This is a genomic window from Pseudomonas sp. GM80, from assembly GCF_000282515.1.
In the GTDB taxonomy this organism is placed as follows: Bacteria; Pseudomonadota; Gammaproteobacteria; order Pseudomonadales; family Pseudomonadaceae; genus Aquipseudomonas.
The window spans coordinates 1-56,053 of sequence record NZ_AKJD01000251.1 but is presented as its reverse complement, the minus strand read 5'-3'; the positions used below and the strand labels follow the sequence as shown (position 1 = coordinate 56,053).

The window sequence follows — 56,053 nt, the reverse complement described above, 5'->3', positions numbered from 1 at the left end:
TTGAGCATTTATGGCTTGGGTTTGTGGTTGCCGACGCTGATCAAACAGTTCGGTGGCAGCGATCTGGTCACCGGTTTCGTCTCATCGGTGCCGTACATCTTCGGGATCATCGGTCTGCTGATCGTGCCGCGCAGTTCTGACCGTTTGAATGATCGTTACGGGCACCTCGCCGTGCTTTATGTGCTGGGCGCGATTGGTCTGTTCATGAGCGCTTGGCTGTCGTTGCCGGTGGCGCAACTGGCGGCATTATGTCTGGTGGCGTTTGCGCTGTTTTCCTGCACGGCGGTGTTCTGGACCTTGCCGGGGCGGTTCTTTGCCGGTGCGAGTGCGGCGGCGGGGATTGCCTTGATCAATTCGGTGGGCAATCTCGGCGGGTACATCGGGCCGTTCGTGATTGGTGCGTTGAAGGAATACACCGGCAATCTGGCGTCAGGGCTGTACTTCCTCTCGGGGGTGATGGTGTTCGGCTTGATCCTGACCGGCATCGTCTACCGTGTGCTGGAACGCAAACACGTGCTGCCGGTTGACCAATTCGCCGCCAGCGCCCGCGGTGCAACCCGTACCTGAAACCCAACCACCAATCACCACTAAACCTGTGGGAGCTGGCTTGCCAGCGATGACGGCGGCACATCCAACATCAATGTGTCAGACAGATTGCCATCGCTGGCAAGCCAGCTCCCACAGGGTTTTGCAGTGTTTCGAAGTTTTGTAGAAAGGAGAGGACATATGCATCTGGTTCAATTCGAATTAAGCAACCGCGAACGCCGCGTCGGCGTGGTCGACAACGGTCTGGTGCGCGAAGTGCAGGACGCCCGCACAGTGCGCGATCTGGCCCTGGCCGCGATCGAGGCCGGCAACACCCTTGAGCAGCAAGTGCAAACCTTGGGCCTCGGCATCAGCCACGACTACGCCGAACTGCTGTCACAACTGCGCATCCTGCCGCCACTCGACCACCCGGACCCGGCGCACATGCTGATCAGCGGCACCGGCCTGACCCATCTGGGCAGCGCTTCGGCGCGCGACAAGATGCACCAGCAAGCCGGCGACGAAGCGACGATGACTGACACCATGCGTATCTTCAAATGGGGCGTGGAGGGCGGTAAACCGGCGGCGGGGCAGGCCGGTGTGCAACCGGAATGGTTCTATAAAGGCGATGGCAGCATCGTCGTCCGCCCCGGCCAGCCGTTCCCGGTACCGCCGTTTGCCGAAGACGCCGGCGAGGAGCCAGAAATGGCCGGCCTCTACCTCATCGGCAACGACGGCAAGCCTTATCGACTGGGCTTTGCGGTCGGCAACGAGTTCTCCGACCACGTCATGGAGCGCAAGAATTACCTGTACCTCGCGCACTCGAAATTGCGCAGCTGCAGTTATGGTCCGGAACTTCGCACCGGTCAATTGCCTCAACACCTTGCCGGCAGCAGTCGCATCCTGCGTGACGGCGAAGTGCTCTGGCAGAACGAGTTTCTCAGCGGCGAGGCGAACATGTGCCACAGTCTCGCCAACCTCGAATACCACCACTTCAAGTACAGCCAGTTCCTGCGTCCCGGCGACGTGCACATCCATTTCTTCGGCACCGCGACCCTGTCGTTTGCCGATGGCATCCGCACCCAGCCGGGCGACGTCTTCGAAATCAGCCAGGCCGAATTCGGCGCACCGCTGGTCAACGGCATCGTCCCGGTACCAGCGGCGTTTGAACCGGACAGCATCGGCACCCTTTAAGGAGATCCCATGACTCAGATTCTCGGTCACAACTACATCGGCGGTCAGCGCAGTGCCGCTGGCAATGTAAAACTGCAATCGGTCGACGCCACCACGGGCGAACAACTGCCCCACGATTTCATTCAGGCCACGGTTGAAGAAGTCGACGCCGCCGCCAAAGCCGCCGCTGCCGCGTACCCGGCCTATCGCAGCCTCAGCGCCGAACGCCGCGCGCAGTTTCTCGACGCGATTGCCGATGAGCTGGACGCGCTGGGTGATGACTTCGTTGCCGTGGTCTGCCGCGAAACCGCGTTGCCGGCCGGTCGTATTCAGGGGGAGCGCGGGCGTACCAGCGGGCAAATGCGCTTGTTTGCCAAAGTGCTGCGTCGCGGCGATTTTTACGGTGCACGAATTGATTTGCCGTTGCCGGATCGTCAGCCGTTGCCACGTCCGGATCTGCGTCAATACCGCATCGGCCTCGGCCCTGTAGCGGTGTTCGGCGCGAGCAACTTTCCATTGGCCTTTTCCACCGCTGGCGGCGACACCGCGTCGGCATTGGCCGCCGGTTGCCCAGTAGTGTTCAAGGCCCACAGCGGTCACATGGCGACAGCAGAACTGGTCGCCGATGCACTGATCCGCGCAGCGGAAAAAACCGCGATGCCGGCGGGCGTGTTCAATATGATCTACGGCGGTGGCGTCGGTGAATGGCTGGTCAAGCACCCGGCGATTCAGGCGGTCGGTTTCACCGGTTCGCTCAAGGGGGGTCGTGCGCTGTGCGACATGGCTGCCGCGCGCCCCCAGCCGATCCCGGTGTTCGCCGAGATGTCGAGCATCAACCCGGTGATCGTTTTGCCGCAGGCACTGGCCGAGCGATCCGAAACCATCGCCCGCGATTTGACCGCCTCGGTGGTGCAGGGCTGCGGTCAGTTCTGTACCAATCCGGGTCTGGTCATCGGGATTCGCTCGCCAGAGTTCAGCGCGTTCGTGCAGCAGGTCGCTGGTTTGATCGGTGATCAACCGGCGCAAACCATGCTCAACGCTGGCACCCTCGGCAGCTACGGCAAAGGCTTGCAGAAACTGATGGCGCATCCTGGCATCGAGCATCTGGCCGGCAATCCACAGCAAGGCAATCAGGCGCAGCCGCAGTTGTTCAAGGCGGATGCCAGCCTGTTGATCGATGGCGATGAAGTGCTCCAGGAAGAAGTGTTCGGCCCGACCACGGTGATTGTTGAAGTGGCCGACAAAGCCCAACTCAGCGCCGCGCTGCACGGCCTGCATGGGCAACTGACGGCGACGATTATCGGTGAGCTGGCGGACTTCGAGCGCTTCGCCGAACTGACGCCGCTGCTGGAACAGAAGGTCGGGCGCATTCTGCTCAACGGCTATCCGACCGGTGTCGAAGTGTGCGATTCGATGGTCCACGGCGGGCCATACCCGGCAACGTCCGATGCGCGCGGCACCTCCGTCGGCACGCTGGCCATCGACCGTTTCCTGCGCCCGGTGTGCTTCCAGAACTACCCGGACAGCTTGTTGCCCGAGCCGCTGAAAAACGCCAACCCATTGCGCATCCAGCGCCTGGTCGACGGCAAACCTAGCCGCGAAGCCCTCTGAAAAACACCCCTGTAGGAGCTGCTGAAGGCTGCGATCTTTTGATCTTGATCTTAAAAACAAAATCAAAAGATCGCAGCCTTCGGCAGCTCCTACAGGGGGAGTGGGGCGCCATGAGCTATCATTGGCCCTTTCCCCCCTAGAAAGACTGTTTGCCATGACTGCCCAAACCCTTCTCAACGCCCTCGAACACTGCGGTATGGTCGAAATCGACGGCCTGCATGCCTTCGAATTTGCCCTCGACGAAGACGACAACCTGCACATCGAATGCATCGACGGCCGCGCGGCCAAGCATTGGGAATTCACCCCGGCCCAGGTGGCAGCGGCGACGTTTGATGACTCGCTGCAGAGCTGGTTGATCGTCGGCTATTTCAATGAAACCAAAGCGATCGGCGAACACCGCCTGGTTTGCCATGGCGATGTCGTCAGCAGCAGCGACGACGAGGATGACACTGATGAAAATGCGTAAATTCTGGCCGCTGCTGATGGCCGGCAGCGTCGGCGCCATGGGCCTGTCCACGGCGTCCGCCGAGAACTTCCAGTTGCTGGTCGGCTCCTACACCGCCGGCACCAGCCAGGGCATCTATCGCATGAACTTCGACAGCGCCACTGGCCAGATCGAGGCCAAGCCGCTGCAAGTGGTCAAGAGCGAAAACCCGTCGTGGCTGACCCTGTCCAAAGACCAGCATCGCCTGTTCGTGGTCAATGAAAACGGCCCGGGCCAGAAAGACCCGGTCGGCCGCGTCAGCAGCTATTCGATCGATCCGAAAACCCACGCCCTGACCCTGATCAATCAAGTGCAGAGCCTAGGCAACGAGCCGACCCATTCGAGCCTCAGCGCTGACGCCAGCCATTTGTTCGTGAGTAACTATTCGGTGATGGAAGATCCGGGTGGAACGCTGGCGGTGTTGCCGGTCGGTGCCGACGGCAAACTCAAACCCGTCGTGCAAATGAGCGCGCACCCGGCGAGTCGGGTCAATCCTGAGCGCCAGGCCTCGAACCACGTGCACTCGACAGTTTCCTCGCCGGACGGTCGCTACGTGTTCTCCAATGACCTGGGCGCGGACAAGGTCTTCATTTACCAATTCGATCCGAAAGCCAACCCGGACTTGCCGCTGACCCCGGCGAAAACCGCCTCGGTTGCCTTGCCGGCCGGCAGCGGCCCGCGTCATCTGCTGTTCAGTGCTGACGGTAAACACGCCTGGCTGAGCATGGAAATGAGCGCGCAGGTTGCGGTGTTCGATTACAACGACGGCGTGCTGACCCAGACGCAACTGGTTGACCTGGCTGCCGGCCAGCCGACCTCGGACAAGGCCGGCGCTGCGCTGCACACCTCGGCGGATGGCAAGTTCCTCTACGTCAGCAACCGTGGCACTGCCAATCAACTGGTGGTGTTCAGCATCGATCCGGCGACCGCCCAGCTCAAAGAGCTGCAAAAGCGTTCGGTGGAAGGTGATCACCCGCGCGAATTCAGCCTCGATCCGAGCGGCAAGTTCTTGCTGATTGCCAACCAGAAGAGCAACCAGATTGTCGTCGTTGAACGCGACAGCAAGACCGGTCTGCTCGGCAAAACCGTGCAGAAACTGCCAATGGACGCCCCGAGCGATCTGAAGTTTCTAGTGCGACAATAAGCCACAGGCCCCGTTTTACGGGGCCTGTCTCTTTGTATTAATCGCGCTGATATCCGGTAATGCTACAAAGCATTTCAAGCGATCAACCCTCGAGCGTTAAGTTTGCTTCACAGCCCAACCGGGCAAGCAAGCCAACCGAACACGAGGGTTACCGCCATGAACTTCAATCTCTTCTCCGTTATCGCCGCTTCCGCCATCTCCGCCACCGTGGTGCTGCCAGCCGGTGCCAACGTTGAAATCGCCAGCAAAAAATCCCACACCCAGAGCTACACCCAAAAATACCTGCAACAGAGCGCCAACTTCTACGCTGCTCTGGATCACAAAACCCAACACTGAACGCCTGCACACAACTCCCCTGTAGGAGCTGCCGAAGGCTGCGATCTTTTGATCTTAAACGTCAAAAGATCGCAGCCTTCGGCAGCTCCTACATGTTTGTGCGCGTGTTGATCGTCGCCCTCGTGTGCGTTTCGTAGCGTCATAGGTTTTCTCAACGGCGCAAATAGACCGGCTAAATAATCAACGAAGCTGATGTTCACTATGGCAAACCCTGAGTGGTTACCCCGGCTTTTTTGATCGATTCTGTGGCCATCGAAACATGCCCACGGAGAACACCATGGCCAGCGCAATCCTTCATTCAGCCAAACGCGGCGCCTACCTGACCATCGGTCTTTACCTGGCCGTGGTGTTGGTCGTCAGCATCGCCTCGCAGATGGAACACACCTTCGACGCGCCGATCGACGTCGCCCACCCCGGCATCCAGTTTGAAGTCCGCTCGCAAAGCGTGATGGTCGACCGGGCGGAACTCGCGGGAGTTGGCGGCGCATGAAAGGCTACAGACTTTGGGTCATCGCCAGTCTGGCGGTCATGACCAACGGCGCCTCGTTATTGGGCGTCGGCCAAGGCTCGGTGGGCGGCCTGGCGCGGGCCATAGAGGCCAATCACAGCATTGCGCACAATATCGAACGGGCGAATACGTTGGGACTGATGGCGGGGAATCCTCCGGTGAAGGCCGCCGCCAATTTCCTCGGCCCCTTCGAAGTGGATTGCATGGCGCTCGGGATGTGCAATGCGCTTGCCTAGACACCGCAATTCATTGTGGTGATGGAATTTATTGTGGCGAGGGGATTTATCCCCGTTGGGCTGCGAAAGCAGCCCCAAATCCTGCAACTCAAATTTGCCTGACACACCGCATAGAATGGTTTCACGACTGCTTCGCAGCCGAACGGGGATAAATCCCCTCGCCACAATAAATCCCCTCACCACAGGGTTGATCGTTCCCACGCTCTGCGTGGGAATGCAGCCCCGGACGCTCTGCGTCCAATTGGAACGCGGAGCGTCCCTCGAGGCATTCCCACGCGGAGCGTGGGAACGATCAATCAGGCAGGAAGGAAGGAGAGGGTTATTTCTTCATGATCGAGGTGAATAGGTCGGACTCGAGGAAATTGTGCAACCAAGCCTGCAGACGCGGATAAGGCGTCTGCGCAAACCACTCACGATCGACATGCGCAAACTGCCGAACAAACGGCAGCAGGGCGTTATCCGCCAGGCTCGGATGATCAGCCAGCAAATAATCGCGATCCTGCAGCAACCCCTCCAACCGCTGCAAATACACCGCACCCTCAGCCCGATAAACCTCCATCGGTTGCTCCGGATAACGCTCGGCATACTTGTAGCGATTCAACTGCACCTTGAACCCTTGATCATTCGCCTCGATCAACTCCGCAATCCGCGCATCGCCACCCAGCAACCAACCCTGCGGATCATGCTGCGCCAACGCCCAGCGCATGATCTCCAGGCTCTCATCAATCACCCGACCATCCGCATCCAGCACCGGCACCGTGCCCTTGGGCGAGATCGCCAGCATCTCGGCCGGTTTGGCCTTGAGGCTGACTTCAACGATGTCCACCGGCACGCCCGAATAACGTAACGCCATCCGCGCCCGCATCGCATACGGGCAGCGGCGGAACGAGTACAGCGTGTTCATTTCACCTCCAGTGTGCTCAAACCGTTGCCCTGACGCTGCACCTGAATCTGCACGGGAATCCGTTCGTGCATTTCCTGCACGTGGGAAATCACCGCGACCTTGCGCCCCTGCGCCTGCAAGCCGTCCAGCGCATCCATCGCCAGTTGCAGCGACTCCGGATCGAGGCTGCCAAAACCCTCGTCGATAAACAGCGATTCGATTTTCAGCGTGCTCGACGCCATCGACGCCAGGCCCAATGCCAGCGCCAGCGACACGAGGAACGTCTCGCCGCCAGACAACGAATGCACCGAGCGCAGTTCGTCACCCATTTCGGTGTCCATCACCAGCAAACCGAGCATGCTGCCGCCGCGTTTCAGGCGGTAGCGTTTGACCAGTTGGCGCAATTGCACGTTGGCGTGATGCACCAGCAGGTCGAGGTTGTAGGCCTGGGCGATCTTGCGGAAGGTGTCGCCGGTCGCGGAGCCGATCAGCGCACTGAGCCGCGCCCAACGCTGATACTCGGCATAGGCATCAGCGATCTGCTGGGCCAGCGCCTGATTGGCGTTCTGTCGGCGCTGGTCTTCGACCTGTTCGGCACGCAGTTCGGCGCATTGCTGTTCGCTGACGGTGAACTGGTTCTGCAGATCCGTCAGGGCCGTGGCGAGTTGCTCGGCGTCGAGATTGCCGTTGCTTTGGGCTTGATGGTCGACCAGTAACCGCTCACGTTCCTGCAACAAGACCGTGGCTTGCTCGATGGCTTTTTCGTTCAGTTGCAAGCGCTGGCGCAGCTCGGTGAACTGCGCGTCGTCGACTCGCAGCAAGTCTTCGAGACCGCCATCATCCAGCTCGGGATGGCGCGCGCGCCAGTCGGCTATCTTGCCGGCCAGATCCTGGTCCTCGCTTTCCAGTGCCTGCAAACGCTGTTGCTGCGCCTTGAGCTCAGCGGCGATCTGCACCAACTGCGTGCGCACGCTTTGCAGTTCCTGCGCCGTGGCGGTTTCGGCGTTGCGCGCCTGTTCCACGGCGTGTTCCAGCTGCTGCTGCCAGTGCTCGGCGCAGTTGTGCTCGCCAAGCAATTGCGCGAGTTTCTGCTGGCAGACTTGCTGCTGTTCGGCCAGCGCGTTGAATTGCTGCTCGGCCGCTTGCGCTTGCTGCACGCGGGTCAGCTGTCGGTCCTGTTCTTTCTCCAGCGTCTGCTGGCGTTGCTGCTGCTCGCTCAATTCTTCCTTTTGCTGCTCGACCTGTGCCAGGCGCTCGGCGATCTGCCGGTCGAGTTGCATGAACGTCGCCGCCGGTTCCTGGCGCAGGGCTTCAAGGGTGTCGGCCGGTAGCAGCGTGCCAAACGCCGTCAGTTCCTCGTCGAGGCGTTGACGGTCGCTGCTCAGCTCGCGCTGCTGATTGCTCAAGTGCTGCGCGGCTTGTTGATGTGCGGTTTCCGCCTGACGCAACTGTTGAGTCAGGCGCGCGGCATCCTGTTGCAGGGTGAGCAGGTCGTTCTGGCGCTGTTCGTCCTGCGTGATGCTCTGGTTCAACTGCTGGTTCTGGCGGAGGAGCCAGGCGTCGCGCTTGTCGGCGTCCTGGTTCAGCAACTGCGCGGACAACGGATGGGCTTCGAGGCTCGGCGCAAGCGCCTGTTGCTGGCTCGCCAGTTGTTCTTGCTGTTGCAGCAGTTCTTTCTGCTGCGCGATGACGCCACCGACTTCAGCGCGCAGTTCGATGAGCTTTTCCTTGAGCTGATCGACCACTTGCTGGGCGTTGGCCTGCTCACTTTCATCGTGACGGCCGAGGCTTTGCAGCAGTGCTTCGGGCTGGTGATACGGATGCTCATTGCTGCCACACACCGGGCACGGTTGATCGTCCTGCAACTGCGCACGCAACTCTTCGACACTGGCACTGCGCGCCAGGCGCTGGCGCTCAAGCAGTTCGCGGGTGACGTTGAGGGTTTGCTCGGCGACGGTCAGTTCGGCTTTGCTTTTCACCCCCTCCTGCGTCAGGCGCTCGCGTTCCTGTTGAGCGCTGAGCTGGCGTTGTTGCAGTTCGGCCCCGCGCTTGTCCAGGTCCTGCTGGCTGGCCCACAGGCGCGACAGGTCTTCGAAGGCGCGCAGTTGTTTGCGGTTGTCCTGCAACAGCGTGCCGAGGATGCCGATCTGTTCGGCGACGGCATCCGGCTCGGCGCCGGCCTCTTTGAACAGCACTTCAAGTTGCTGCTTCTGCGTGGTCAACGCTTCGGCGCTGCGCGTGGCGTTTTCTTCGAGGCTCGCCAGTTCGGCCTGGCCCTTGTTCAGGCGATTGCCGATCAGCATCAGCTGCTGCAGACGATCGCGATAGGCATTCCACGCATCGCTCAACGGCGCCAGATGCGCGCTTTGCGCAAGCTCGGCAGCGATGCGCTGCAAGCGTTCGGCGACCTCGCTCTGTTTTTCCTGCAAGGCTTGAATGGCGCCCTGGCCGTCGCTGCACTGCTGTTGCGCGTTGGTTTTGGCGTCAGCGCAAGCGGCGACATCTTTGGCCAGGCGGGCGAGGGTGCTTTGCTCTTCGAAAGCCTGACGCAACAATGGCGCATTTTCCGACTGACGCTGCTGCGCTTCGCTCAGGGCCACTTTTGCCGCACTGAGATCTTGCTCAAGTTGCGTCTGGCGTTCAGTCAGTTCGGCGTGCTGCCGGGTGTGCTCGGCAATCTGTGCCGCCAACGGTGTCAGCAGCGCATCGAGCTCGGTTTTGCGCGCAAACTGGTGACGTTGCGGGCCGAGCTGCTCCAGGCGGTTGAGCTTCACGCGTTCGCCGGCCAGACCTTCCCATTGCTGCCGGGCGCTGTGCAATTGTTCGGTGGCAGCTTGCTGTGCATCCTGCAACAGCCGCAAATCCTTGAGCCAGCTGTGCTGTTGCTCAAGCTGTTTGAGTTGCGCCTGCTGCAACTTCAGGTGCTGTTGCGCGGCGTTGAAACGCTCATCCAGTTCCGCCCGCGCTTCGGGGGCGAGCGGAGTGACGCCGGTGGCCTGATCCTGCAATAGCTTGTGCGCTTCGCGGGCCTCTTTGGTCTTGTCGAAGGCGCGGCGGCCGAGACGGGTGTACAGCGCGGTGTCGGTGAGCTTTTCCAGCAGTTCGCTACGGTCGTTATCGTCCGCTTTGAGGAAGGCGCTGAACTCGCTCTGCGCCAGCAGCACGGCGCGGGTGAACTGTTCGAAGTTCAGGCCCAGTGCCGCTTCCAGTTGGGTTTTGTACTCGCCTTTCTGGCTGGCGAGCAGTTGATCCTGATCGATGTCGCGCAGGCTCTGACGGCTGGCCTGCAACTTGCCGCCGGCCTTCTCGCGGGCACGGTTGGCTTCCCAGCGCGCGCGATAGCGACGGCCATCGACACCGACAAAATCCACTTCGGCATAGCCTTCACCGGTGCCGCGACGCAACAGGGTGCGCGGGTCGCCAGTGGCGATTTCGCCGTCGGCATCGGGGACTTTGGCGTCACGGCCGGTGTTGTTCAAGCGCGGTACGGCGCCGAACAGTGCCAGGCACAACGCATCGAGCAGGGTGCTTTTACCGGCGCCGGTCGGGCCAGTGATCGCGAACAACCCGGCGCTGGCCAGCGGTTCAGCGGTGAAATCGATCTCGAATGGCCCGGCCAATGAGGCGAGGTTCTTCAAGCGAATGGCGAGAATCTTCATGGCTGCTCGCCCTCCAGTTGCACGTCTTGCAGCAGTTCGGCGAAGTCCTTCAGCGTTTGCTCATCGACTTCGTTGCCGTAGTTGTCGAGCCAGGCGCGGCTGAACAACTCCTGCGGGGTCAGTTGGTCGAGTTCGATCAGCGTAGTGCCGTCCGCCTCGCCGTCAGCGCCCCGGTTGCCGGCGTATTCAGCGGCGATACGCACCAGGCGCACGGCTTTGCCTTGCAGGGCGTTTTCCACTTGGTGGCGCAGATCCGGTTGCGGCTCGTCGAGGGTTACGCGCACTTCGAGCCACGGCTGGCGTTGGGTTTCGGCGAGCAGGTCGATGTTCGGCAGGTCTGCCAGTTGCAGCAGGATCTCGGCCAGCGGTGCCGGGCCTATGCGTTGTAGCTGGACCGATCTCGGAATGTGTTTCGACTCGACGCTGATCAGGGTTTCACCCTCAAGCAGGACGTCGAGAATCTGATGTTCATATTTGATCTCGGAGAACGACAACGGAATCGGCGAACCGCTGTAGCGAATGCGCTCCTCACCGTTGACCTTCTGCGGCTTGTGCAAATGGCCGAGGGCGACGTAACTGATGCTCGGCCCGAACAGACTGGCCGGCAGCGCTTCAGCATTGCCGATGATCAGGCTACGCTCGGAATCTTCCGACACCGAGCCACCGGCCATGTGCGCATGGCTGATGGCAATCAGCGCCTGACCGGGTTGGCGCTTGGCGTTGGCCGCTTCGATCAGCCATTCATGCACCTGACCGATGCCGCGCAAATAGTTGTCGCCCAGATGCGCGCCCGTCACTTCCGCCGGGCGCAGGAACGGCAGCGCCAGGCACCACGCGGCGATCTCGCCTTGGGCATTGGGCAACGGCAGCAACAGACGCTCGGCATCGAGCTGGCCGTCATCCAGCCACAACACCCGACCCAGCGCGTGCGTACGCAAACGGCGCATCAACGGCGCCGGCAGTTCAATCCGCGAGCCGGAGTCGTGGTTGCCGGCGATCATCACGATGGTCAGCAGCGGTTGCTGCTCGTGGGCGCTGACGATGAAGTCGTAGAGACGTTCCTGGGCTTTGACCGGCGGGTTGACCGTGTCGAAGATGTCACCGGCAATCAGCAGCACATCCGGCTGCGCCAGTTTCAGTTGATCCAGCAGCCATTCGAGAAAACAGGCGTGCTCGAAATCGCGCTCCTGGCCGTGCAGGTTTTGCCCAAGGTGCCAGTCGGAGGTGTGAAACAGACGCAAGGCGGACTCCGCAACAATTAAAGAGGTGATGGCCGCGGGGAAATGATGGGCGGCGAAAGAGGGGAGAGTTTACAGATTATTGCGCGGGTGGGGCTTGTCCGGGAGCAGGACGCGCGCGATCACGTCGATTTCTAAAATTGACGCCCTGACGTCCGCTGCCTACCATCGCGCCACTCTATTGATATCTTTTTCGCTGCTTGCGAATTACCGCTGGTTGACCCGGAGTAGCAGGGAAATGCGCGTTGAAAGCTTGTTCAATCAGGCCAGAGGAATGGTTAAAGGGCTTTATTTTCACGCGATGGATGAGCTCGGATTTCGTCCGGAGCAAGCGTTTGCCTATGCTCAGGACGAACTGGAGCGCCTGATGCGCAAAGACGCACATGGCCCGAATGCAATCCTGCAGACTGCGATTTATATGGAAGGCCACCGACGAGGCCTGAAGTTATCGAAAGACAGTCCCTACGCGGTTGATATGTTGGCTATTTTGATCGATACGTACGGGCAGTTCAGCGTTGAGAGTCTGGTTGAAGCCGGGGCCGATGACGAAGAACTGAAAGCCATTCAGTCGGACATGGACACCGTGCGCAATGTGTTTCTTTCTTAAGAACTACGGTGAGTCAAAGACAGCGCTTGAACAGAAAAGGAAGCTTCAGTAGCCATGCCAAAGTTTGCTTGTGTATGCGGTCACGTCATTAACCTGTCGCGAGGGACGTCCGAGTTTGAAATGTCTCTGGTGGCTGAACAGAAGATAGATGAAATTGGCTGTGCGCTAGCAAATCGCTGGCTGTCTGAAGAAGAATTCTACGAAACGATAGACCAAGGGGCTGTTACGGTTTATCGATGCCAGCCGTGCGGACGGATACATGTGGATCAAGGGGGTGGAAGCTTTACTTCTTATATAAAGGAAGTAAATGAGTCACCTGAGGCTGGATAGAATTCATGGAATTGAAGTTTTTTCATCACTTTGCTGGAAACCATCCTGTCGTGGGCGAGGTGTTTTATGAGATGGCGCAAGTCAGTCCTGGGCAGGCAGGAGGGGCACGTTATGAACTTTATGTCTGCAGCGTACTGATTGCAATTGCACAATACCCGGCTGCCTGTGACCGGTTGCTTGGGTATTTGACTTCGGTAATGAACGGCACAGAGCAATCAATTTGTGCAGGTGGAAACGACGTTGTTCTGAATATCGATACAACGGGCGTGCAAGTCGATATATCGATCAACGATGACTGGATTGGCCAGCCAGACAGCAAGTTCACCTTGCAGGAATGGCAAAAAGTTCTTGAAAACTGGAAGTACTTGCTGGAACTGCCACAGGGTTCTGATGAGATCGTGCTGGTCAAGTTGTCATAGAAACACTCGACCTAAAGCAAATCAAAAGATCGCAGCCTTCGGCAGCTCCTACACGGGAATACACTCCCCTGTAGGAGCTGCCGAAGGCTGCGATCTTTTGATCTTTTACTTCGGATAAAGCGGTGGCAGGCCACTGTCGCCCACTGGGTCGTGTACGCGCTCAGCGGTCGGAATCGTACGGATCGCTCGCCACAAATCTTCACCCTGCCAATGCTGGCCGGTTTCGCTGTACAGCGCACCGTTGAGCCCGTCGAGGGCATCCGACAAGGGCACAAACCGCGCCGCCATGTCCGCCAGGGTTTCCGGCTGTTGACGTGCCCACGCATCCAGCGCCTGTCGTGTCGCTTGCGGGTCGTTGGCCTGGCTTGCGCGTTTGATGTCGTCCATCAAGGTGCGCGGGCTTGGGCCGGTTTGGGCGGCGCGATGCACCGCCGGTTGCCAGCGCGCGCGCCACCACAGGCCGAAGCCGAGCAGGGTGGTGCAGGCGAGAATCAGCGTGCTCAGCTTCCACCACCACAACATATCGTTATCGACGACACTCGGTTGCAGGTTACCGGCCGGGGTGTCGACCTGCAGGCTCGGGTTGTTCGCCACTTGCAGCGTGCGCGCCGGCAGGCTGCTGTGTTCCAGGTGATCTTCGAAGGTGTTCCACCACACCACGTCCACCGTCGGCAGGTCGATTGCACCGCTGCGGCTGGGCACCAGCGCTTCGCGTTCTTCGCGGCTACCGACCAGCCCGCGGTCGGTGCTTTGATTGCTCAGCACCGGTTGATCGGGGTAGCGGCGTAAACCGTTGACGTCGGTGGCGGGCAGCGCCGGCAGTTGTGAACTGGCCAGGCCTTCGACTTTCAGGGTCAGGCTGCGGGTCAGCGAGTCGCCGATCTGCGTGTGCTCCGGTTCAGGGTTCCAGCTCTCGCTCAAACTCAGGCTGCGTGCCGGCAGCCAAGGGGCATCGACCGGATAAGTGAGCGGCTTGGGTTTGACCGTCAACGGGATCGCCGAGGAACTGACGCGCATCAGTTTGCCCGGCTTCGGCCCCTGCGCATTGTTGTCTTGTGCGGGCTGCGTATCGACCAGCGTGGCGCTGAACGTTTGCGGGGTAATCGTCAGCAAACCACTGTGCTGCGGATAGATCGCATAGCGCATTTCGATCACGCCATGGCGCACGCCGTTGAGGTCTTTTTCGTAGGTGCGCGTATCGCCCAACTGCTCAATGCGCGCATCGGCGATCTGCAACGGGGTCAGGCTGCTGTCGTCGTACAGCGACACCGAATGGTAGATGCGCAACGTCAGGATCGCCTGGGCCTGCACATAGACGCTGGACTGGTCGAGGCTGGCTTCGATGAATACCGGATCGAGGCTGTTCTTGTCTTCGCGGGTATCGCTTTCAACCACTTGCACGGTGATCGGCTGGCTCTGCACGTCGCCCATCTGCAACGGCGGAATGACCACGCTGCCGTTCTCTTTCGGCAACAGCGTGATGATCCAGCGCGTGGTCGCGCGGTTGTCGCCATTGAGGGTGTTGAGCTGGTTGACCTGGCGCGTGCCACGCACTTCGAACAGCGGCTCCAGCGGTGTCAGGTCGGGTTTGCCAAACTGGGTGACGTCGCTGGTTTCGAGGGTGAGCTCAACCGTCTCGCCGGAGTTCAGGCGACTGCGATCCACACTGGCGGTCAGCTCGGCGCCATCAGCGATGGCCGAGCAAATCAGCAGGGGCAGCAAGAGAGCGGTGAAGCGGGTCATCGAGTGTTTTCCTGATCCTGATGTTGTTGCTGTTCGTACCAGAATTTGCGTCGCAGCAATTCGCCCGGATCGTCCGGGATCTTGCCCAGCCATTGTTCCAGAGCCTGACGCTGCTCGCCGTCGAGGTTGTTCTCGCTTGGGCGCAGGGTCGGCACGGTGTCCGTCTGTTCCTCCTCGTCGCTGCCCGGTATTTCATTGGGGCCGGGCTGCGGCGGTGTGGTCGGTGGCGGTTCGCTGGCAGGCTCGGCCGGTTGCGCTTCGCTCGGGTTTTCGCTTTTCACGGCCGGCGGCGCGGCGGTCGCGGGCGGCGGCTCGTCGCCGGGCAGGTTCTGCTCGGTCGGTTTGCGTTCCGGTTCGGCGGGCGGCGGCGTGCGTTTCTGCTTCAGCAGGTTCTCTACCAGCGCCTTGTTGGTCTGCGCCGGGCGCAAGTCCGGTTGCAGCTCCAGGGCCTGTTCATAGGCATCGATCGCCGCTTCCAGCTCACCACTTTTTGCCAGCGCGTTGCCACGATTGTAGTGGGCGCGGGCATCGCTGCCTTCGGCGAAGCGCTGAGCGGCGCCACTGTAGTCGCCGGCCTCGTACAACGCCACCCCTTGCCACTGGTGATCAGCAAAATGTTGCGCCGCTTCGGCGGGGCGTTTCTGCTTCAGCAAGTGCAGGCCCTGTTGATCCGGGCGCAGCCACAAATCTTCGAAGTCGAAAGCGTAGCTCGGCTGCGGCAGGCAGAACAGCAGCGGCAGGCAGAACAACCAGCCACGCCGCCCGGCGCATGCAGCGAGCAACAACAGCGGCAACAGCAGCCAGTAACCCTGATCGGCCCAGGTATCCAGGCGCACGGTCTGGCCATCGTCGCGCAGACTGCGCGGGCCGTTGAGCAGGCCGAGCGCGCCAAGATCCGCCTCGTCGAGGCGGGCAGGGTGGTATTCACCGCCGACGCTGTTGAGGAATGCGCTCAGGCCCGGGCTGTCGAGTTGCGGCACACGAATCGCGCCTTGTTCATCCTTGAGGAAGCTGCCGTCCTCCTGGGCAATCGGCGCACCTTCAGCGGTGCCGACACCGAGCATCAGCAGTTGCGCCGATTCACCGCTGAGCGCACGACGAATGCCTTGGCGTTCCTCTTCGTTCAAGGAAGAGCCGATCAGCAGAATCCGTCCCTGACCGAGCGCGCCCTGTTTCAACAATGCCAGCGCTTTGCTCACCGCCAGATCGGCGCGATGACCGCTTTCCGGCATCAGCGACGGTTTCAGCGCATCGAGCAGATTGCGACTGGTGGCCAGGTCATCCGACAGTGGCACCAACGTGTGTGCGCTGCCGGCGTAAACGACAATCGCGGTCTGCGCATCGCTGCGTGCTTGTAACAGGTCGAACAGCTTGCGCCGTGCCTGTTCCAGCCGCGTTGGCGGCGAGTCGGTGGCGAGCATTTCCGGGGTCAGCTCCAGCACCACCACCAACGGGTCGGCGGGTTTCTGGCTGGTCTGTTCGACGCGCTCCCAACTCGGCCCGAGCAGCGCCAGAATCGTCAGCAGCCACGCCACGCCAAGGGCGATCCACGGCAGTTTGCTGTCGCGCCCGCTGCCACCGCTGAGCAGGGTGGCGTGGAACGCTGGCGGCAGGATCATCTGCCAGCGCCCGGCACGTTTCTGCCGGTGCCAGAGCTGCCAGATCAGCCAGCCGAGCAGCGGCAATAACAGCAACCACCAAGGGCGGAACCAGTGCGGCCAGAGCGCGATCATCGGCGCCTCCGCAGACGCAGGCGCTTGAGGCGCTCGCGCCAGTCAGGCAGCGGACTTTGCAGATACAGCTCCTTGGTGAACAGGCGTTGCAGCGGGTTATCCGGCCACAATTCGCGGGCGACCAGCAACAGGCTCAACCACAACGCGAGCGCCAGCGGCCAGTGATACAAGGCTTGCGCCGGGCGCGCCTGGGTCGGTTGTTGGGTCACCGGTTCGAGCTGGTCGAGGGTGTCCTTGATCGCTTGCAGTTCTTTGCCGTCGTGCGCACGGAAGTATTGCCCGCCGGTGACTTCGGCGATGGCCTTGAGCGCCGGTTCGTCGAGGTCCAGGCTCGGATTGACGCCGAGCAGGCCGGTCGAACCGCTGTCCTCGGGATTGGCGCCGATGCCGATCGGATAGATTTTCACGCCTTCGCTGGCGGCTAATCTGGCTGCGGTCAATGGATCGATTTCACCGCCATTGTTGGCGCCGTCAGTCACCAGAATCAGCACGCGGCTTTGCGCCGGGCGCATCCGCAGGCGTTTCAGCGCCAGACCGATGGCGTCGCCGATGGCGGTGTTCTTGCCGGCGATGCCGATCCGCGCCTCGTCGAGCCAGACGCGCACGGTGTGGCGATCAAACGTCAGCGGCGCTTGCAGGTACGCCTGACTGCCGAAGAGGATCAAGCCAACGCGGTCGCCGTCGCGGCTTTCCAGGAAGTCACCAAGCAAATGCTGAACCAGTGAAAGACGGCTGACGTCTTCGTCCTGCCACTGCATGTCGGGGAAATCCATCGAGCCGGACACGTCCACCGCCACCAGCAGATCACGGCCGCTGGCGGCAATCGGCAACGGTTCGCCGAGCCACTGTGGGCGGGCGGCGGCGGTCAACAGCAACAACCACAGGAGCATGAACGGCGCCTGTTGGCGCCACGCCGGCAGGTTGGCGCGGGCACGACGGCGGGCGAGGCCTTCGAGGTCGGACAGAAAGCTGACTTTCAGCGCCGGTTCGCCGCTGTCGGCCACCGGCAATACGAGGCGCATCAACCACGGCAGCGGCAGCAGCGCGAAGATCCACGGCCAGGCGAACTCAAACATGTTTGCGAATCCACGTGTCGACGGCTTGAGTCAGGCCGGCGATGGCCTTGTCGTCGAGTTTGCATTCCGGTTTGTACGCGCCTTCGACCAGCACCATCCAGCGCGTCAGGCCCGCCGCCGGGCAGCGGTTATCAAGGAACGCCAGCCATTTACGCCCGTTGAGGGTGTGGCTCTGGCTGTACGGATAGTGGTTGCGGCACAGGCGTTTGAGCAGGCCGTTGAGTTGTTGCAGCCAGGCGCCAGCCGGGGCGCCGTCGTAGGGCTTGGGCATCTGCGCCAGTTCGGCGAGGGCGGCAATGCGCACCGGGTCGAGCGGCTGTTCGGCACGTACGATCGGGCGTTTCTTCATGGGCATGAAACGGCGCAGCTTCCACGCGGCGAAACCCAGCAGCGGCAGCAACAGAAGCAGCAGCCACCAGCCCGGCGCCGGTGGCCAGAAGGCAATCGGTGGCGGCGAGATCAGCGGTTGCAGTTGTTCGAGGCCGTTCATCGACCTTTCCCCGGACGCTGCGGATTGAGGAACTCGCGCATCTGCTCGACCATTTCACTTTGCGTGCTCAGCGGCATCAGCAACACCCGCAACTTTTGCGCGAGCAGTTCCCAGCGGGCGATGCGTGCTTCGGCTTGGGCGCGATAAGTCTGGCGCAGGTCGAAATTCAGCGTGTCGAGTTCCAGTTGTGCGCCGCGCTCGGCAAACCTCAGCAGGCCGGCAGCGGGGAGGGCGTGATCCAGCGGGTCAGAGATGGGCAGCATCAGCAGATCGCAATGGCGCGCCAGCAGGCTCAGCTGTTGTTCGGCGCTGTCGGACAACGCGCGTTCATCGCAGATCACGATGGCCAGGCTGCCGGGCCGCAGCACTTCGCGGGCGCGGCGCAGGGCTACGCCGAAGGCATCGCGATCCGGCTCACGCTCGGTGTGCAGCGACTGATTGACCTTCACCAGGCGGTTGAGCAGTTGCAGCAGGCTCTGTTTACTTCGTCGTGGCTTGATTTCGTAGTGTTCGTTGTCGCCGAACACCAGCCCGCCAACCCGGTCGTTATGGCCCAGTGCGGCCCAACCAATCAATGCCGCTGCTTGCGCCGCAAGCACTGATTTGAACATCAGCCCGGAGCCGAAAAACAGCCGCGTGCTTTGCTCGACCATGATGAAAATCGGCCGTTCGCGTTCTTCATGGAACAGCTTGGTGTGCGGCTCTTGCGTGCGCGCCGTCACGCGCCAGTCGATGGTGCGCACGTCGTCGCCGGCCTGATACACCCGCACCTGATCGAAGTCGACGCCGCGACCACGGAATTTCGAGTGATGCAGGCCGATCAGCGGGCTGCGCTGGCTCGGCGTGGAAAACAGCTGCACTTCGCGCACCCGGTGGCGCATCTCGATCAGCTCGGCGAGGCTGACGCGGATGCCCGGTTCGGACGGCAGGGGGGCGTTCATGGGGGTCAAGCGACGGCTACGACGTCGAGAATCCGCTGCACCACCCGATCCTGATCGATGCCGGCGGCTTCGGCTTCAAACGACAAAATGATGCGGTGACGCAACACGTCGAACAGCACCGCTTGAATGTCTTCCGGGCTGACGAAGTCGCGACCGGCCAGCCAGGCGTGGGCGCGGGCGCAGCGGTCGAGGGCGATGGAACCGCGCGGGCTGGCGCCATAGGCGATCCACTCGGCCATTTCCGGGTCGAACTTGGCCGGCGTACGGGTGGCCATGACCAGTTGCACGAGGTATTCCTCCACGGCGTCGGCCATGTACAAACCAAGGATTTCCTTGCGTGCAGCGAAGATCGCCTGCTGGCTGACCCGGCGCTCGGGTTTGGTCTCACCGTTCAGCGCTTCGCCACGGGCCTGCTGGAGGATGCGGCGTTCGACGGCGGCGTCCGGGAAACCGATTTTCACGTGCATCAGGAAACGGTCGAGCTGCGCTTCTGGCAACGGATACGTGCCTTCCTGCTCGATCGGGTTCTGTGTGGCCATCACCAGAAACAGCGGCGACAGCTCGTAGGTGCTGCGGCCGACACTGACCTGACGCTCGGCCATGGCTTCGAGCAGCGCCGATTGCACCTTGGCCGGCGCGCGGTTGATCTCGTCCGCCAGCACCAGGTTGTGGAAGATCGGCCCTTGCTGGAACACGAAACTGCCGGTTTCCGGGCGATAGATTTCGGTACCGGTGATGTCGGCGGGCAGCAGGTCCGGGGTGAACTGGATGCGATGGAACTGGGCTTCGATGCCCTCGGCGAGTTCTTTGATCGCTTTGGTCTTGGCCAGACCCGGAGCGCCCTCGACCAGCATATGGCCGTCAGCGAGCAGGGCGATGAGCAAACGCTCGATGAGTTTTTCCTGGCCGAGAATCTGCGTTGAAAGAAAGGTTCGCAGCGCCAATAGCGCTTCACGATGTTCCATCGGTGACTGTTCCTGGAAAGGGGTGGCCACGGGCGTTCGGATAACGCCGGGGCTGGGGGCGTTACTTTAATCCATCGCGGGGGGTGGCGACTAACGGCATTTTGTAGAAAAGGGCAAAAGATCGCAGCCTTCGGCAGCTCCTACAGGTGATTGCATTCCAATGTAGGAGCTGCCGCAGGCTGCGATCTTTTGGCTGTCTGTGAAGGCCTCATCGCTGGCAAGCCAGCTCCCACAGGGACCGATGTGTTGCATAGATCGCATTCACACCGCTGATACCTGTGGGAGCTGGCTTGCCAGCGATGGGGCCAGTCCGGACACCATCAAACTTCGTTAATGAAGGTACCCGTCCCATCAAGGATGTTCTTCAAGGTCTCAACAACCTCATCCATGTCCACCATGTCCGGATTGAAACTGATCTCCAGCACATCATCCCCATTCAACGCATCGGCATCCGCCGCCGCGATCTCGATCTTCAGCAGCGTCGAAGTCAGCGTGACTTTCACCCCGTCGAGCGTCGAAGGCTCGCCATCCAGGGTGATCTCCAGCTCATCCTCATCCGGATAACGGCTCATCAGGAACATGTCGCCCTTGTCGCTGTGGCAGCAGAGCATGGCCATGTTGTCTTCTTCGTCGTCGCACGGGTTGACGATCAGTAGGGCGGTGGTCATTTGCATGGTCAATTCCTGCCTCAAGGGGCGTGTCGGTCGCTAATGGGCGCGATTCTGCCAGTCCTCGGGAATTTCTGCATGTGAGAGTGTCAGAGGATGTGTCGTGAACGCGACGTGGGTCAATGGTCATTTCTGGCACGCATGTACCGTAAAAACGGGGATTCAGACCAGCGTTTTGCGCCACGAGTGCTAGTGTTTACCGGTGCGAAAGCCTTGGTTTACGTGCCGATGACCGAATATGTCGCAGCACCGCAAGCAGACACATTGTCGCACCCATTAAGCTGCGCAACGGATGAGCACCCGTAAAGGCATTGCCGGCACCGTCGGCAGTCGCTTTTGCAGATGCCCATTCAATGGAAGGTGAATGTGACCTGAGTGTCTCGTCCAGCTTCACCCACCTGTCCCCCTGTTTCCTCTGCCCGAGAATCAGGAACAGGGCGACACAAGCCCCGAAAGGGGTGTTGCACGCGACGCTTTCCATCAATAACAAGCTTAAGCGGAGTACCACAGATGGCGTTCTTCACCGCAGCCAGCAAAGCCGACTTCCAGCACCAACTGCAAGCGGCACTGGCGCAGCACATCAGTGAACAGGCACTGCCACAAGTGGCGCTGTTCGCTGAACAATTCTTCGGCATCATTTCTCTGGACGAGCTGACTCAACGTCGTCTCTCCGACCTCGCTGGCTGTACTCTCTCTGCGTGGCGCCTGCTTGAGCGCTTCGATCACGCGCAACCGCAAGTGCGCGTCTACAACCCCGATTACGAGCGTCATGGCTGGCAGTCGACCCACACCGCGGTCGAAGTCCTGCACCATGACCTGCCATTCCTCGTCGACTCGGTTCGTACCGAACTGAACCGTCGCGGCTACAGCATCCACACCCTGCAAACCACCGTGCTCAGCGTGCGTCGTGGCAGCAAGGGCGAGTTGCTGGAAATCCTGCCGAAGGGCAGCACCGGCGAAGGCGTTCTGCACGAATCGCTGATGTACCTGGAAATCGACCGCTGCGCCAACGCGGCCGAACTGAATGTGCTGAGCAAAGAGCTGGAACAGGTTCTCGGTGAAGTCCGCGTTGCGGTCGCCGATTTCGAGCCGATGAAAGCCAAGGTGCAGGACATCCTCACCCAGCTCGACAACAGCGCGTTCGCCGTCGATGCCGACGAAAAGAACGAAATCAAAAGCTTCCTGGAATGGCTGGTGGGCAACCACTTCACCTTCCTCGGCTACGAAGAATTCGTGGTCACCGATCAGGCCGATGGCGGCCACATCGAGTACGACCAGAACTCCTTCCTCGGCCTGACCAAACTGCTGCGCACCGGCCTGACCTACGATGACCTGCGCATCGAAGACTACGCGGTGAACTACCTGCGCGAACCGACCCTGCTGTCGTTCGCCAAGGCTGCGCACCCGAGCCGCGTACACCGTCCGGCTTACCCGGATTACGTGTCGATCCGTGAAATCGACGCTGACGGCAAAGTCATCAAGGAACACCGCTTCATGGGCCTGTACACCTCCTCGGTGTATGGCGAGAGCGTGCGGGTCATCCCGTTCATCCGCCGCAAGGTCGAAGAAATCGAAACGCGCTCCGGCTTCCAGTCCAAGGCTCACCTGGGCAAGGAACTGGCGCAGGTGCTCGAAGTATTGCCGCGTGATGACCTGTTCCAGACCCCGGTCGACGAACTCTTCACCACGGTGATGTCGATCGTGCAGATCCAGGAACGCAACAAGATCCGCGTGTTCCTGCGCAAAGACCCGTACGGTCGTTTCTGCTACTGCCTGGCCTACGTGCCGCGCGACATCTACTCCACCGAAGTTCGCCAGAAGATCCAGCAAGTGCTGATGGAGCGCCTGAAGGCTTCCGATTGCGAATTCTGGACGTTCTTCTCCGAATCCGTGCTGGCGCGCGTGCAGTTGATTCTGCGTGTCGACCCGAAAAACCGTCTCGACATCGACCCGGTGCTGCTGGAGAAAGAAGTCGTGCAAGCCTGCCGCAGCTGGCAGGACGATTACGCCGCACTGACCGTCGAAAGCTTCGGCGAAGCCCACGGCACCAACGTGCTGGCCGACTTCCCGAAAGGCTTCCCGGCCGGTTACCGCGAGCGTTTCGCAGCGCATTCGGCCGTGGTCGACATGCAGCACCTGCTGAGCCTCAACGAAAAAAATCCGCTGGTGATGAGCTTCTATCAGCCGCTGGGTCAGGTCTCCGGCCAACGCGAGCTGCATTGCAAGCTGTACCACGCCGACACGCCGCTGGCGCTGTCCGACGTCTTGCCGATTCTGGAAAACCTCGGCCTGCGCGTGCTGGGTGAATTCCCGTACCGTCTGCGTCACACCAATGGCCGCGAGTTCTGGATTCACGACTTCGCGTTCACCGCCGCTGAAGGTCTGGACCTCGACATCCAGCAACTCAACGACACCCTGCAGGACGCCTTTGTCCACATCGTCCGTGGCGAAGCCGAGAACGATGCGTTCAACCGTCTGGTGCTGACTGCCGGCCTGCCTTGGCGCGACGTCGCACTGCTGCGCGCTTACGCTCGTTACCTGAAGCAGATTCGTCTGGGCTTCGACCTGGGTTACATCGCCAGCACCCTGAACAACCACACCGACATCGCTCGCGAGCTGACCCGGTTGTTCAAGACCCGCTTCTATCTGGCGCGCAAACTCAGCGACGACGACTTGGAAGACAAGCAACAGCGTCTGGAACAAGCGATTCTGACCGCACTGGACGACGTTCAGGTGCTCAACGAAGACCGCATCCTGCGTCGTTACCTCGACCTGATCAAAGCGACCCTGCGGACCAACTTCTATCAGACTGATGCCAACGGCCAGAACAAGTCGTACTTCAGCTTCAAGTTCAACCCGCACGCGATTCCTGAACTGCCGAAGCCAGTGCCGAAGTTCGAAATCTTCGTCTATTCGCCACGCGTTGAAGGCGTGCACCTGCGCTTCGGTAACGTCGCTCGTGGTGGTCTGCGCTGGTCCGACCGTGAAGAAGACTTCCGTACCGAAGTTCTTGGCCTGGTAAAAGCTCAACAAGTGAAGAACTCGGTCATCGTGCCAGTGGGTGCGAAGGGCGGCTTCTTGCCGCGTCGCCTGCCACTGGGCGGCAGCCGTGACGAGATCGCGGCCGAGGGCATCGCCTGCTACCGCATCTTCATTTCCGGCCTGTTGGACATCACCGACAACCTGAAAGACGGCGCGCTGGTGCCGCCATTGAACGTGGTGCGCCACGACGATGACGACCCGTACCTGGTAGTGGCGGCGGACAAGGGCACTGCGACCTTCTCCGACATCGCCAACGGCATCGCCATCGACTACGGCTTCTGGCTGGGTGACGCGTTTGCGTCCGGTGGTTCGGCCGGTTACGACCACAAGAAAATGGGCATCACCGCCAAAGGCGCGTGGGTTGGCGTACAACGCCACTTCCGCGAGCGCGGCATCAATGTTCAGGAAGACAGCATCACCGTAGTGGGCGTCGGCGACATGGCCGGTGACGTGTTCGGTAACGGCCTGTTGATGTCCGACAAGCTGCAACTGGTCGCGGCCTTCAACCACCTGCACATCTTCATCGATCCAAACCCGAACCCGGCGACCAGTTTTGTCGAGCGTCAGCGCATGTTCGACCTGCCGCGTTCGGCCTGGACCGACTACGACACCAGCATCATGTCCGAAGGTGGCGGTATCTTCTCGCGCAGCGCGAAGAGCATCGCAATCTCCCCGCAGATGCAGGAACGCTTCGACATCAAGGCTGACAAGCTGACCCCGACCGAACTGCTGAACGCCTTGCTCAAGGCACCGGTGGATCTGCTGTGGAACGGCGGTATCGGTACTTACGTCAAGGCCAGCACTGAAAGCCACGCCGATGTCGGCGACAAGGCCAACGATGCACTGCGCGTGAACGGCAACGAGTTGCGCTGCAAAGTCGTGGGCGAGGGCGGTAACCTCGGCATGACCCAACTCGGTCGTGTCGAATTTGGTCTGAATGGCGGTGGTTCCAACACCGACTTCATCGACAACGCCGGTGGTGTGGACTGCTCCGACCACGAAGTGAACATCAAGATCCTGCTGAACGAAGTGGTTCAGGCCGGTGACATGACCGACAAGCAACGCAACCAGTTGCTGGCGAGCATGACCGACGAAGTCGGCAATCTGGTGCTGGGCAACAACTACAAGCAGACTCAGGCCCTGTCCCTGGCGGCGCGTCGTGCTTATGCGCGCATCGCTGAGTACAAGCGTCTGATGGGCGATCTGGAAGGCCGTGGCAAGCTGGACCGTGCCATCGAGTTCCTGCCGACCGAAGAGCAGATCAACGAGCGTATTGCCGAAGGCCACGGTCTGACCCGTCCTGAGCTGTCGGTGCTGATCTCGTACAGCAAAATCGACCTCAAAGAGCAGCTGTTGGGCTCGCTGGTGCCGGACGACGATTACCTGACCCGCGACATGGAAACGGCGTTCCCGCCGACGCTGGTCAGCAAGTTCTCCGAAGCCATGCGTCGTCACCGTCTGAAGCGCGAGATCGTCAGCACCCAGATCGCCAACGACCTGGTCAACCATATGGGCATCACCTTCGTTCAACGACTCAAAGAGTCGACCGGCATGAGCCCGGCGAACGTGGCCGGTGCTTACGTGATCGTGCGCGACATCTTCCACCTCCCGCACTGGTTCCGTCAGATCGAAGCGCTGGACTACCAAGTCAGCGCTGACGTGCAGCTGGAGCTGATGGACGAGCTGATGCGTCTGGGCCGTCGCGCCACGCGCTGGTTCCTGCGTGCCCGTCGCAACGAGCAGAACGCTGCCCGTGACGTCGCGCATTTCGGTCCGCACCTGAAAGAGCTGGGCTTGAAACTCGACGAACTGCTGAGCGGCGAAATCCGTGAAAACTGGCAGTCGCGCTATCAGGCGTACGTCGAAGCCGGTGTGCCGGAATTGCTGGCGCGTATGGTTGCGGGCACCTCGCACCTGTACACCTTGCTGCCGATCATCGAAGCCTCCGACGTGACTGGCCAGAACCCTGCCGAAGTGGCGAAAGCCTACTTCGCCGTGGGCAGCGCGCTGGACATCACCTGGTACCTGCAACAGATCAGCGCACTGCCGGTTGAAAACAACTGGCAAGCCCTGGCCCGTGAAGCGTTCCGTGACGACGTCGACTGGCAACAACGTGCGATCACCATCTCCGTCCTGCAACAGGGCGACGGCACTCAGGACGTGGAAACACGCCTGGCGCTGTGGATGGAACAGCACGAAAGCATGATCTCGCGCTGGCGCGCCATGCTGGTGGAAATCCGCGCTGCGAGCGGCACGGACTACGCCATGTATGCAGTGGCCAACCGTGAACTGCTGGACCTGGCGTTGAGCGGGCAAGCGGTAGTGCCTGCGGTTGCTGCGAATGCCGAGCTTGAACTGGCGTAAGTAGTGGCTGAATGAAAAAGCCCCGGTGTCGAGAGATGCCGGGGCTTTTTTATGCCTGAGGGATTTGTGCTGGCTGTTCCTGCCTCATCGCTGGCAAGCCAGCTCCCACAGGTTTTGTATTGCACTCGGTCCTTGTGGGAGCTGGCTTGCCAGCGATGAGGCCCATACATTCAATACAACTTCTGACCTTGCTGACTATCAAGCATCGACACTTTGTCCGCAGGCCGTGCGACTAAATTGTTGAGCGACTGGTCAAACTTTTGCAATGCCCGAACTTGCACATCCTGCTGCTGATTAATATCCGCCACGATCTCTTCCGACCGCTTGAAGTCCGCCCACACCGGCGTCAATTCCCGTGCATCCGAACCTTTCGCCGTACCGATATAGTTCAACCGCGCATCATAAAAATCGGCACTGACGTCGGCCTTGATATCGGAGCTGCGTGAAGTAATCAACTGGCTATGAGTATCGACGATCGCCACCACATCCGGCCGGGCCGCACGCAGACTTTGCATGTCCGGATACACCGTCACTGAGCCGAATTGACGCTGTAAGGAGGCATTGACCCATTCCACCGCCATGTCGGGTTTTGAGCTGGCGACGTAGGCATCGTGGATCGGTTGCACCAGCAGGCTCTGGCCGAAACCGGTGCCGGCGTTGGCCTGGTAGTCGCGCAGGTATTCGCGGTTGGTCTGGGTGCTCGGGCTGTAGACCACGCCCAGGGAAACACCGGGGCCGCTTTTGACCAACGTGGCGCTGCTGCGGCCGGTTGGATGAGGCAGCAACGTATCCAGGGATGAGACTGCTTTCGGGGCGGTAGCAACCGAACAGGCGGACAAGGTTAAAACCGATATCGCCAACACACTGGCAAACGCAAGTTTCATGGTGTTTCTCCCGTGAAACAACATCAGTCGGAAAGTTTTAAGTTGTCGTCAATGACGGCAGTTAATTCAGACTAACCCCGTCAAGCTTTAAGTAACCTGACAATTTGCTGTCTGGTTTGCTGTTGAATAGTTTTATTCGCTGTAACCCGATTCGGTTAATTGCGTCGGGAAATAAAAAGGCGCAAATCGATGATTTGCACCTTTTTATTTATGGCTGATTAAACATCCATCAGTTTTTCAGCGGAATCAGCACTTGCTCATCCGGCGACAGCACCATGAACACCAGCAACTTCGCCGGTTTGGTTTGGCTGGCGTTTTTCGAGACCAGATGTTCGGAGCCGGCGGGCTCGTACCAGAATTGACCCTTCTTGTAGGTGATCGCCTGTTCGCCCTTCACCTGAGAAATCACCTCGCCTTCGAGCACATAGGCCATCGCGGTGCCGTCGTGTTTGTGGGCGATGGAAGACTGGCCGGGTTTGTAGTCGACCTCGATCATCATGGCTTTTTTGCCAGGGGCGTTTTTCAGCATCTGGTCCTGGAGGACGGTGACTTTTTCCGATGGGTCGTGGGCGAAAGCGGCCGAGGCGCAGAGGCCCAAGGCGAGGGCGGCGGCGAAGAAGGGCAGGGTTTTCATGGCGGGTTACCTGTGAGGGTTGGGGGTGCAATCACAGTAGTCCGCAGGGTGGCGCATTCAAACGGCCAATATTCGGGAAGATTGGGTGACCAATTGGAGGTTATTCAGCGTGTTTGAGTACGCCATCGCTGGCAAGCCAGCTCCCACAGGTTTTGTGTCGTTCATTTAATTATCGAACGACACAAAACCCCGTAGGAGCTGCCGCAGGCTGCGATCTTTTGATCTTGCTCTCAGACGATAGGGAAACTATTGAAATCGACGCTATTGGCCAATCGACTATCGATCAGGTCAATAAACCCCTGCGCCTCGGGCCGGTTGAAATGCGCCTGCATCGCCGCTTCCGACTGCCAGCGCGCACTGACCGTCCAGCGGTGGCTGTCCTCGGGGCAGCGGTCGACCAGGTAGGAATCGCAGCCCGGCGTTTCGCGCAGGGTTTCAACGATCTTCTGCAGTTGCTTGCCCAGTTCATCCGAGCGGCCGGCGGCGGCCTGCACCTGGACCGTATTGATCACTTCGTTGGACATTGCTCACACTCCTGAATCAGGCCGGACGAATCCTGCTCATTGAGGGATAACGCCTGTGCAGGATAGGCCTGCACCCCCTGAACACCAATAACCAATCGGCGGTTAAATCTTTAGGCCAATCATTCAGGCAACTTGTTGCAGGATGTCGCGCAAGCGATCCAGGGCGATATCGATGTCCAGTGTTTCGATGGCGCCGAAGCCGAAGTACAGGCCGTTTTTTGGCGGTTGCTGATAGTAAAAGCCGTTGATCGAGTACAAACCGACTTCGACTTTTCTCGCCAGCTCGATCACCAGCGCCAGGTCGATCGGCACCTTGCAGAAAACCGCCATGTGGAATCCGGCGCTGGCCGGCACCGCGTCCAGCCATGGCGCCAGATCAGTCGCCATACGCGCGAGAATCCGCTCGCGGCGCTGCGCGTAGATCGCATGACAGCGGCGGATATGCTTGAGCAGGCAGCCCTCGGCGATGAACTTGGCCAGCGCCCATTGCGGCAGGGTCGAGGCGTGCAAATCGGTGAGCTGCTTGGCGCGGATCACCGCTTCGAGAATGGCCGGCGGCAGAATCGCATAACCCAAACGCAGCTCCGGGAGCAGGGTTTTCGAGAACGTGCCGACGTAGGCGACGATGCCGCGCTGATCGAGATTGAACAGCGAATCGGTCGGCCGGCCTTCGTAGCGGAACTCGCTGTCATAGTCGTCCTCGATGATGATCGCGCCCAACTCATGAGCGCGAGCCAGCAAGGCTTCACGGCGCGCCTGACTCATTGGCATGCCCAGCGGGAACTGGTGCGACGGCGTCACATAGATGAGGCGCGTGCCATCGGGAATGTGCTCGACCTGAATGCCCTCGGCATCCACCGGCACCCCGACCACCTCGGCGCCATGGGTGCCGAACAGCAGGCGCGCCGGCGGATAACCGGGATCTTCCATCGCCACCAGACTGCCGGGGCGAATCAACACGCGGGTGATCAGGTCCAGCGCCTGTTGCGCGCCGTTGCACACGACGATGTCTTCGTCCTGACAGTTGATCCCACGGGAAAACGCGATGTGCCGGGCAATCGCATTGCGCAGCGCCGGCAGGCCTTCGGCGACACTGTAGAAACCCTTGGACTGGCCCATCTGGCGCATCGCATGGGCGACGCAGCGGCGCCAGTCATCCTGCGGAAACTGGCCCTTGCTGGTGGCGCCACCGATGAAGTCGTAGCGCAGCGAGCCTTCCAATGTCGGATGGCGCAGGAACACTGGCAGATTGCGCCAGCTCTCGATCACGTCGGCACTGGCCAGTTCGGTGTGGCTTTGCTTGCGCTGGACCTGCGCCGGGCGCGCGTTGACGTAGGTGCCTTTGCCAATCACCCCAGTGAGGAAGTTTTCGTAGGTCAGTTGCGCGTAGGTGTCGGAAATGGTCTTGCGCGAAATCCCCAGTTGCTCGGCGAGCAGACGGCTGGGCGGCAATTGCGTGCCAGCGGCCAGGCGCCCTGACTCAATGGCACCGCGCAGCTGCTGATACAACTGACCGGCAAGATCCTTGCGGCCGTTGATCACGACATGAAGTTCCATACCGACGAGGCTCCCGAGGCTATTAGGCGTGCCCGCCAGATTACCGCTGAAGCGTGATCCACAACAGTTGCGCACACCAAAAACCCAAAATTGGCGCAGTCCCCTGTAGGAGCTGCCGAAGGCTGCGATCTTTTGATCTCGCTTTTCAAAAGACCACATCAAAAGATCGCAGCCTTCGGCAGCTCCTACAGGGGGATTGGTGTTTGGCGGGGATTCAGTGGTGTAGCGGTTTTCCGTGCAATTGGGGCTGTAATGCGCCGCTGTCGGCGTTTACGGTGAAGTCATTATTCCGTCTACCGAGAACCGCCATGTCCCCGCGCCTGGATTACTACAACGCTTCGCCCAAGGCGATGAAAGCGATGATTGCCATGGAGGCGCTGACCGCCAACCTCAGTATCGAGCAGCCGCTGCTGCAACTGATCCGCATCCGTGCTTCACAACTCAACGGCTGCGCATTCTGCACCGACATGCATTCGGTGGACGCGCGACGGGCCGGGGAGAGTGATCGGCGCCTGTATGCGATTGCGGTGTGGCGCGACAGCAACTTCTTCAACCCGCGCGAACGTGCGGCGTTGGCCTGGGCGGAGGCGGTGACGTTGTTGGCGGAAAGCCGCGTGCCAGATGAGGTGTATCAGCAGGCGCGCGAGCAATTCAGCGAAGGTGAACTGGTTGACCTGACCATGGCCGTCACCACCATCAACAGCTGGAACCGCCTCGCGGTGAGCTTTCGCCAAACGCCTAGCGATTGAAGATCAAAAGATCGCAGCCTTCGGCAGCTCCTACAGGGAACGATCAAAATCCCATGTAGGAGCTGCCGAAGGCTGCGATCTTTTGATTGTGACGTTGCCCTAATTCGCCGGCCGCTGCGGTTTCACCGAGGTGCCAAAGGTATTGCCCATCCGCGTACTGGTCGCCGCCGGTGTCGCCAGTCCAACCTGATTCGGCGGCCGTTTATTCACCGGCACATTCAGCGCCTCTTGATTCTTCTCTGCCGCCGCAGCGCCTTCAGGGTTGTTGCCCATCTGCTGGCTCAAACAGTCGTAATTCGGCGCCTTGTAACCGCCGACCGTTACCTCGACACATCCCAACGGCTGCTCCGCATAAGCGCTCGACAGCGCCATCAACAACAGCCCGCCAAGGCTCAATCGCCACAGTGTGTTCATGCTCGCCTCCTGGCCGGCCCGACGGGGCCGCGCTTTGGCTTGAGTCTAGTGCAAGCCGTGCGCAATTCCCGTGATGGTTTTTTTGCACCGCCCGTCACACCAGATTCATAAACAGCCCTCAGGATGACGATTTCCAAGGATTCGTCAGCCGTGCAGCGAGGCAATTCCACGGACGGTTTTCAGCGTTCAACAAGGCTTGTGCGCCGGATGTGTCTGGGCTGGCTGCTTGGCTGTGCGGCGGGCCAGGCCATGGCCGACGCTGTGCCGGCGGACCTGCGGATGACGCTGCACATTCCGGCACAGGATCTGGCCCGCGCGCTGGATCAGTACAGCCACGCTACTGGCGTTGCGGTGCTGGTCGACAGCCAGTTGAGTCGCGGTCGTCGCTCGCTGGCGGTGGACGGTGAATTCACCGCCGCCGATGCCCTGCGTCGATTGCTCGGCGGCAGCGGTTTAATGGCGCGTTATGCCCGCGACGATGCATTTACGTTGCAAGTGGCGCAGGTCGAAGACGTGCCGGCGCCGCCGCAAAAACAGACGCCGGAAAGCGTCGCGGTCAACCGCAGTTACGCCACCGCCGTGCAAGCAGCGATCGAGCGCAACCTGTGCCGCTCGCCGCTGACCCGGCCGGGCAGTTATCGCGCGGTGTTGCAGGTCTGGGTCGGCCGCGATGGCTTGGTGCAGCACAACCGGTTGGTCACTTCGACCGGTGATGTACGGCGCGACAACGCGCTGGTGGAAAGTTTTCGCAATCTCAAAATCGACCGGCCGACGCCCAGCGCCTTGCGTCAGCCGGTCACGTTGCTGTTGTTACCGGAGTCGTCAGGGAAACGCATGGAATGCACGAAATGGGAAGGAGTTTCCGGGGGATGAAAGACACCGGACAAGGTTCGATGGTCCAACTGTTCCTGACGTCCTACGAGGACTTTCGGGTGCGCCTGCGCCGGCGTCTCGGCTCGGAGGATCTGGCCAACGACGTGCTGCACGAGACTTACCTGCGCGTCGACCGCATGGAGACGCCGCCGAACGTCCTGCGGCCGAATGCCTACCTCTATCGCATGGCCCTGAACATCGCCGCCGACCGCCGTCAGGCCGATGCGCGCCTGCTCACCGGCGAGGAAGTCGAGGAGCTACTGCAAATCGGCGACGAAGCCCTCGACCCGGCGCGAGTGGTCGGTGGGCAAAAGGAAATCCAGTCACTGCTCAACGCCCTCTACGAACTGCCCGCACGCCGTCGCCGAATCTTCATTGCTGCGCGTCTGGAAGAGGCGCCGCATCTGGAAATCTCGCAGCGCTTCGGCATTTCCACGCGCATGGTCGAGAAGGAAATCAAAGCCGCGTTGGGCTTCTGCGCGGCGAAACTGGAAAGAAAAGTGTTTCAGCGGTTCGGTCGCGGGGCCGGAAAACCGTCTTCTGAATAGTGCCCGATCAATTCGTTGAGAATCTGCGCGTTTGAACATCTTTCGACTGACACCTGCCGAGCCATCGGCGGCCGACAATCTGCACAGCGAAGCCCGCGACTGGCTGGTCCTGCTGACCTCCGGCCGCGCCACCGTGGCCGACGCCCGCGCCTTGCGCGAATGGTGCGCGCAGAGCGCCGAACATGCCCGCGCGTTCGAAGAGGCCAAGCGGTTGTGGCAACAACTGCAACCGGCCATGGAGCAAATGCAGGCGCCACGCGGGTTTGGTCGACGTGCTTTTCTCGGTGGGGCGATTGCCGCATCGGCGGCATTTTTGCTGGTGCGCGGGACCATTCCCGGTGGCTTCGAAGGGCTCGGCGCCGACTACATCACTGAAGTTGGCCAGCAGCGCCGTTTCGAACCGGCGCAAGGCGTGAGCCTGGAGCTGAACACCCAGACGCGGATCAATCAGCGCTCCATCGATAACGGCGTGCAGGGCTTTGAACTGGTCAGCGGCGAAGTCGAAGTGCAGACCGCGCGGTTGCCGCTGGCGATGCAGGCTGGAGGAGGGTGGTTGCGCGCCAGTCAGGCACGTTTCAACCTGCGCAACACCGATCAACAAGTCTGCGTGACCTGCCTCGATGGCGCGGTTGAAGTGGATGTTGAAGGTCGCAGCCTGCGCCTCGAACCGGGCCAGCAAGTGACCTACGACGCGCGGCAGGTTGGTAGCGTGCAAAGTGTCGACACGGCCGCCGTGATGAACTGGCGCCAACAAGTGCTGGTCTTCAACGGCGCGACCCTCAGCCAGATGATCGACGAAATCAACCGCTACCGCCCCGGCATGTTGCTGCTGCTCAACCGCGAACTCGGCCAACGCCGCGTCCAGGCCCGCTTCAGCCTCGACCAACTCGCCGGCGTCGCACTGCTGATTCGGGATGCCTATGGCATCAAATGCACCGAACTACCCGGCGGCGTAGTCGTCCTCAGCTAACCCACACCCACCAACACACCACCACCCCCTGTGGGAGCTGGCTCGCCAGCGATGACGTCCTCACAGCCAACCACCCCCCAACTGACTACCCCCAATCCCAATGTAGGAGCTGCCGAAGGCTGCGATCTTCTGATCTTCAAAATCAAAGTCAAAAGATCGCAGCCTTCGGCAGCTCCTACAGGAATGTCCGAGCAGAAGGGATATATGTCACTCCAACGGCCCAATCACCTGCCGATACTTCTCCACACCCTGCGCCGTCCCCCGACTCAACCGAATCTCCAACCCCAACGGATCCTCGCGCCGATTCCCGCTCAACTGGCGCCACCCCTTGTCCACCTCCCAAACCCGCACCTGCACATCACTGACATCACTCAAAACAGCCACCCCATTCCCAGGCGCCGGCAGCGGATACCGACTCCGCGCCTCAGCCACCGCCCGATACAACGTGTCGCCCTTGACCCACCAGCGCACCCGCTGCAACGCCCCCGGCTGATCCGCCGCCGTGCGAATAATGTCCAGCCGAAACCCCTTACTGTCGCTACTGCGCACAGTCAAAGCGGGCGGGGCGCTCGGCGGTTCATCATCCACCCCAACCTTCTTCGGCTCAGTCAGCTCAACCCCCGCCCGCATCTCCACATCCCGCTGCAACTGATTCAACGCCCGCAACAAACCGTCACTCTGCTCACTGCTCGCCTGCAAATGACTGTCCGCCCGCGTCACACTGTCCAGCCCCCGCCAGGCAATCAGACTCACCACCGCCATCAACAAAATCGCGACCATCACCTCAATCAACGTAAACCCTTGCTGGCGCTTCATTGCAGGCTGATCCTTCCGCTGCCATCACGCAGCACACTCAAGCGATTCAAGCCATCCGACAACGTCAATTGCAGCGGCGGATTGATCCACTCAGCGTTCAGCACAACCCTCTGTTTCGGCTCCACCCGCACCTCCATTTTCGGACTCTGCCAGGCACGCGGCCGCAACTGCGGATCCTGCGCGAAATGATCAAACCCCTTGCCACTGTCACTGCGCCGACTAAACCGAAACCCCTTGGCATCACTCACCCACACAATCGGCCGGCCATCGGCCCGAGCCTCCGCCTGCGCCACCTGCAGCAACTGCGCCACACGCTCGGCATCCTTGCGCAGCAACTGCAACGGATCCGGCTTGATACTCAAGCTGATCGCCGCACTGGCGATGCCGATGATCACCAGCACCACCATCAACTCGATCAGCGTAAAACCCTGTTGCCTGTTCATCGCTCGCGCGCTCCTTTGCGTCCTGCGCCATCGTGCACGGCCAACATGTAAGGCGTGTGAAATAAAACGGAGAGAATTACCGCGTACGCTGACAGCAGGGATAAAAAGGAGATTCAACCCATGACCTTCACCGCACGCGTTTCCCCACCCCAAATGGTCCAGGCCCTCGCACTGCTCGCCGCGCTGGTCGGCGTGGCGACATGGTCGTCGCTGCTACTGACCTCCGCCGAATCACATACCCCGGCAGGGGCCCCGCAGCTGCTGGCGGCGCGCAGTGATAGCCCGGCGTTGCAGTGGTTTTCAAATCAGACGGCGCCGATGGATATCAAGGTGAGCGGGGTGATGGCGGGGAGTCGGGGGGCGGTGGCGATACTGAGCCTGAACGATGGGCCGCCGAGGAGTTTTTTGCAGGGGGAGAAGGTGGGGCCTGGGGTGAAGTTGGTGGCGGTGGAGGGGGATGGGGTGGTGATTGAGCAGGGTGGGGAGAGGGTTCGGTTGGGGGTTGAGCGGTTGGCGGAGGGGGTAGTGTTGCCGAAGATGACACGGCAGTGAATTTGCGGACTTGTAGTATTTAATTTTTTGTTTGGATCGTGTGCCAGTTTGAGTGCCGCTGAAAAAAAGAATGGAAAGGTGATGAATGATTAAGTCTACTTTCGATCAAAAAAGGCCAATCGAGGCAGCCTACTCTAAGCAAAAACTCGCTATGAGGGATTGCATGATAGAATCTTGAGGTTGATGGGTATAACGATCCCCGGTTAGTTGTAGACAGGGGCGCAATACACTCGTAGCCTATAAAAGGCGCAAAGTGATTGTGCATCGGGCAATGCGTTAGGGTGTCTTTGTCACCGCTCTTTGTCGTCGCCTTGTTGCGACAAGGAGTGGAAAGTCAAATGATAAGTGGCTCTGAATGAGTCTTGGCCGCAGACTGTGCATACATTGGGGTTGAGGCTATTTAATAGTTGAGATTTGAGGCCGGGTATGGAAATTGCCAAATGCGTTCTAGATAACCAAATTTATACAGCGCTGGATTTTTCGAGATTGCCTCCAGGCGAACTATCTAATAAGAGAAAGCATTTGGTATGCATTGAGTGCCAAGCGCCTACTTTCTTTAGAAAAGCATCTCGTCACGGGCATGTCGCATGTTTTGGAGCGTTGGCACACATCGAGGGGTGTTCACACTCCTCGTTCGATACTCAAAACTTGATAGTTGAAAGTGATAATAAATATACAACGCTTCACCCGAATAGTTTTGTCGAGTTGTCTTCGATAGCCACACTCTGTTCTGACGGTGATGCCGCCATGGCTGTCTATAAGAAGTCGCTCAATACAACTAATTTTCACTCGCTCAATGATTTGAAATCTAGCCCTGATATTCGTCGAGAGCTCAGTGCGACGTTGAAAAGCCTGATTTTATCTGAAATATTCAAACTACACTCTCCAGAAGTTAATAGCAACATTGAGTCGAAGAATTCTGCTGACCATTTTTTTGTGAAGTTTGAAGAAGTTAGCGTTAATCAGAGCGAAGGTTTTGGTGGCTATTTCGGAATGTTGACCGATGCTCGTTTAAGCAGCGAAGGCGCGCTTTGGCTTAATTCTGGTGGCGATGGTGGCGTAAGCTGTGTCATTCAAACTGAAATGGTAGATGGTTTTTTTCGAAGGTATAAATTAGAAGACGAAGAAGATCTGGCTGGTGCTTATGTGACAATAATAGGATCACTTAAGATTTCACAAAACGGCAAAAAATACATAGCACTTGCTGATTTAGATTATATTGATTTAATTAGGCTCAGTCTCGATAAAGATATGGCTGATCAATTTTTCTTAACAAAAAAAGCAAAAATAGCATTTTTCTTGACACATAATAAAATGGGCGTATTTGATAGCGAGTTGGGTATAAAACGGAAACACTATATTGACAATGATGTGGCCAAGGAGTGGAGGGCTAGATTTGCAAAAGAATTTCACCCAGACAAGAATCAAGGTGATACGTCAATGGATTACAATCAGATATTATCGTCCATTAATAAGATGTACAACAGGATGGTGGGCAAAGCATGACACAAAACCTGCCGGCTGTTATCTATCATTCGCTTGGTGAGTTAACGCAACGTGTCGAACTTGAGCTTGTTATTCGAGAGACATTTAATGTTCTTAGTGGGAAGCATGTTTCAGCTATAGTTAATGCATTTTTTTTGAGTACTAAAATTTGCATAAACGGAATTCCTTATATTGCAATTGGTAGCCTTTCGGTGATATTGAGGACGGGGAACTCTGGAGCTGAGAGGCCCTTGGTATATCAAGGCGTTCGCGGGGTGGTGAGCGCGGCTGAAATTGTTGAAATTGACGGGGTCGAACATATCTCTGGCCCCACATTAAAGTCATTGATTGATATGAGGATGCTGCAAACAGATGGTCGGACTAAGGCATATCTTCAAGTTGCGATGCAATCCTATGACAGAATTCTGAATCTATCCCAAGTTCGGGATTTGAAAGAAATGTTTTTGGATGATATTCGAAATAATCGGCCTTTGCTAAAAACACAAAGAATTGGTGAGTTTAATATTTCTTGTTGTGAGTTTACCGGTACGCCATTTTTCAGTCGGCAGGATGTTGAGTTTGCACATATCGAGAGTGTGGTGACTAATCCTATGCTCGCGTTGGATGTTAATAATGGCGTTATTATTTTGAAGGCTATACATAAGGAACTCACTCGACTCGGAATTCATGGTTATGACGGTATGTACAAATATTGCCAGAATAAAAAATACTCCACATCATGGTCTGAATGAAGTATTGACCTTCAGCTGGATGGTCGAGTTTTACGGGGGGCGAAATACACCTGTTAAAAGTCGTAACTAATTTTTAATAGTGATTAGAAATAAGGGGGCGAATAGCTTTCGGGAGGGCATGACGGAAAAGGTTGCCGATACAGACCGGTGTTTAAAATACATCTTCAGTAACTCTCTCTAAGGCGACACATTCTTGCTTAAAAAGGAGCTATTTATTTTTTGGAAGTAAATGCTCGCTATTTGAATAGAGGGGTAGGGGTAAAGTTATTGGCGGTGGGAGTAGAGGTCGTCGAGGTCCTGATCTGTAGCATTCAAGTCAGCTATTCTGACCATTGTTTCTCGATCTGAGCTTTTCCATGTTACCAGTTTTATTTTCGGCGTTATAAATAATAACGCTTTTGATTGCATTGAGATTTCAGTCGCGACGGTGAGCTAGAGCATTGGCGGCTCGGAGATGCACTAACTCACTTCAGCATATCGCCTTGTATGGCTTCGTTTTGGCTGGAGTTAGATATTAGCGAACTTTTAACGGTGGAAAGGAATGATTCTTTTGACGCAATTGCTTTGTCCAGTAAGCCTTGCTCGTGTAGGGATACAAAAAGGGCGATGGAGTATGCCTGACAGTTCATCGATTTTTCTGGATTGAACTCAATATCCGTGAATGCAGAGTATGAAGTTATTTCATCAATAATTGACGAAGGCTGCTTCATCAAAGCATTTATATACAACCAATCGTAAAAGGCGGTGCGTGGCTCTAGCTCCCAGTCCATGTTGAAAAAACTGAATTTCGTTAGCCTGCCCGATGACTTAATTCTCTCATCAAGTTTTGCTTCACGAGAGGTCCTTCGAAACAGGTCTTTAAATGGACCACCATTCTCGAAAACTTTGCTGCCCTGAAACGCACACTCCACGCTCATCGTTAGATTGTGCTTGAGAGTGGTGAAGCTAAGATTGAACGCACTCAGAGCAACTCCTAGTTCGTCCTTGGATTTACTCGATACCTCTAAAATTCTACTCAACGATGGCATCGATTCCAGAGCCGCTTGCTGTAGGGAGTCGACTGACCGCTGCTTCTGAGCAACAGACATGCCTGGGAACCATTTGAAGTCTATGCTTTTCGTCTCTACAAGGGTCACTGCCCCAGGAGTCGGAATGAAGACAGGTCTAAATGCCATGTGTAACTACCTTACATAGGTGCGCGTAGCGAAAAAGCCCCCCCTAGCGCCTTCGACGAGCAACTGTCGGTTACCGCAGAGTCCCGCATTGTCGTTTCGTATCGCTTGAGTAGTAAACGCCACGCCCAAAATCAAATTCGGCTCAATCTGATCAAAGACTAACACCTCAGCTTGTGGATCAGTAGGATCGTATGCTCGCAGTCGTTGCTCTTGTCGTGAGTTTAAATCCTCTATCTCCTCGTACATCCCTTGAAGTGCTGCCAGTGTCCTGAGGGTGCCAAGTGGCTGCTGGGCCATCATTCCGGTGGCAGCATTGCGTTGGCAGAAAGCGCAGTCCTTAGTCCAAAGCACAGATGCATCAATACCGAGCACCACCCATTCCGTGTCGGGTAGCAGTTTGTACCTGTTGAACATAAGGTAGTTTGGAAAGGCGATGGAGAGGGACGTTCCATCTAGATGTCCATCCAGCCGAAGCTGATCATTGATTACCGGCGCTTGTACCAAGCCTCCCTGATCACTGACTGGCAACAGCCCGTGCCGCAAAATGGAGGCGAGGTTGTTAAGTCGAGTGAAGTGAACCAAGTACGGTATTTCGCGTTGAGCGCTGTAAGCTTGGATGTCAGTTCTCGGCATATTGGTACCTAAAGATTCGTATGAGATCCCTCAAGCCTAGTCGTTCAATACGGCGACAGTGGCCGTGCGCCATTACAATTTGTGACTAATCATGTCGCGATTCTTCTCTGCTGCTTATGGCACGCCTGTCAAATCCTAAAAATCATGCAGACGTCACCCGATGACGTAGATTAACGCCAGCGATGATTTTGACAACATCTGGACGCTACAGCCGATTCGTATTCAATAGGCAAGCAGGCAACCACGGAAAAGGTGAAAAATAGAATGCCAAACACAGGCTTGATCGTTGTAAAACCTGCCTGGCCAGAGACTGCTACCGTATTCCGTGCCCACAGGATCGCGTAATCATCACAACTCAGGTTCCTCCTTCCTTCAAGGAGCCTGACCGTTCGGCAGGAAACATCAGGCACGAGGCGCTTTATCAAGCGCACGACGTTAATGTGTATATCCATACAGCATTATTTTGGTTGAGCTGCTATTCCTGCGTCATAGCTGCCCTATCGAGAAGTTATTCATTATGATGGCCGTTGAATACGGCTCGCTCGGTCAGAAATGCACCAGTTAGGAATGCAAACGAGGGGCTAGGAAAGGATATGGCAGAGACACAGATTGAGTGGACGGACTCCACATGGAATCCAGTAGCTGGCTGCTCCATCATTAGTGCCGGGTGCAAAAATTGCTATGCCATGGAGATGGCGCGTCGACTCGAAGCCATGGGCACCCCTAAGTACGTGGGGCTGACCCGCAAAAAGAACAAGCGAATCGTCTGGAACGGCACCATAGTCGAAGACTACGACGCTTTGGCTATCCCTTACCGTTGGAGAAAACCGAGAAAGGTGTTTGTGAACTCCATGAGCGACCTTTTCCATGAGAAAGTCAGCGACGAGTTCATTGTCGCCGTCTGGAAGGTCATGCGAGAAACCCCGCATCACAACTACCAGATTTTGACCAAGCGGCCAGAACGGATGAAGCAGATCCTCAATGAAGTCATCATAGAGGTGCTACCCAATGTGTGGCTAGGCACCTCTGTTGAAGATCGTGATGCCGCCGGGCGCGTTCAGTTTCTGAAAGACACACCTGCCCAGATCAGATTCATCTCCTTTGAGCCATTGATTGGCCCCGTAGGCAGCATTGATCTCACGCAGATTGACTGGGCGATTGTCGGCGGTGAGAGCGGGAATAAAGCGCGGCCTGTGAAAGAAGGGTGGATTGATGAGATCTACACCCAGTGCCTAGAAAGCGGCACAGCGTTTTTCTTTAAACAGTGGGGGACATGGGGTAAAGATAATGTCCGCCGTTCGAAAAAAGCTAACGGTCGTGAATACCGTGGCAAAACCTGGGATGAGATGCCTGTAAAACTGGTGGGCATGGCCTAGTAGAAACACCGTAGCCTGACAAGGAATATCCATGGCTAAGAAGAAGTATGATTGGGAAGAAGGTGCGATTCTCGAAGAACACTCAAGGAAGAAGCATCAAATACTTCGCGATTATTTTTATCAGTACGTAATCACACGATGCAAGCACCCGCAGGTTAGAAAGTTTCGCCTGGCTGTGGTAGACGGCTTCAGTGGCGCTGGCCGATACAAATGTGGCACTGCCGGTTCACCCATCATCTTTGTGGAGGAACTGAGTAGAGCGTTAACTGACATAAACACCTACAGGGCAGTTAACAATTTGCCCCTCGTTGATATCGAGTGCAGCCTGTTCCTGAATGACGCTGAAAGGATGGCAATTGACATTCTTGAAGGAGTCCTGAATCCGATTATTCTTCACCATAGCATCTCGAACAGCCGGCTTAAAATCCAAGCCCGCTACTCGACAGAGTTGTTCGAACTCGCCTATCCAAGAATAAGAGCCCAAATCAAATCAGAGAAATATCCGAATATCATCTTTAATCTCGATCAGTGTGGGCACAGCCATGTTGACACTGCGACCTTGGTCGACATGATGAATCTGAATGAATCAGTGGAGGTTTTCTATACCTTCGTCATCTCTTCCCTGCTGGCCTTCCTGAAGCAGCATGATCCAAAAACGCTGTCGAGCCAATTGGCATACTTGCAGCTAAGCAGCCGGGACTTCGAGATCCTTGAAGAGAAGCAATCAAAGACAGCGTGGCTCGGCGTGGCGGAAAGCATTGTCTTCGAAAACTTCAAGAAATGTGCAAAATTTGTCAGTCCTTTTTCAATCAACAACCCTAGTGGTTGGCGATATTGGCTAATACACCTCGCCAATTCGTATCGTGCTCGCCAGGTTTATAATGACCGGCTCCATCAAAACAGCGAGACTCAAGCTCATTTCGGCAGATCTGGCCTTGGCATGCTTGCGCACGACCCTGGCGAAGGAAAGACGCTTTACCTCTTCAATGAGTCGGCTAGAGATCAGGCAAAAGACCAGCTCAGGGAGGACATTCCAAAATTCCTTCACGATTCGGCACCCGCCTTATCCGTTAGGAATTTTTTCGAAAGGATCTATAACAACACTCCAGCCCATAGCGATGACATCAATGCTGCACTACTAGGCAGCAACGAGATCGAGATTCAAACTGCTACCGGTGGAACAAGACGCAAAGCCAGCCAAATCCATACGACGGACATCATCGCTTTCAAAAAGCAACGAAGCTTCTTCTTCCCCAAATGAAGTGGTGTCGGCCATGGAGCGGCATGATGAGGCCGACCACCGTCCTCTTGTTTCAGTGATGCGCTTTCGACTCTCGAAGTGTATTCACTAAACCCAGAAACTCTCTTCCGTGTGCTAGCGGCTTCTGAATATCGCAAAACGTCCGGATGACGTCGAAATGTGCCAAAAAAATAGAGTTGTTCATTTGGCCTAGGTTGTCAGTTACGACTGGCAATTTGGGCAGTTTTGCTCTATCTGGTGGGATAACGGGACGGCTCTGTCGAAGGATACATGACGAAATGGGGCCTCGATAAACGCCAATGTTTAAAAAGACATCTCCAGACACTCTCTCAGGCTACACACCCTTGCGCCTTTGCCTACAGCTACGCCAGAATCCGCCGGCTTGTGGGCTTTGTACCTGGTCTATATCGTCTACGTGTCGCTGGCAACCCAGCGACCGGGTTTAGCGACCTGACCAGGTATAAGTACAACGACGCTCCAGTTTGTCGCAGACGTTTGCGACGACGATATGGTGGCTGTGCGTGGGAGACCTTCGGGTCTGCCGGGTCTTATACCTCTCGGTTCGCTAACCCGCGTACAGCTGCCACCCTTACTTGTTTAGCGACAGGTGTTGGTGGTTCCACCAGGTATAAATTTGGAGCTTCACCATGATCAAACCAACACCCAACCCGCCCGAAACCGCCTCGGTTTCCCCTTACGAATCCATCGATTCCAAAAAACTCCACGAAGCCGCCGACCGCGCGCTCGACCATTACCTCTGTCCACCCGGTTCCACGCCGCCCCCACGTAAAAACCGTGGGATGTACGCTGTGACGGCGGACAACAAAACCGAAGAACTGCTGGTCGACGCCAGTGCAACACTCGCTTCGGCTAAAACCATCGCCCAGAACGTCTCCAGCCTGTTGCCGGCATCGCAGCGCCATGCGTTGGCGGGGATTGCGCAGTTGATCATGCTTGGGGAGTTGGCGGTGAATCGGGCGTTGGATAATTTGCAGTTGCCGGAGTGATGCGGGTGTCGGGATCACCTGGTGATTGATCGGGTGTCCATTCTGGCGCTTTCGCGAGCAAGCTCGCTCCCACAGGGTTTTATGCTGATTGCAGATGTTGTGTGCGACGCTGAAACCTTTGGGAGAGGTTGATTATTACCGTGCCGTCTTCGTGTGGTTATTGAGGCGATTCAGGACATTCGTGGGTCCATCGCGTCACCGTCATCTCATTGAACTGCTCACCGATGGTATCAACGCGCAGGCAAGCGCCTTTCTTCGCGTAGTACAAGATGCAGCGCGAGCTATCAAACGAGCAGCTATCCAGTTCGAAGAACTGGCGTGCAGCCAGCTCCTTCTCCATGCCACTGTATTCATAGCCGTCGTTGGTATGCATGCGCGTCGGCTTCCATCCTTGTTTGACTAGCTTGGACTTGGCCGCAGCCAAACGCTCACCGGCGACGATGCCTGTTGGCCCGCGATTGTCGTTTGGCGCCTGTGAGTCATCGGCAAACGCTGCGCTTATACCCGTACAATAAAGTGCGAAAAATACTAGTACATGAAAGGGGACTGATTTATTTTTCTGACGATTAGTCAGTCCCCTTAAGTCAGGAATACCTGCTTCTGTCACATGTCCACTTGTTTCTGGCCGATCGATTTCTGCTACAGGCAGTAACTGGTTGCAGATGTTATATATAGACTTCGGGGTTGTGCAAATGGATGGACATTGTTTTTAACAGTGTGCATTATGCTTTGTCTGTCAAAAAGGATTCAATAAACTTATCTGCGGACTCTTGGAATCTGATGTTTTTAGCTAAATAAGTTTCTGCGGTTTGTTTGTTTAGATTGATGTAATCCAAAGCTTTGGATCGTATCTGCGGCACGCTAGAATATTTTGCCGCTTCGAGCGCAGCCGAGGACCATGCACCATAATCCGCAGCTTTTGATATGGCTACTATCAACTGGAAGCATTCTTCATCAGATAACAGCTTGGACAGGCTACTATCAATGGAGTCAACAACGTTTGCAAAAGTGTTTGCTGTACTGAAACTTGATGAGCCTGCATCTGATAGTAGTTCTGGGAAATAAATTGGCGAAAGAGCGGCTTTGTTTCTCGCTACGAGGTTTATCGTATTTTGAGAGTAGGGGCGTTTGTTAATTAGTTTTTCTAGCTCAACCTTAAAGTATTTTAATAATTCTCCGTCAGCTAATTCAGTTGCAACGGAAGACAGCGCGTTGGCCGGGTGGATGAGCTTTGTTTCGCTAGAACTTGATGTAAGTGCTTCAATGCTTTTTGAAATGGCTGATCGTATACGTCCTACACAGGCAGTCGATAAACCTAAGAATAGTTTTCCGTCAGCGGACAGTAGTTGAATAATTAAATCGCTATATGCAGAGTCATCAGCTTTTGCCTCCAAAATTTTTGCTTGTATCGCCTTGGTAGCGATAATGTTGGATCCTTTTGCTAAGCCAAGCAGAAAGCGCACAGCATTAGCTGAAATATTTATATCGGCAGACAGTACTGAGGTTGTTAGCTTTGCAACTAATTGTGGAAGGGCCTCTGCGTGAAGATTGAGTGTTTCTTCATTTACAATGTTTTGTATTTCGGTAATATCAAGACTTGGAAAGAAAATGGCGTTGCCAAGGCGATTAATTAATTCGTCCACGAGTTGTGTTGTAGATAATATTGGGCGTGAAAGGAATCTGCTAATAGTTTCGAAGAATATAAAGCGAGCTTCTTCGGCGGATGGTTTATGGCCTGATGGGTGCGCCGATTTGTTGCGTAGAATTCGTAATGTTGTTAAAAAAGCGCCGTCGAGTCCAGAAATCAATGATTTTGAGGTTAGTTGATCGATTAAAAAATTTTCATATACGTCTTGGTCATTTTTTTTCTTAAATGCTTCATCGTATACCGTTTTGGCTGCAGCGTTTACTCTTGATAGTTCGTTTAGTTTGCCGAGAAGGTCGTCGAATAGTGCAATGTAACTTAGGACAATAGATCCTCGATAAGCTCCTGCCATATAACAACTCATCGACTCTCGCATGTAGTCGCGAATGTCAGTCTGGGAAATAGTTGATAATAATTCTTCCATGTCGGTCAGGTGAGCCATGTAAAATCCTAAGTTGTTCGTTGGCACTCTGGTGTTTGCTTTGTGTTAAATGGTGGGCCAATATTGTTTAAGCGTAATGATAAAGCCCACTCATGTCTGAGCGATTAAATAAAGTCATCATCAAAAATGCTTAGCAGATCATCTAGTGCCTTGTCAACGCCGAGCGCCACGCGGCGTGCGTTTGCATAGAGGCTTTCCATAAACTTATATGCACCCTCAAATTCATCCTTCAGTTTTACGTCTGAAACGCTTTCTATTACTATTCCTTCATTGTTTATGATTGTGAGCCAGTAGTCGTTTCCAAACTCTAATTCGTCGTAAGATAATCTAATTGAGTAATTTGGGAAGGATGCCTGAAAAACGTTCTCCGTCTCAGTTATTTCCCAGTCGATTTTTCCACTTTTAGTTTGTCGGTCGACACCTTTGATTATGCGAACTATTTTTGAATCGGTCATTTCAGTTACCTCTCCCAATCTCATTCTTGATTCGCACCAATAGTGTTTGAATCACATCGTAGTGCTTTGACATTTGGCCATTCAATTTGGCGTGTTCTATAGGCTTGGAGTCGCGTATGGACGTTTCTATGAGCGTTTCCATGGAAGAAAATTTGGCTATTGCACTTTGAATTCCAACTTGATCTTCTGCTGTAAGTAAAGGGTTTGACGTTCTAATGGACACTAAAAATTTTTTTAGATTCGCGTACCGATCTGGCAAGAAAGTCAAACTGTCGGAGCGGTGCATTCTTTTGATTTCTTCCATAACAGCGAGTGCTGTGGCGAAGTCAGCTACCGTCTCGCCTCTACGCATATCATCCCTCATGCTCTCAACCGCAGCTGTTGCTTGCTCGGAAGCTGCCTTGGAGTTAAGGGCGGTTTTGATGGTGAAGAAAAAACCAATCAGCGAAATGAGCAATCCAATCAAGCCTGCGTAGTCGCCGATGCGATACTGCTCTAAGAACTTATTGAACTCCGTTAGCACATGGCATCCCTCTTGTATATTTAAGCGCCCTGAAAAATTGGCTGCAGCCAAGCCATCATGATGGCACCAGTGCGGAGATCTGCCTAGGAGCTGGGTGGATTATCGACTACTACCGATACCGCTTGGGAATCGGTACAGATCTGAAAACCCAGGATGACCCTCTGAGGTGGTGGAAAATTGAGCTGTTCATTTGGCCGATGTTGGCTGTTAGGACTGGCAATCTCGGCCACTTCCTTTGCGTGTTGGGATAAAAGGGACGGATTTTTTGTGAGATACGTAACGGAATTCGGCCTCGATAAACACCAAGGTTTAAAAAGACATCTCCAAACACTCTCCCAGGCTACACATCCTTGCGCCTTTGCCTACAGCTACGCCAGAATCCGCCGGCTTGTGCGCTTTCGGGGTGGGTTCTATTGTGGTCCGGTCGCTGACGAATCAGCGATCGGGTTTGGTAGCCCGGCTTAGACTTGGCGCATAGCGTCACCCGATACAGGCCTTTTGGGGGCTGTGTATTTATGGTGGCCATGCGCAGGGCGTCTTCGGGCGCGCCGGTTCTCCAAGTCACCGGTCTACCAACCTTCGTATGGCCACCACCCCTTCGTTTGGTAGCGAAAGATGATGGCTCCTTTTCTACGACTTGGAGATTCACTCATGATCAAACCAACACCCAACCCTCCCGAAACCGCCTCGGTTTCCCCCTACGAATCCATCGATTCCAAAAAACTCCACGAAGCCGCCGACCGCGCGCTCGATCATTACCTGTGTCCGCCCGGTTCCACGCCGCCGCCACGTAAAAACCGTGGGATGTACGCCGTGACGGCGGACAACAAAACCGAAGAACTGCTGGTCGATGCCAGTGCAACACTCGCTTCGGCCAAAACCATCGCCCAGAACGTCTCCAGCCTGTTGCCGGCATCGCAGCGCCATGCGCTGGCGGGGATTGCGCAGTTGATCATGCTCGGGGAGTTGGCGGTGAATCGGGCGCTGGATAATTTGCAATTGCCGGAGTGATGCGGGTGCCGGGATCACCTGGTGATTGATCGGGTGTTCATTCTGGCGCCTTCGCGAGCAGGCTCGCTCCCACAGGGTTTTATGCTGATTGCAGATGTTGTGTACGACGCTGATACCTGTGGGAGCAAACATTGGCTACGGATCTATTTCTGCCCCACCCAGTACCGCCATAAACTATTGATGATTTGAGCGCGGCGTCTGCAAGTCAGAAAACCGGATTTTCCCTACAACGAACACCGATCCATCCTGCATTCAAATCTGAGTCCGTTCGCCAAAGTCCTGCGTTTTCAGAACGGGACACGGACGTGACCAGACTCATCCCACAAAGCGAGTTCCATGGTCAGCGAGAGCAGATCCTCGATTCCTACCAATCCATGGAACACTTCCGACAGGCATTGAATCGCCCGGACGATTTGCCCGGATTCGACGATTTGTTAAACGCCATGGGCCTGCATCGTTCCAACTACATGCAAGGCGCGAATGAGCAAAAACTCATCGATGCTGTACGTAACGGTGATTGGGCAATGGGAAAACTTGTGTGTGCTTGTGGTCGGTGCGGCAGGGTCCGTGGAGACAGGAACAAAGATGACAGAGCTAGGAGAGTTAGTGGGACAAGAAATTCATGAGTATTCCGAGTAATGGAAATCACCAGCACAGTATTTGCTTGGGCATGTGGGGCGCAGATCATGATGGGCGTGATCAACTGCGCAATGATTTTCTACGCCGTTTACACAAAACTCGATGCTCTGGAAAAACACTTTGATGAATGGCTGTACCTATCCATGGACTGTGTTTCATCAGGGGGAAGTTTTTACTCGAGAACTCAGCGGATGGCCGCTGTCAGCCGGCTGATTACATCCAAGAGCGTCCAGCGGCAGGAACCCTTGCTGATCGACGCCGTTCAACGCCTTCCCAGAGGACTCAGGTTCTGGGCGACGAGTCCATTTCATGTCGGCTATTTCGTGTGCGGCGGGACGTCACTGCTTTGGCTTTATGGGAAATACAGAGGTTTTCTGTAATGGGGCAAAAAGACAATCAGTCCTTCGGTGAGGTCGTTTACGAAGACTCTCCTTTCATGCCAAAACCCAACTACTTCCACCCCCGGCGCCACAAGAATGAAAAAGCTTTTGATCGCAGCAATCCTCGCCGTAGTGACCATGCTCTACGTCGGCTATTACGAAGCCCTTGAGGATGGTGACATTGAGACGATTGTCTTCATCAAGAAGCACCCCACGTTTCAGATGAAGTTCCACAACATCCACGCCAATGATGGAGAGATCAGGAAGGTAGAGCGCCTGACAGCAGAGGAGCGGGGATGGATTATCGACTACTGCAGATATCGCTTGGGAATAGATACAGACCTGAAAACCCAGGATGACGTTGAGATGTGCCGCAAAAAATAGAGCTGCTCATGTGGCCGAGGTTGTCAGTAACTACTGGCCGTTTCGGCCATTTTCTTACGTCTGTTGGGATAAGAGGACGGATCTGTTGCGGGTACGTGACGGAATGAGGTCTCGTTAAACGCGAACGTTTAAAAACATCTCCAGACACTCTCGCAGGCTACACATCCTTGCGCCTTTGCCTACAGCTACGCCAGAATCCGCCGGCTTGTGCGCCTTGGGGGCGGGTTCTATTGTGGTCCGGTCGCTGACGAATCAGCGATCGGGTTTAGCGACTCGGCTCAAGTTGAAGGTGCATCAGCGTTCCAGGCTTCGTTGCGGATCTGTATGTCTGCAATTTCGTTATGGTGGCTGTATGCGGGAGACCTTTCGAGGTCTACCGGGTGCCTTTGACCGGTTCGCTAACCTGCGTACAGCCGCCACCCTTTCTGTTTAGCGACAGGAATTGGCAGCTTCACTTCAAAGGAGCTCCACCATGATCAAACCAACACTCAACCCGCCTGAAACCGCCTCAGTTTCCCCTTACGAATCCATCGATTCCAAAAAACTCCACGAAGCCGCCGACCGCGCGCTCGATCATTACCTCTGTCCACCCGGTTCCACGCCGCCGCCACGCAAAAACCGTGGGATGTACGCCGTCACTGCCGACAACAAAAACGAAGAACTGCTGACGGATGCCAGCGAAACGCTCGCTTCGGCCAAAACTATTGCGCAGAACGTCGCCAGTCTGTTGCCGGCGTCGCAGCGTCGGGCGTTGTTGGGGATCGCGCAGTTGATCATGCTCGGGGAGTTGGCGGTGAATCGGGCGCTGGATAATTTGCAGTTGCCGGAGTGATGCGGGTGTCCGGTACATCTGGTGATTGATTGGGTGTCCGTTCTGGCGCCTTCGCGAGCAGGCTCACTCCTACAGGGTTTTGTGTTGGTCATTGATGTTGTGTCTGGCGCTGAAAACTTTGGGAACTGGGTCTGAGATATTTGTTTGGGAGCTGTTGGAGGCTCGGGCCGTGATCGGATGATCTTTTGATTTTGATTTGGAAAAACAAGATCAAAAGATCGCAGCCTTCGGCAGCTCCTACATGGGGGAAAGAGGCGGATTTATTTTTGAAGAATAGAGAAGGGGCACCGTATCAAGATGTGCCTAGTCGCTCGATTCAACGGCTTTACCGTTAGCCCGGACATAATAATTATCGAATTCACCGCTTTCGACGAACACGAAGCCATGGCGAGTGTAAAAGCGATTTGAAGCGCTTTCCTTGAGAGCACCCACCTTGATGGGGCGCCCGATCTCATCGGCCTCTCTGAAAATCCGAGTAAGCACTTCAGAGCCGATTCCTGCTCCTTGAGCACTGGGTATCACATACAAGTGGTCAAGCAGCAGCTCGCTCTGCTGGTCTTTGATTACGACAAAACCGACCAGATCACCTGAGACTTCTATGCGGCGTGTGCTGTTAGCGTCGAACCCAGCAATAAATCGTTCGCGCGCACGATCCGGGTTAAATCGTCCAAGCCGTTCAAGGCTCTCGCGCATGGCCTCAATCCTGATGGCTACCAGATCTTCCAGGTCGTTATTGGACGCTGCGCATAAAACGACAGCGGAGTTTTGATCAGCGGAGGCTGGCATAACAGGCACCCTAAACATGGCCGGTCGGTGATTATAGAGAACAGAATCCGCATAACCACTACTGCCTCGGTTCAGGGGAGGCGATGGCTCCTTGTCAGCTTCAGGGGGATGTGTTCGCCGGACGCTTACGTCTGTTGAGGCAAGGGGACGGATCGGTGGTGGGGGCCGAGACGCAATGAAGATTCCGATAGATATGCGGGGGGCGGGATTACCGGGTGATTGAGCGGTGTTGGTTCTGGCGCTTTCGCGAGCAGGCTCACTCCTACAGGGGGGTTGGGTGGGGCACGGATATTTTGTTCGGCTGAGGCGGGGGGCGACCATCTCCCTCATGGGTGATGGTCGACGTATTGTGCGAATTAGAAATTCGGGGTGTAGGAGAAACCTTGCGATGCTTCGGTATCGGAGAACGGTATTACCGGCGATTTCTTGTTGAACAGGCTGTTGACGACGGAGCCTGGGAACATTTCGATGGAGTTGTTGAACAGTTCGACGTTGCGGTTGTAGATGGTGATGGCCGCGCCGACGTTTTCTTGCTGTTCGGTAATCTCACGCATCATGTTGTTCGCCGATTCGGATGCTTTCAGGTCAGGGTAAGCCTCGAAGGTGACGCGCAAGCCGCCCATCAGCTCCCGTGAGGCGGTTTCTACTGTCGCGAGGGCATTGCCGTCCGCTCCAGCAGGCAGGCTGTGGATCGCGCTGCGCAGGCCGGCTATTTTTTCGAGGAGGCTGGACTCGAAGACCATGAAGTCTGCGAGCACTTTTTGCAGTTGGTCGAGCACTTTTGTCTTCTGGCGTTCGTACACGAGGACGTCCGACCAGGCACGCTGGACGCGGTTGTGACCGCCAACAATGCCGTTGTAGATGACGACGCCCGCTACGATGATGACTACAGCGATAACAATGGCGAGGGTGAGTGTAGTGTCCATGTCTTACTTCTCTTGGCGGCTTGTTAGGGGAGAGGCGGCAAAGTTGTCATCGTGCAGTTCACCGAGTGCATGGCTCCATTGGAGTGCAGACACCAGGCCCGGCAGTTCGACACCCGCAGCAATTTCTGCGTAAAACTCGTTGGGTGAAGACAGCGAATATTGAGTAGCGAACGTGAGCAGGTCGCTGTTGGCGAAGCTGAGGCAGAGTTTTCCACTGTCGGCGAACTCCAGGTTCGGAACCTTGAGTACGTTGAATACCTTCAACAAGTGCAGCACCGTCGAAGGTTTGATGAACTTCGCACAGGTCATCTCGCTGCGCCCGGTCAAACGGAACGCTTTATTAAAATCCGGAGACGCCGTGTCCATGCGGCTCGGATAGTCGTTTTGTGATTGCCCGTCAGTTCTGACCGATACGCCGGTGACCCACGGAAAGTCGATGACCAGACTGTAGCGGTCGTAGTGGTCATACACCACTCGAGTCTCTGTTTTAGTGCCTCCCTTGCCGTCGTTAACGGTGGTTTTTACCTTTCGTTTGTCGACGTAGTGCAGGCGGTGGTACTCGTAAGCGAGGTTGTGCAGCGGGCCGTTAAATACACCCTGCATCGACTGCAGCAATTCGCGGCTGTAGTTGCCCCGCCGGTAATCAGCAAATTGCGCATCCAACTTGCTGAGGGTATAGCGCGGGTCTTCTGCCAGGCAGGTCAATCCGTTGTGGAAGTAGGATGACAGGCGAGCGATTCTGTTACTGAGTGAAGGCAAACGATCAGCTTTGGTCTTCATCCATGCCAGACTTCCACCGGTAGAAACGATGCCGAGCACACCAAGGATTACGGGGAACAAGTCGGGGTCAATTTGCAGACGGTAAAAAAAAGAGGCGACGGTGTAGGTGTTCGCATACTTGGGAAAGGCCACAGCGCTCGCGATCAATAGCAGGCCCGCGCCGAAAAACCACCATGCGCGTGTGAAACTGAATTTGAGCGGGCCGTTGTACGAGACGAACTCTTGGATCGTCTTTAATAGGTCGGTATTGGATTGAGCCGTGGCAAGACTGGCTTCGCTGTCAGCCAGTAACTTGTTTAATTTCGCGTTCTGCGATGTGTTGGCCATGTCAGGTATCCATTGATTCAGGGATGCCTGATGCGCGAGCAACGGCCTGGATTGAGGATTTGGCTTTGTTCATAAACTGTCAGAAATGTTGAAAAGGAGTGGACGATACCATTGTTGTGCCATCACTGCTTCTGGCGGATAGCAGGCATTGGCAATGGTCGAGCATTGCGACAGGCAATCCCCTGTTAAAGCGAAGCACACGCGCTGTTTCCGCTGCCCAAGATATTCATGTAGGAGCTGCCGAAGGCTGCGATCTTTTGATTTTGCCTTTTAAAAGCCAGATCAAAAGATCGCAGCCTTCGGCAGCTCCTACAGGGGGTGGGTGAGTAGGGTTTCGAGTTTTGCCAGGGGCGGGGCGTCTTGGTTGCGGTCGAATACCTGGATGCCGATTTTTAGCAATCGACCATGTTCTGCCGACGCGATCACTTGTTCACAGCGCAGCAACAACCGCCCCTGATCGCAATCCTGCGCTTTCATGCCCATTGGCAACTTGCCTTCCAGGCGCAGCTCGGCCATGCGGCTTTGCGCCGCCAGCATCGCAACCGAGCGATCCCGCAAAATCCCGCTGCTCTGCGTCATCAACCCCGCCACGCGCACAGCCGCCGACATCGCCACGGCAATAATCGCCAGCGCCACCAGCACTTCAATCAGGGTGAAACCTGCTTCTCGCGAACGCGCACGCATAAGTGGCCCAAAGCCAAAACACAGCCCTCGACGCTAACCCGCGTGCTTGACGGCTTGACGACGAAAACACCCGAGGATTTTCAACATCACTGACATATCTTCTTGCAACACTGCGCGTCGAATCGAATCAAGCCAGGGATTGTCGAGATGGATATCGCACCTTTCAAATCGCGTCAGCAACCGTTGCGCACGCCGCGTGGGCAGCAGGGTTTTACCCTGATCGAGATCATGGTGGTCGTGGTGATTCTGGGGATTTTGGCAGCGATGGTGGTGCCCAAGGTGCTCGACCGGCCGGATCAGGCGCGGGCGACGGCGGCGAAGCAGGACATTGGTGGGTTGATGCAGGCGTTGAAGTTGTATCGCCTCGATCACGGCACTTACCCGAGCATGAATCAGGGGCTGAAGGTGTTGGTGGAGCGGCCGGCGGATGCGAAGAACAGCAATTGGCGCTCGTACCTGGAGCGTTTGCCGAATGATCCGTGGGGGCGTCCTTATCAGTACCTCAACCCCGGCGCCAATGGCGAGATCGACATCTTTTCCCTCGGTGCAGACGGTCAGCCTGACGGCGACGGCGTGAATGCCGATATCGGTTCCTGGCAGTTGTAAGGCCGGCCATGAACAGCCGCTCGCCTGAGGGGGCGAAGCAACAGGGTATGGCGATTATCAGCGCGTTGTTGATTGCGGCCGTGGTGGCGGTGATTGCGGCGGGCATGTTGACGCGCCAGAGCGTGTCGACCCGTGCGCTGGAGGCGGATCAGCAGCGTGTGCAGGGGCGTTGGCTGGTGCAGGGCGGGTTGGAGATCAGCCGACAATTGCTCTGGGACGACCGTCAGCGCGATCCGTTGACCCGGCTCGATCAGCCGTGGGCGCAGCGTCTCTCCGCGCAAGGTTTTGAGGGGCGGCTGGAGGATGAGCAGGGCAAATTCAACCTGCGCAATCTGGTGGCCAACGAGCGGGTTGATGAGGCGCAGGTCGCGGCGTTTCAGCGCTTGTGCGAGTTGATCGGGGTCAGTGCCGGGTTGAGTCAGCGCATCAGTCAGCGGGTGATTGCTTCGTACCCGCGACTGCTGAATGTGCAGATGGCCGAGGCGCCGAAAAGTGGTTTCGACAGCGGTCGCGCGACGTCGCCCAACGCTTCACACAAACCGCAGAATCCGACAATGCCGATGCTGCGCAGCCTTGATGATTTGCGCAGCCTGGACGGCGTGAATGAGGCGGTGATGGGCAAACTGGCGCCGTACCTGACGGTGATTCCGGCGACGACCTGGCTCAATGGCAACACCGCCACCGCGCCGGTCTTGGCTGCGTATGTGCCGGGGTTGTCGCTGGAGCGTGCCAATGCGCTGATCGCCGAGCGCGATGCCGGGCGCTGGTTTATCAACCGTGGCGATTTCGTTAACCGCTTGCGCATGCCGCAACTGGAGCTGACCAGCGTCAAGGTCGGCATCACCAGTGACTGGTTTCGACTGCGCGGCGAGGCGCGACGCGATCAGCGGCGGGTCAGTCTTGAGGCGTTGTTGCATCGCAGCGAGGACCGCTTGCCGCAAGTGATCTGGTCGCGGGTGGGCGTATGAGCCAGTTGAAGGTGGCGTTGCCGCCCCTGGCGGAACTGGATCTGCACAGTCAATTGCACTGCGCCTGGCTGGATCGTCAAGGGCAGGTCACGCGGGAAGAACGCCATAGTTTGAGCCAGTTGAGTCAGCAGTCGAAACTGCCACCGCTGGTGTGCTTTCTGCACCCGGCTGACAGCCTGTTGGCGAGTCTCGATTTGCCGCCGTTGCCTGCCAACAAGATTGTCGCGGCGGTGCAGTGTGCGGCGCAGGCGTTAATGCTTGGCGACAGCAGCGAGATGCACATTGCGCACAGCTCGCGGGACGAGGCCGGGCAGGTGCAGATCGCCTGGGCGCCTCGGCAACAGTTGTTGGGGTTTGGTCAGTTGCTGAAAAGTGCTGGGCTGAACCTGCGCGGTCTCTACCCGGCGCCGTACTGTTTGCCGGTGCTGCCGGGCACCGTTGCTTGCGTGCAGGACGGGCATTTACTGCTGCGTGACAGTGTGCAAGCGGCGCGGGTGCAGCCGTTGTTTGATGACGGCCTCGACGGTGTTGTTTGGGAACCGGGTGCGACTCTTCACTGGATCGGCGATCAACCGCCGCCGGCTGCCGAATTGCCGATGAGTGATGCGCAGCGCTGGACTGGGCCGTTGCCCGGTTGGGGGCTGCACGGCGCGGTGCAAACGCAGAACACCGAGCATCGCGGTTGGGGCCGAGCCATTGGGTTTTCGGCTTTGGCCGTGGCGGTGTGGGTGATCGGTTTGAACCTGTATGCCGCTCGCGAGGCCGGGCAGGGCCAGCAGTTGAAAGCTCAGATGAACCTGCGGGTAAAGCAGGCCTTCCCTGAGTTGCCGGTGATCCTCAACCCGTTGCAACAAGCGCGACAGCAACTGGCGGCGCGGCAGAAGGGCGCGGCGGATGATCCGGCGCAGACTTTTAATCGGCTGGTGTTGCAGGCGGGCAGCGGCATGCCGTCGATGGCCGGCAGTGTCGAGCGGCTGGCGTTTGTCGACGGCACCTTGCAACTGAGTTTGCTCACCGACGCTCGTCGTGGCGGCAATGATCAGGATTGGCAAAGCACTTTGGCCCAGGCCGGTATCAGCGTGACGGCAGATGACGAGGGCTGGACTTTGCGTCCGGCCACTGAAGCCACCCCAAGCGAGAGCGATGACAGCGGCGGAGCAGAAGAAGATGAATAAGGCCTCGCTCGCGCTCTACCGCGCCAAGTGGCAACGCTTTAACGCTCAGGTGCAGGCCCGTTGGCAGCCGTTGGCGTTGCGCGAAAAACGCATGGTCGCCGGCATGGCCGTTGCGCTGATCGGCTTGCTGCTGTGGGTCGCGCTGATCCAGCCGCCGCTGAAGAAAATCACTTATTGGCAAGCGGAGACGCCAAAGCTGCGTGCGCAGACCGAAGCGCTGGAAGTGCTGCTGCGTGAAGTCAGCGTGCGCCCGGACGGGCAAAACGTGGCGCAGTCGCTGGAGCAGACTCTGCAAGCCAGCGGCCTGGCCGGGCACTATCAATTGCATGCCGGGGAGGCCGGTGCCTGGCAGTTGACCTTCGACGCGGCGCCGGCCGACGCCGTGCTCGACTGGCTGTTGAGCAACCCGGCACAACTTTCTCTGCAAGTGGTCGAGGCCCGTTTGCAACGCGCAGACAACCCCTCGACCGAAGTCACTGCCGGCACTTTGTCAGGCACCGTTCGCATGGATCAGGCGCTGGGCGCTAAGGAAGCTTCATGAAGGGGTCAGGATCCAAACCGGCACGTCTGGCGTTGCCGATGCTGCTGATGGCGTTGAGCGCGTGCAGCAACACCACCACGCCGCAGAACCAGCCGCCATTGCTGGTCGACAGTGAACTCGG

The 56,053-nt window shown here is 57.2% G+C and carries 56 protein-coding genes (1 of these 56 cut by a window edge); 29 read left to right on the top strand and 27 right to left on the bottom strand.

Going from position 1 to position 56,053, the window contains the following annotated elements:
- From PMI37_RS28795 to PMI37_RS28760, 8 genes are all read left to right on the top strand, one after another.
- Window positions 1-567 carry the 3' end of an MFS transporter gene (locus tag PMI37_RS28795; RefSeq protein WP_008088041.1) on the top strand. The gene continues 756 nt to the left of window position 1, outside the view, so only the last 567 of its 1,323 coding nucleotides appear in the window; its start codon lies beyond the left edge, outside the window; the stop codon is at window positions 565-567.
- 159 nt (window positions 568-726) lie between these two features.
- A complete protein-coding gene (gene araD1 / locus PMI37_RS28790; RefSeq protein ID WP_008088038.1) occupies window positions 727-1,719 on the top strand; it encodes an AraD1 family protein in 993 nt (330 codons plus the stop codon).
- A gap of 9 nt (window positions 1,720-1,728) precedes the next feature.
- Window positions 1,729-3,309 carry an aldehyde dehydrogenase (NADP(+)) gene (locus PMI37_RS28785; RefSeq protein ID WP_008088036.1) on the top strand — a complete coding sequence of 527 codons (1,581 nt, stop codon included), beginning with the start codon at window positions 1,729-1,731 and terminating at the stop codon, window positions 3,307-3,309.
- 154 nt (window positions 3,310-3,463) lie between these two features.
- Entirely contained in the window at window positions 3,464-3,775 is a 312-nt protein-coding gene (locus PMI37_RS28780; protein WP_008088034.1) for a DUF5629 family protein, read from the top strand.
- Entirely contained in the window at window positions 3,762-4,937 is a 1,176-nt protein-coding gene (locus tag PMI37_RS28775; RefSeq protein ID WP_008088025.1) for a lactonase family protein, read from the top strand. The genes PMI37_RS28780 and PMI37_RS28775 overlap by 14 nt, the downstream gene beginning before the upstream one ends.
- Window positions 4,938-5,093: 156 nt before the next feature.
- Window positions 5,094-5,273, top strand: coding sequence for a hypothetical protein (locus tag PMI37_RS28770; protein WP_008088024.1), 180 nt, complete (start codon window positions 5,094-5,096; stop codon window positions 5,271-5,273).
- Between the two features lie 277 nt (window positions 5,274-5,550).
- Entirely contained in the window at window positions 5,551-5,763 is a 213-nt protein-coding gene (locus tag PMI37_RS28765; RefSeq protein WP_008088023.1) for a hypothetical protein, read from the top strand.
- The gene (locus tag PMI37_RS28760) at window positions 5,760-6,017 is read left to right on the top strand and encodes a hypothetical protein (RefSeq protein ID WP_008088022.1); all 258 of its coding nucleotides are present in this window, start codon (window positions 5,760-5,762) and stop codon (window positions 6,015-6,017) included. The genes PMI37_RS28765 and PMI37_RS28760 overlap by 4 nt, the downstream gene beginning before the upstream one ends.
- 319 nt (window positions 6,018-6,336) lie before the next feature.
- On the opposite strand, the gene PMI37_RS28755 is transcribed toward PMI37_RS28760, so the two are convergent.
- Genes PMI37_RS28755 through PMI37_RS28745 form a run of 3 tightly spaced genes read right to left on the bottom strand, consistent with a single transcriptional unit; the run spans window position 6,337 to window position 11,800 of the window.
- The gene (locus PMI37_RS28755; protein WP_008088021.1) at window positions 6,337-6,921 is read right to left on the bottom strand and encodes a glutathione S-transferase; all 585 of its coding nucleotides are present in this window, start codon (window positions 6,919-6,921) and stop codon (window positions 6,337-6,339) included.
- Window positions 6,918-10,559, bottom strand: a complete 3,642-nt coding sequence (locus PMI37_RS28750) for an SbcC/MukB-like Walker B domain-containing protein (RefSeq protein ID WP_008088020.1) — start codon at window positions 10,557-10,559, stop codon at window positions 6,918-6,920. Before PMI37_RS28750 ends, PMI37_RS28755 begins: the two co-directional genes overlap by 4 nt.
- A complete protein-coding gene (locus PMI37_RS28745; protein WP_008088019.1) occupies window positions 10,556-11,800 on the bottom strand; it encodes an exonuclease SbcCD subunit D C-terminal domain-containing protein in 1,245 nt (414 codons plus the stop codon). Before PMI37_RS28745 ends, PMI37_RS28750 begins: the two co-directional genes overlap by 4 nt.
- A 235-nt stretch (window positions 11,801-12,035) precedes the next feature.
- Between PMI37_RS28745 and PMI37_RS28740 the strand changes: the two genes are divergently transcribed.
- Together PMI37_RS28740 and PMI37_RS28735 are read left to right on the top strand one after the other, a co-directional pair.
- Complete coding sequence (locus PMI37_RS28740) at window positions 12,036-12,404, top strand: hypothetical protein (RefSeq protein WP_008088018.1); 369 nt, start codon at window positions 12,036-12,038, stop codon at window positions 12,402-12,404.
- A 335-nt stretch (window positions 12,405-12,739) separates the two neighbouring features.
- Window positions 12,740-13,153, top strand: coding sequence for a hypothetical protein (locus PMI37_RS28735; protein ID WP_008088016.1), 414 nt, complete (start codon window positions 12,740-12,742; stop codon window positions 13,151-13,153).
- Window positions 13,154-13,258: 105 nt separating this feature from the next.
- On the opposite strand, the gene PMI37_RS28730 is transcribed toward PMI37_RS28735, so the two are convergent.
- From PMI37_RS28730 to PMI37_RS28700, 7 genes are all read right to left on the bottom strand, one after another.
- On the bottom strand, window positions 13,259-14,896 hold the full coding sequence (locus PMI37_RS28730; protein ID WP_008088014.1) for a BatD family protein: 1,638 nt from the start codon (window positions 14,894-14,896) through the stop codon (window positions 13,259-13,261).
- Window positions 14,893-16,629, bottom strand: a complete 1,737-nt coding sequence (locus PMI37_RS28725; RefSeq protein WP_008088007.1) for a tetratricopeptide repeat protein — start codon at window positions 16,627-16,629, stop codon at window positions 14,893-14,895. Before PMI37_RS28725 ends, PMI37_RS28730 begins: the two co-directional genes overlap by 4 nt.
- Window positions 16,626-17,705, bottom strand: a complete 1,080-nt coding sequence (locus PMI37_RS28720; protein ID WP_008088005.1) for a vWA domain-containing protein — start codon at window positions 17,703-17,705, stop codon at window positions 16,626-16,628. Before PMI37_RS28720 ends, PMI37_RS28725 begins: the two co-directional genes overlap by 4 nt.
- Complete coding sequence (locus PMI37_RS28715; protein WP_008088003.1) at window positions 17,698-18,195, bottom strand: DUF4381 domain-containing protein; 498 nt, start codon at window positions 18,193-18,195, stop codon at window positions 17,698-17,700. The genes PMI37_RS28720 and PMI37_RS28715 overlap by 8 nt, the downstream gene beginning before the upstream one ends.
- Window positions 18,192-19,136: a DUF58 domain-containing protein gene (locus PMI37_RS28710; RefSeq protein ID WP_008088002.1), complete on the bottom strand. Its 945-nt coding sequence runs from the start codon at window positions 19,134-19,136 to the stop codon at window positions 18,192-18,194. Before PMI37_RS28710 ends, PMI37_RS28715 begins: the two co-directional genes overlap by 4 nt.
- Window positions 19,137-19,141: 5 nt before the next feature.
- Window positions 19,142-20,101, bottom strand: coding sequence for an AAA family ATPase (locus tag PMI37_RS28705; protein WP_003218556.1), 960 nt, complete (start codon window positions 20,099-20,101; stop codon window positions 19,142-19,144).
- Between the two features lie 320 nt (window positions 20,102-20,421).
- Window positions 20,422-20,775 carry a hypothetical protein gene (locus PMI37_RS28700; RefSeq protein ID WP_008088001.1) on the bottom strand — a complete coding sequence of 118 codons (354 nt, stop codon included), beginning with the start codon at window positions 20,773-20,775 and terminating at the stop codon, window positions 20,422-20,424.
- Window positions 20,776-21,279: 504 nt separating this feature from the next.
- Here PMI37_RS28700 and PMI37_RS28695 point away from each other — a divergent pair.
- Complete coding sequence (locus PMI37_RS28695) at window positions 21,280-26,175, top strand: NAD-glutamate dehydrogenase (RefSeq protein ID WP_008087999.1); 4,896 nt, start codon at window positions 21,280-21,282, stop codon at window positions 26,173-26,175.
- A gap of 170 nt (window positions 26,176-26,345) precedes the next feature.
- Here the strand turns inward: PMI37_RS28695 and PMI37_RS28690 are convergent, their stop codons facing one another.
- The 4 genes from PMI37_RS28690 to pdxR form a co-directional block, all read right to left on the bottom strand.
- The gene (locus PMI37_RS28690) at window positions 26,346-27,059 is read right to left on the bottom strand and encodes a hypothetical protein (RefSeq protein ID WP_008087997.1); all 714 of its coding nucleotides are present in this window, start codon (window positions 27,057-27,059) and stop codon (window positions 26,346-26,348) included.
- A gap of 229 nt (window positions 27,060-27,288) precedes the next feature.
- On the bottom strand, window positions 27,289-27,693 hold the full coding sequence (locus tag PMI37_RS28685) for a cupin domain-containing protein (protein ID WP_008087995.1): 405 nt from the start codon (window positions 27,691-27,693) through the stop codon (window positions 27,289-27,291).
- A 230-nt stretch (window positions 27,694-27,923) separates the two neighbouring features.
- Window positions 27,924-28,217 (bottom strand): putative quinol monooxygenase, encoded by a 294-nt coding sequence (locus PMI37_RS28680; RefSeq protein WP_008087993.1) that lies wholly within the window; start codon window positions 28,215-28,217, stop codon window positions 27,924-27,926.
- A gap of 123 nt (window positions 28,218-28,340) precedes the next feature.
- The gene (gene pdxR / locus PMI37_RS28675) at window positions 28,341-29,774 is read right to left on the bottom strand and encodes a MocR-like pyridoxine biosynthesis transcription factor PdxR (protein ID WP_008087992.1); all 1,434 of its coding nucleotides are present in this window, start codon (window positions 29,772-29,774) and stop codon (window positions 28,341-28,343) included.
- A 308-nt stretch (window positions 29,775-30,082) separates the two neighbouring features.
- On the opposite strand from pdxR, the gene PMI37_RS28670 reads away from it, so the two are divergent.
- On the top strand, window positions 30,083-30,523 hold the full coding sequence (locus PMI37_RS28670; RefSeq protein WP_008087990.1) for a carboxymuconolactone decarboxylase family protein: 441 nt from the start codon (window positions 30,083-30,085) through the stop codon (window positions 30,521-30,523).
- 99 nt (window positions 30,524-30,622) lie between these two features.
- On the opposite strand, the gene PMI37_RS28665 is transcribed toward PMI37_RS28670, so the two are convergent.
- On the bottom strand, window positions 30,623-30,937 hold the full coding sequence (locus PMI37_RS28665; RefSeq protein ID WP_008087988.1) for a hypothetical protein: 315 nt from the start codon (window positions 30,935-30,937) through the stop codon (window positions 30,623-30,625).
- A 207-nt stretch (window positions 30,938-31,144) separates the two neighbouring features.
- Here PMI37_RS28665 and PMI37_RS28660 point away from each other — a divergent pair, with 207 nt between their 5' ends.
- The 3 genes from PMI37_RS28660 to PMI37_RS28650 are packed head-to-tail and all read left to right on the top strand — an operon-like array spanning window position 31,145 to window position 33,328.
- Window positions 31,145-31,810 (top strand): secretin and TonB N-terminal domain-containing protein, encoded by a 666-nt coding sequence (locus PMI37_RS28660; protein ID WP_008087986.1) that lies wholly within the window; start codon window positions 31,145-31,147, stop codon window positions 31,808-31,810.
- Window positions 31,807-32,358 carry an RNA polymerase sigma factor gene (locus tag PMI37_RS28655; RefSeq protein ID WP_008087984.1) on the top strand — a complete coding sequence of 184 codons (552 nt, stop codon included), beginning with the start codon at window positions 31,807-31,809 and terminating at the stop codon, window positions 32,356-32,358. The genes PMI37_RS28660 and PMI37_RS28655 overlap by 4 nt, the downstream gene beginning before the upstream one ends.
- Before the next feature lie 31 nt (window positions 32,359-32,389).
- Window positions 32,390-33,328, top strand: a complete 939-nt coding sequence (locus tag PMI37_RS28650) for a FecR family protein (protein WP_008087983.1) — start codon at window positions 32,390-32,392, stop codon at window positions 33,326-33,328.
- 207 nt (window positions 33,329-33,535) lie between these two features.
- Here the strand turns inward: PMI37_RS28650 and PMI37_RS28645 are convergent, their stop codons facing one another.
- Both PMI37_RS28645 and gspH read right to left on the bottom strand, forming a co-directional pair.
- Window positions 33,536-34,144, bottom strand: coding sequence for a prepilin-type N-terminal cleavage/methylation domain-containing protein (locus PMI37_RS28645; RefSeq protein ID WP_008087982.1), 609 nt, complete (start codon window positions 34,142-34,144; stop codon window positions 33,536-33,538).
- On the bottom strand, window positions 34,141-34,587 hold the full coding sequence (gspH, locus tag PMI37_RS28640; protein ID WP_008087980.1) for a type II secretion system minor pseudopilin GspH: 447 nt from the start codon (window positions 34,585-34,587) through the stop codon (window positions 34,141-34,143). Before gspH ends, PMI37_RS28645 begins: the two co-directional genes overlap by 4 nt.
- Before the next feature lie 120 nt (window positions 34,588-34,707).
- Between gspH and PMI37_RS28635 the strand changes: the two genes are divergently transcribed.
- From PMI37_RS28635 to PMI37_RS28625, 3 genes are all read left to right on the top strand, one after another.
- A complete protein-coding gene (locus PMI37_RS28635) occupies window positions 34,708-35,139 on the top strand; it encodes a type II secretion system protein N (RefSeq protein WP_008087978.1) in 432 nt (143 codons plus the stop codon).
- A gap of 426 nt (window positions 35,140-35,565) precedes the next feature.
- A complete protein-coding gene (locus PMI37_RS28630) occupies window positions 35,566-36,645 on the top strand; it encodes a hypothetical protein (RefSeq protein WP_008087975.1) in 1,080 nt (359 codons plus the stop codon).
- Window positions 36,642-37,376, top strand: coding sequence for a hypothetical protein (locus PMI37_RS28625; RefSeq protein WP_008087973.1), 735 nt, complete (start codon window positions 36,642-36,644; stop codon window positions 37,374-37,376). The genes PMI37_RS28630 and PMI37_RS28625 overlap by 4 nt, the downstream gene beginning before the upstream one ends.
- Before the next feature lie 464 nt (window positions 37,377-37,840).
- On the opposite strand, the gene PMI37_RS28620 is transcribed toward PMI37_RS28625, so the two are convergent.
- The gene (locus PMI37_RS28620; RefSeq protein WP_008087972.1) at window positions 37,841-38,551 is read right to left on the bottom strand and encodes a DarT1-associated NADAR antitoxin family protein; all 711 of its coding nucleotides are present in this window, start codon (window positions 38,549-38,551) and stop codon (window positions 37,841-37,843) included.
- A gap of 6 nt (window positions 38,552-38,557) precedes the next feature.
- Window positions 38,558-39,184, bottom strand: a complete 627-nt coding sequence (locus PMI37_RS28615) for a DarT ssDNA thymidine ADP-ribosyltransferase family protein (RefSeq protein ID WP_008087971.1) — start codon at window positions 39,182-39,184, stop codon at window positions 38,558-38,560.
- A gap of 593 nt (window positions 39,185-39,777) precedes the next feature.
- Between PMI37_RS28615 and PMI37_RS28610 the strand changes: the two genes are divergently transcribed.
- The 3 genes from PMI37_RS28610 (at window position 39,778) to PMI37_RS28600 (ending at window position 42,828) form a co-directional block, all read left to right on the top strand.
- Entirely contained in the window at window positions 39,778-40,560 is a 783-nt protein-coding gene (locus PMI37_RS28610) for a phage Gp37/Gp68 family protein (RefSeq protein ID WP_008087970.1), read from the top strand.
- A gap of 31 nt (window positions 40,561-40,591) precedes the next feature.
- Window positions 40,592-41,821, top strand: a complete 1,230-nt coding sequence (locus PMI37_RS28605; RefSeq protein ID WP_008087969.1) for a three-Cys-motif partner protein TcmP — start codon at window positions 40,592-40,594, stop codon at window positions 41,819-41,821.
- Between the two features lie 647 nt (window positions 41,822-42,468).
- Window positions 42,469-42,828 carry a DUF6124 family protein gene (locus tag PMI37_RS28600; protein ID WP_008087957.1) on the top strand — a complete coding sequence of 120 codons (360 nt, stop codon included), beginning with the start codon at window positions 42,469-42,471 and terminating at the stop codon, window positions 42,826-42,828.
- A 157-nt stretch (window positions 42,829-42,985) separates the two neighbouring features.
- Here PMI37_RS28600 and PMI37_RS28595 read toward each other — a convergent pair whose 3' ends face one another.
- From PMI37_RS28595 to PMI37_RS28580, 4 genes are all read right to left on the bottom strand, one after another.
- A complete protein-coding gene (locus PMI37_RS28595) occupies window positions 42,986-43,435 on the bottom strand; it encodes a hypothetical protein (RefSeq protein WP_238552744.1) in 450 nt (149 codons plus the stop codon).
- A gap of 115 nt (window positions 43,436-43,550) precedes the next feature.
- Complete coding sequence (locus PMI37_RS28590; RefSeq protein WP_008087962.1) at window positions 43,551-44,915, bottom strand: hypothetical protein; 1,365 nt, start codon at window positions 44,913-44,915, stop codon at window positions 43,551-43,553.
- Window positions 44,916-45,019: 104 nt separating this feature from the next.
- Window positions 45,020-45,370 (bottom strand): hypothetical protein, encoded by a 351-nt coding sequence (locus tag PMI37_RS28585; RefSeq protein ID WP_008087960.1) that lies wholly within the window; start codon window positions 45,368-45,370, stop codon window positions 45,020-45,022.
- Window position 45,371: 1 nt separating this feature from the next.
- Complete coding sequence (locus PMI37_RS28580; RefSeq protein ID WP_008087959.1) at window positions 45,372-45,893, bottom strand: hypothetical protein; 522 nt, start codon at window positions 45,891-45,893, stop codon at window positions 45,372-45,374.
- Window positions 45,894-46,544: 651 nt separating this feature from the next.
- On the opposite strand from PMI37_RS28580, the gene PMI37_RS28575 reads away from it, so the two are divergent.
- The 4 genes from PMI37_RS28575 to PMI37_RS28560 all read left to right on the top strand — a co-directional run bounded on the left by PMI37_RS28575 (window position 46,545) and on the right by PMI37_RS28560 (window position 49,139).
- Window positions 46,545-46,904 (top strand): DUF6124 family protein, encoded by a 360-nt coding sequence (locus PMI37_RS28575; RefSeq protein WP_008087957.1) that lies wholly within the window; start codon window positions 46,545-46,547, stop codon window positions 46,902-46,904.
- A gap of 638 nt (window positions 46,905-47,542) precedes the next feature.
- Window positions 47,543-47,923, top strand: a complete 381-nt coding sequence (locus PMI37_RS28570) for a hypothetical protein (protein ID WP_008087953.1) — start codon at window positions 47,543-47,545, stop codon at window positions 47,921-47,923.
- Window positions 47,924-48,019: 96 nt separating this feature from the next.
- Entirely contained in the window at window positions 48,020-48,307 is a 288-nt protein-coding gene (locus tag PMI37_RS28565; RefSeq protein WP_008087947.1) for a hypothetical protein, read from the top strand.
- 472 nt (window positions 48,308-48,779) lie between these two features.
- Entirely contained in the window at window positions 48,780-49,139 is a 360-nt protein-coding gene (locus tag PMI37_RS28560) for a DUF6124 family protein (RefSeq protein ID WP_008087945.1), read from the top strand.
- A gap of 303 nt (window positions 49,140-49,442) precedes the next feature.
- On the opposite strand, the gene PMI37_RS28555 is transcribed toward PMI37_RS28560, so the two are convergent.
- From PMI37_RS28555 to gspI, 4 genes are all read right to left on the bottom strand, one after another.
- Complete coding sequence (locus PMI37_RS28555; RefSeq protein ID WP_045123335.1) at window positions 49,443-49,925, bottom strand: GNAT family N-acetyltransferase; 483 nt, start codon at window positions 49,923-49,925, stop codon at window positions 49,443-49,445.
- Between the two features lie 356 nt (window positions 49,926-50,281).
- On the bottom strand, window positions 50,282-50,851 hold the full coding sequence (locus PMI37_RS28550) for a LemA family protein (protein WP_008087941.1): 570 nt from the start codon (window positions 50,849-50,851) through the stop codon (window positions 50,282-50,284).
- Window positions 50,852-50,854: 3 nt separating this feature from the next.
- On the bottom strand, window positions 50,855-51,958 hold the full coding sequence (locus PMI37_RS28545; protein WP_008087939.1) for a hypothetical protein: 1,104 nt from the start codon (window positions 51,956-51,958) through the stop codon (window positions 50,855-50,857).
- A 309-nt stretch (window positions 51,959-52,267) separates the two neighbouring features.
- Window positions 52,268-52,642 carry a type II secretion system minor pseudopilin GspI gene (gspI, locus tag PMI37_RS28540; RefSeq protein ID WP_008087937.1) on the bottom strand — a complete coding sequence of 125 codons (375 nt, stop codon included), beginning with the start codon at window positions 52,640-52,642 and terminating at the stop codon, window positions 52,268-52,270.
- 147 nt (window positions 52,643-52,789) lie between these two features.
- On the opposite strand from gspI, the gene gspG reads away from it, so the two are divergent.
- The 4 genes from gspG to gspM are packed head-to-tail and all read left to right on the top strand — an operon-like array spanning window position 52,790 to window position 55,932.
- Window positions 52,790-53,248 (top strand): type II secretion system major pseudopilin GspG, encoded by a 459-nt coding sequence (gspG, locus tag PMI37_RS28535; protein ID WP_008087930.1) that lies wholly within the window; start codon window positions 52,790-52,792, stop codon window positions 53,246-53,248.
- A gap of 8 nt (window positions 53,249-53,256) precedes the next feature.
- Complete coding sequence (gene gspK / locus PMI37_RS28530) at window positions 53,257-54,216, top strand: type II secretion system minor pseudopilin GspK (RefSeq protein ID WP_008087927.1); 960 nt, start codon at window positions 53,257-53,259, stop codon at window positions 54,214-54,216.
- Window positions 54,213-55,391 carry a type II secretion system protein GspL gene (gspL, locus tag PMI37_RS28525; RefSeq protein ID WP_008087925.1) on the top strand — a complete coding sequence of 393 codons (1,179 nt, stop codon included), beginning with the start codon at window positions 54,213-54,215 and terminating at the stop codon, window positions 55,389-55,391. The genes gspK and gspL overlap by 4 nt, the downstream gene beginning before the upstream one ends.
- Window positions 55,384-55,932, top strand: a complete 549-nt coding sequence (gene gspM / locus PMI37_RS28520; RefSeq protein WP_008087923.1) for a type II secretion system protein GspM — start codon at window positions 55,384-55,386, stop codon at window positions 55,930-55,932. Before gspL ends, gspM begins: the two co-directional genes overlap by 8 nt.
- Window positions 55,933-56,053 lie beyond the last annotated feature (121 nt).

Coding starts and splice junctions, on each gene's coding strand:
- araD1 (WP_008088038.1), top strand. CDS start 727: ATGCATCTGGTTCAATTCGAATTAAGCAACCGCGAACGCCGCGTCGGC.
- PMI37_RS28785 (WP_008088036.1), top strand. CDS start 1,729: ATGACTCAGATTCTCGGTCACAACTACATCGGCGGTCAGCGCAGTGCC.
- PMI37_RS28780 (WP_008088034.1), top strand. CDS start 3,464: ATGACTGCCCAAACCCTTCTCAACGCCCTCGAACACTGCGGTATGGTC.
- PMI37_RS28775 (WP_008088025.1), top strand. CDS start 3,762: ATGAAAATGCGTAAATTCTGGCCGCTGCTGATGGCCGGCAGCGTCGGC.
- PMI37_RS28770 (WP_008088024.1), top strand. CDS start 5,094: ATGAACTTCAATCTCTTCTCCGTTATCGCCGCTTCCGCCATCTCCGCC.
- PMI37_RS28765 (WP_008088023.1), top strand. CDS start 5,551: ATGGCCAGCGCAATCCTTCATTCAGCCAAACGCGGCGCCTACCTGACC.
- PMI37_RS28760 (WP_008088022.1), top strand. CDS start 5,760: ATGAAAGGCTACAGACTTTGGGTCATCGCCAGTCTGGCGGTCATGACC.
- PMI37_RS28755 (WP_008088021.1), bottom strand. CDS start 6,921: ATGAACACGCTGTACTCGTTCCGCCGCTGCCCGTATGCGATGCGGGCG.
- PMI37_RS28750 (WP_008088020.1), bottom strand. CDS start 10,559: ATGAAGATTCTCGCCATTCGCTTGAAGAACCTCGCCTCATTGGCCGGG.
- PMI37_RS28740 (WP_008088018.1), top strand. CDS start 12,036: ATGCGCGTTGAAAGCTTGTTCAATCAGGCCAGAGGAATGGTTAAAGGG.
- PMI37_RS28735 (WP_008088016.1), top strand. CDS start 12,740: ATGGAATTGAAGTTTTTTCATCACTTTGCTGGAAACCATCCTGTCGTG.
- PMI37_RS28730 (WP_008088014.1), bottom strand. CDS start 14,896: ATGACCCGCTTCACCGCTCTCTTGCTGCCCCTGCTGATTTGCTCGGCC.
- PMI37_RS28725 (WP_008088007.1), bottom strand. CDS start 16,629: ATGATCGCGCTCTGGCCGCACTGGTTCCGCCCTTGGTGGTTGCTGTTA.
- PMI37_RS28720 (WP_008088005.1), bottom strand. CDS start 17,705: ATGTTTGAGTTCGCCTGGCCGTGGATCTTCGCGCTGCTGCCGCTGCCG.
- PMI37_RS28715 (WP_008088003.1), bottom strand. CDS start 18,195: ATGAACGGCCTCGAACAACTGCAACCGCTGATCTCGCCGCCACCGATT.
- PMI37_RS28710 (WP_008088002.1), bottom strand. CDS start 19,136: ATGAACGCCCCCCTGCCGTCCGAACCGGGCATCCGCGTCAGCCTCGCC.
- PMI37_RS28705 (WP_003218556.1), bottom strand. CDS start 20,101: ATGGAACATCGTGAAGCGCTATTGGCGCTGCGAACCTTTCTTTCAACG.
- PMI37_RS28700 (WP_008088001.1), bottom strand. CDS start 20,775: ATGCAAATGACCACCGCCCTACTGATCGTCAACCCGTGCGACGACGAA.
- PMI37_RS28695 (WP_008087999.1), top strand. CDS start 21,280: ATGGCGTTCTTCACCGCAGCCAGCAAAGCCGACTTCCAGCACCAACTG.
- PMI37_RS28690 (WP_008087997.1), bottom strand. CDS start 27,059: ATGAAACTTGCGTTTGCCAGTGTGTTGGCGATATCGGTTTTAACCTTG.
- PMI37_RS28685 (WP_008087995.1), bottom strand. CDS start 27,693: ATGAAAACCCTGCCCTTCTTCGCCGCCGCCCTCGCCTTGGGCCTCTGC.
- PMI37_RS28680 (WP_008087993.1), bottom strand. CDS start 28,217: ATGTCCAACGAAGTGATCAATACGGTCCAGGTGCAGGCCGCCGCCGGC.
- pdxR (WP_008087992.1), bottom strand. CDS start 29,774: ATGGAACTTCATGTCGTGATCAACGGCCGCAAGGATCTTGCCGGTCAG.
- PMI37_RS28670 (WP_008087990.1), top strand. CDS start 30,083: ATGTCCCCGCGCCTGGATTACTACAACGCTTCGCCCAAGGCGATGAAA.
- PMI37_RS28665 (WP_008087988.1), bottom strand. CDS start 30,937: ATGAACACACTGTGGCGATTGAGCCTTGGCGGGCTGTTGTTGATGGCG.
- PMI37_RS28660 (WP_008087986.1), top strand. CDS start 31,145: ATGTGTCTGGGCTGGCTGCTTGGCTGTGCGGCGGGCCAGGCCATGGCC.
- PMI37_RS28655 (WP_008087984.1), top strand. CDS start 31,807: ATGAAAGACACCGGACAAGGTTCGATGGTCCAACTGTTCCTGACGTCC.
- PMI37_RS28645 (WP_008087982.1), bottom strand. CDS start 34,144: ATGAAGCGCCAGCAAGGGTTTACGTTGATTGAGGTGATGGTCGCGATT.
- gspH (WP_008087980.1), bottom strand. CDS start 34,587: ATGAACAGGCAACAGGGTTTTACGCTGATCGAGTTGATGGTGGTGCTG.
- PMI37_RS28635 (WP_008087978.1), top strand. CDS start 34,708: ATGACCTTCACCGCACGCGTTTCCCCACCCCAAATGGTCCAGGCCCTC.
- PMI37_RS28630 (WP_008087975.1), top strand. CDS start 35,566: ATGGAAATTGCCAAATGCGTTCTAGATAACCAAATTTATACAGCGCTG.
- PMI37_RS28625 (WP_008087973.1), top strand. CDS start 36,642: ATGACACAAAACCTGCCGGCTGTTATCTATCATTCGCTTGGTGAGTTA.
- PMI37_RS28620 (WP_008087972.1), bottom strand. CDS start 38,551: ATGGCATTTAGACCTGTCTTCATTCCGACTCCTGGGGCAGTGACCCTT.
- PMI37_RS28615 (WP_008087971.1), bottom strand. CDS start 39,184: ATGCCGAGAACTGACATCCAAGCTTACAGCGCTCAACGCGAAATACCG.
- PMI37_RS28610 (WP_008087970.1), top strand. CDS start 39,778: ATGGCAGAGACACAGATTGAGTGGACGGACTCCACATGGAATCCAGTA.
- PMI37_RS28605 (WP_008087969.1), top strand. CDS start 40,592: ATGGCTAAGAAGAAGTATGATTGGGAAGAAGGTGCGATTCTCGAAGAA.
- PMI37_RS28600 (WP_008087957.1), top strand. CDS start 42,469: ATGATCAAACCAACACCCAACCCGCCCGAAACCGCCTCGGTTTCCCCT.
- PMI37_RS28590 (WP_008087962.1), bottom strand. CDS start 44,915: ATGGCTCACCTGACCGACATGGAAGAATTATTATCAACTATTTCCCAG.
- PMI37_RS28585 (WP_008087960.1), bottom strand. CDS start 45,370: ATGACCGATTCAAAAATAGTTCGCATAATCAAAGGTGTCGACCGACAA.
- PMI37_RS28575 (WP_008087957.1), top strand. CDS start 46,545: ATGATCAAACCAACACCCAACCCTCCCGAAACCGCCTCGGTTTCCCCC.
- PMI37_RS28570 (WP_008087953.1), top strand. CDS start 47,543: ATGGAAATCACCAGCACAGTATTTGCTTGGGCATGTGGGGCGCAGATC.
- PMI37_RS28565 (WP_008087947.1), top strand. CDS start 48,020: ATGAAAAAGCTTTTGATCGCAGCAATCCTCGCCGTAGTGACCATGCTC.
- PMI37_RS28560 (WP_008087945.1), top strand. CDS start 48,780: ATGATCAAACCAACACTCAACCCGCCTGAAACCGCCTCAGTTTCCCCT.
- PMI37_RS28555 (WP_045123335.1), bottom strand. CDS start 49,925: ATGCCAGCCTCCGCTGATCAAAACTCCGCTGTCGTTTTATGCGCAGCG.
- PMI37_RS28550 (WP_008087941.1), bottom strand. CDS start 50,851: ATGGACACTACACTCACCCTCGCCATTGTTATCGCTGTAGTCATCATC.
- PMI37_RS28545 (WP_008087939.1), bottom strand. CDS start 51,958: ATGGCCAACACATCGCAGAACGCGAAATTAAACAAGTTACTGGCTGAC.
- gspI (WP_008087937.1), bottom strand. CDS start 52,642: ATGCGTGCGCGTTCGCGAGAAGCAGGTTTCACCCTGATTGAAGTGCTG.
- gspG (WP_008087930.1), top strand. CDS start 52,790: ATGGATATCGCACCTTTCAAATCGCGTCAGCAACCGTTGCGCACGCCG.
- gspK (WP_008087927.1), top strand. CDS start 53,257: ATGAACAGCCGCTCGCCTGAGGGGGCGAAGCAACAGGGTATGGCGATT.
- gspL (WP_008087925.1), top strand. CDS start 54,213: ATGAGCCAGTTGAAGGTGGCGTTGCCGCCCCTGGCGGAACTGGATCTG.
- gspM (WP_008087923.1), top strand. CDS start 55,384: ATGAATAAGGCCTCGCTCGCGCTCTACCGCGCCAAGTGGCAACGCTTT.